This window comes from Streptomyces sp. NPDC046862, from assembly GCF_040704615.1.
Classification (GTDB): domain Bacteria; phylum Actinomycetota; class Actinomycetes; order Streptomycetales; family Streptomycetaceae; genus Streptomyces.
On sequence record NZ_JBEYXP010000047.1, the window covers coordinates 32555 to 90225 of the forward strand.

Genomic DNA, 57671 nt, shown 5'->3' on the forward strand with positions numbered 1-57671 from the left:
GAGCGTTGTTCCCCTGAGCGTTGTTCCCCTGAGCGTTGTTCCCCTGAGCGTTGCCGCCCTCACCATTGCCGCCCTGGCCGTTGTTCCCCTGAGCGGCGGCGAGCCGGTTGTTGGCCTCCTGGATCTGGGAGTTCAGTTGAGCGAGTTTGCGGCTGACCTCGGCCTGCGCGGCGGCGGGGACCGACCGGAGCCGGGAAGCGACATCCGGGCAGTTCACCGTCGATGCGGCCGACTGCGTCGGGCCATTGGCCTGATTGTTGGCGTTGTTGGGGTTGTTGGCGTTGGACGACTGCCCGGCCAGAGCAGAGCCGGTGATCACCGCCCCGGACAACACCACAGCGACTGCGCCGCCGATCATCACAACGCGGCGCTTGTTGTACTTCGGAAGAGCCCTGGACATGCGGATGCCTCACTCGGTTTCGGGGGGGGGTGGCATCGTCCGGTCGTCGACCGGACGGTTTCTCCAACGCGGGCGCCTGCGTTCGACGGGAGGTACGCGAACACGCGGTCACGTGTTCAGCAAGTTTCCAAATTTGCGCGACTTTCTTTCCGAAAGTCTTCCCACCAGCGTGTCCCATGTGGTATGTCGAGCGCTGGTTCGACGAGGGGCGCATGGAGCCGAATCACACCCGATCACTGCGGGAGGCCATGTCGACGGCCGTCTTGCGTAGCCGTGTCACCAGCGCATGCGCGACGGTGTGCACATTGGGGTCGGTATGGCCAGTGCGCACCACTTCGCCCAGGTGGCGATGATCGCACTCGGCGCCAGAAGGGCGCCGATCGCGCGCGGCAGACCGGCCTCGACGGTCATGCCCTCGGCGACGACGTCGGCGTCCGAGAGGCCCGCGTAGTCCGTTCCCGCAGACAAGGCGGACACGGTGGACGTGATGGTCGCGTGCGGTCGCACGAGGCTGGAGAGCCGGCCCTCCCTGCGCGCCCTGGAGGTGCCCCCATGCGTAGCACCGCAGACCGTGGCCGCATCTACCTCAGGTGCGGCTGCCTGCACTGGGACGACGTTCCCTCACCGAACACGTTCCCTACTTGCGCCGCACACCCTCCAGCAACGCGAAAAGCCGCCCTCCCACAAACGAGAGAACGGCTTCCGGCCTGCATCAAAGCTGTTCGGGACGACAGGATTTGAACCTGCGACCCCTTGACCCCCAGCTGCGGAGCCCCTGAGCGGCGCGCGACGGGTCGTACCTCAAGGTCGGTGTTCAGCATGCTCGGCCGAGTAAAGGAGTCTGTTTGCTCGGGCCTCCGCCCGACAGGGCCTCGTAAAGTTCCCGCGCACTTTCGACAAAGGACCAGATGATCTGTCAGTGATGCCGAACACGCAGGCTATGCCCCCTGTAGGGCGTACCGAGCAGGCGCCGACCGAGCGCCTGGCCGCAGGTTCGAGTCATCCCGAGGGCGGTTACACACGGTCTGGCGGGCGTTCTTCCCGAAAACTTCCCGAAGTTTGGCGGGTCTCTCTGCAGTCGGCACAACACGACGGCCTCTTGACTACCCTCCAAAGAAGGGCAAAACGGCATACGGGTTGAAGGAGTGGTGAATAGCCGATCATCCTTGGCGCCATGAGTCTCGCCTCCGCCTTGTTCAACGTGCCTGCTCCGGGCGACTACGCCTACGACTGAGCCTTGGTCGACGTGGAAACCTCGGGGCTCACAGCCCGGCGGGACCGAGTCCTGTCGGTCGCGGTGGTGACGATCGGTCCGGACGGCGAGCAGACCGGGGAGTTCTCGACGCTGCTCAATCCGGGCTGCGACCCGGGGCCGGTGGAGGTGCACGGGCTGACCGCCGATCGGCTGCAGGGTGCGCCAACCTTCGACCAGGTCGCCGGTCGGATCGGGGCGATGCTCCAGGACCGGGTCCTGGTCGCCCACAACGCCCAGTTCGACTACGACTTTCTGGCGCACGAGTTCGCCCGCGCGCGGATGTGGCTGCCAGTGTCGCAGCGGCTGTGCACCCTAGCCCTGAATCGTCAGTTGGATCCGCCGACGGACGACATGAAGCTGGACACCCTCGCCGCTCATTACGGCGTACCGCAGGTGCGGGCGCATGATGCGCTGGACGACACCCGGGTGCTGGCCGGGATCCTGCGGGCGTCGCTGCGCCAGATGGCGCGGCTCGAGCTGCCGTTGCCGCTCGTGTCCTGCCCGCCCCGGGCGGAGTCCCAGTTCACGCCTCAGCCGCCCAAGACTCCGTGCGCCTACCGCAACCCGGGCAGGCTGACTCCCGGCGCGCCACTCCAACAGGGGATGAAGATCGCGATAACTGGTGAGACCGCCCACGCCAGGGCGGAGTTGGTCCGGCGGGCGGTTGCCGCCGGGCTGAACATGATGACCTCCGTGAGTCGGCACACCAGCGTGCTGGTCACCAACGAGCCGGCGTCCGCTTCGGCGAAGGCCCGACGTGCAACCGCCGAAGGCGAGCCGGAGCCCGTGGCGTAGCACGGCCCTGCCCAGCAGTACGGCCTTATAACGAAGCACCCCCTGTCCTCGGTTCGCGCTGGGACATGGGGTGTGCTCTTTCCATGCGAACGACAGGAAGAGCGGTAGTACTGACGGTGTGCGCTGTCCTGCTGGGCTCCTGCGGCAATCCGGACGGCGCCGGCGGTGCGAGCGGTGAGGCGTCCAGGCCGACCGCCACCACGCCCGATCCCGACGCCACCCCCAGCAGCGCCCCCTCCTCCGCCCCCGTCCCTCGTGGGAAGGGCGGCAAGGTCCCCGGCGACGTGAACGGCGACGGCCACCCCGACTTCGCGTACACCGCGCAGTGCGAGGGCGACGAGCCGACGGACGGCAAGAACTGCATCGTCGTTCTGTACGGCTCGGACCGGGGGCTCGACCCCGCCGTACGCACCGTGCTGAAGTCCTCGGACGCCGCGACACCTGAGTACGTGAACACGTACCCGGCCTGGAACCCGGCTCTCACCGACCTCGACGGCGACGGGTACGCGGACATCCAGTACGGGGCGTCCGTCATCTGGGGTGGCCCCACCGGCCCCCGGCCCGACGCCCCGGACGTAGCCGTCCCCGGCGGCGCACCCGGCGACTTCGACGCCGACGGGCACACGGACCTGGCCGTCGTCGAGACACGCGTGCAGTACCCCGGATTCCGGGTCATGTACGGCCCGTTCGACCGGCAGGGCAAGCCCGACCACTGGGGCGATCTGCGCTCCAGCCCCTTCAGGGAGTCGTCCGACGAGGGGTACGGGCTGCACGCGGGTGACGCCGACGGCGACCGCACTGCCGACCTCCTCGCGACGGCGGGCACCGACGGCGGCCAGGGGCGGGCCGCCCTGCTGCGCGCGGCCCGCGAACCCGCACGACAGTTGCGCGTCGGCAGCTCCGTCGTCTTCGGCGACTTCGACGGCGACGGCAAGGGCGACGTCGTGGTCGGGGACAGCGGCAGCCGCAACGACGAACCGGGGTATGAGACCGAGGCCCCCGAGGTCGACGGCACACTCACGGTCTATTTCGGTGACGGCGGCGAGGCACAGCAACTGACCGGCCTGTCCGGGGAGTTCACCAGTGGCGACCTGGACGGCGACGGCTTCGACGAGCTGCTGGTGCAGCCGCCGACCGGGTTCGGCCCCAGCCGCCGCCCCGAGATCACTGTGCTGCACGGCACCGCTCAAGGGCTCGGAAAACGCACCACTCTCCGTCGCACCGGCCCCGTCCACGTCCCCGGCGCCAAACACAACCTGTCCGCGTACAAGCGGTACGCCGCCCTCGCCACGGTCGGCGACTTCGACGGCGACGGTCACGCCGAGGCCGTACTGCGCTGGTTCCTGCCTTCCGGCGGGCCGTCGTGGTGGTGGATCGTCGAGGACGACAAGGACGTACGGACGTTCACGGACAGCCCGTTCACCGAGACCGGGTTCTGACACGGCGCCGCTGACGATCGACGTCCTCTTTCAGCGCGTGCCAGCGCCGTTTTACCGTCGGCGACGCACTCGCCCACCCTCCCACGCAGCGCGCGACGCTGGTCCTCGCCACGCCCCCGTTCGGGAAGCTGTCCATGATCAACACTGACACGTACTGCCGAGACGACTTCTGGACGCCGACGGGTAGCGGCTGCCGGCCGAGCCGGGCGGCAGGTCCGTGATGCGGTGGAGAGCGGCGGCGGTGAGTTCCACGTCGGCGGCGCGCCGCACTGGCCGGCGTTTCTCCGCCACTCGCGCGGCGCTGCGGGTGCTGGGAATCGGGACGACGTCGTCGCCCTGGCGACCCTGCGCCGAGGCCCATGACTTGCGGGGGCCACGAGTCAGTCGCAGGTCGCGGGGTCGGCGTGGGCTGGGGGGTGGGGGTGGGGGTGGGGGTGCTCGTGCCGGTCGAGGGCGTTCTTTCGGCAAGGACCGGGTTGCCGCTCATACTCACCAGCCCCCTTGGCGGCTTGCGTCGGCGCTGCTACCTTCTGGCCGTCAGATGGTGACAACGTTGCCATGCGCGGCGCGCGGTGGCCGCCTGGCCCACGGGATCGATGAGCCCGGAGAGACGAGCTCGGGGGAGTGCCCATGCGCAGGTATGTGACGCTGGTCGTGCTGTTCCTCGTGGCCGCGTCTTGCCATGTATCCTCCGCCGCGGCGGCCACGGTCGCGGCAACTGCCCCGGCAGGCGGCGGTAGTTGGGTCGGGACGTGGTCGGCCGCGGCCAACGGTGGGGTGAGCGAGACCGGTTACGCGGGATACACGATCCGCAACCTCGTCCATACGAGCATCGGCGGAGAGCGCGTGCGGGTGAAGCTGTCCAACGCCTTCGGCACGAAGCCCGTGCTGTTCGCGCACACGACGGTGGGCCTGCAGCGAGTACCCGGCAGTGCGGCGATCGCGCCCGGCACCCTGCGGGACGTGACCTTCGGCGGGCAGCGCGCCGTGACGATCCCCGCGGGCACGGAGCTCTACAGCGACCCCGTGAACCTTCCGCTCGCCGATGCCGCCGACCTCTTCGTCACCACCTATACGCCCGACCCCACCGGACCGGTGACGTACCACTCCCTCGGGTTGGCGACGTCCTTCTACGCCACGGACGGCACGGACCACGCCGGCGACCTCGCCGCGGGCGGGCTGCCGTCGAAGACGCAGTCATGGCACTACGTCACCGAGGTGGACGTGGAACCGGGCGGCTCCAAGGCAGGCGCGGTCGTCACCCTGGGCGACTCCATCACCGACGGCGACCAGTCCACGCCCGGTGCCAACCGCCGCTGGCCGGACCGCCTGGCGGCACGGTTGCACGCGAGCCACGGCGCCGCCGGCCGGTTCGGCGTGCTGAACGCCGGCATCGCGGGCAACCGGGTCCTGCTCGACGGTGCCGGCCCCAGCGCGACGGCCCGGCTGGACCGCGACGTCCTGCAACGGTCGGGGGCCCGTACGCTGATCGTGCTCGAAGGGATCAACGACATCCTGCAGGGCCGGCACGACCCGAACCAGATCATCGCGGGCCTGCGGGAGATCGCCGACCGCGCACACGCCGCCGGCCTGCGGGTGCTGGGCGGCACCATCACGCCCTTCGGGGGCTGGGGATCGTACGGCGCGGACAAAGAGGCCGCCCGCGAGGGCGTCAACAGCTGGATCCGGTCCAGCGGCGTCTTCGACGCGGTGGTCGACTTCGACGCCGCCCTCCGCGACCCGGCCGATCCGCATCGCATGCTGCCGCGCTACGACAGCGGGGACCACCTGCATCCCGGCGACGCCGGCTACCAGGCGATGGCCGACGCCATCGACCTGCGCGCGCTCGGCCGCCCCGCCCCGGTGCAGCCGGCGCCGCCCGCCCCGCCGGAACGCTCGCTGTCCGTGGGTGTCGGGCCCGAACGGGCCGTCACGATCGCCGGCCGCCCGGGCACTGTGTCCTTGACCTCGCGCGTGACGGTCCAAGGTTCCGGCACGGTCCGCGGCAGCTTTGCCGTCACCTTCGACGGCGTACGTCAGCGGCATGCGTTCGCCGTGCGAAGCCAGGGGCGCTTCGCACAGCTCGATCTCACACAGGACGTACAGGTGCCCGCCACAACGGCGGCCGGGACGCACCGCGTCACCGTCACGGTGCGTACGCGCGGCGGCGGCCGGGCCTCGGCGGTCGCGACCCTCGACGTCGAGCGCGTGGGCTGTGGGAAGACCGACGACGCCTGCGCACTGGACCTCGGCGGTACGTACGACCGCGACTCGATCGCGTCCGCCGACCATCCCGACGACGGCGACTTCGACGGGCTCGGCTGGAGCTACGCCGCCGAGACGATGCCCGCGCCCGGTCCGGTCGTACTCTCCGGGACGCCGTTCAGTTTCCCCTCGGGCGCCGACGGCGTCGACAACACGGTGACCGCCCACGGCCAGACGCTTTCGTTGCCCGGTCTTCGCGCCCGCGAGCTGCGCGTGCTGGGGGCCACGAGCAGCGGGGCGGTGGACGACGTCGCCACCGTCACCTACACCGATGGTTCGGCTGCGTCCCTCCCCCTGCACTTCAGCGACTGGGCCTCCGGCCCTCAGGCGGGCGAGGACATCGCCGTCGCGGCACCGTACCGCTACCGCGCCGGCGTGGGCCGCGACGGGCCGCCGGTCGACATCTACGCGCGAACGATCTCACTCGACCCGGACCGGACAGTCCGCTCGATCACCCTTCCGGACCAGACACGGCTCAAGCTGTTCGCCGTGACGCTCCGGCAAAGCCGATAAGCCCGGGCCCCATGGCGTGCCCTCGAAGCCGAGCGGCGGAGCCGGCGCGAGATGGGCAGAGCTGTGCCCCCGGCTCCTCTTCAGCCGTCGGCCGGAGAGGAGCCGGCTGCGGATGCTCGGGACGGCCTTCGGCGGCTGCCTCGGGGAGCCGCCTATGACAGCGTGATCGCGTACACCTCCACACGCGCATCGTCCGGCAGCATCAGCGAGCGCATCACCTTGGCGTCGTCCAACTCAAGGGAATGGCCGAACAGCCGTACCGACGGCCCGTCAACGCCTTGGCCGGACTTGATCCGGTGGGGCATGTCGAGGACGACAGTGCTGCCGTCGGGGGCCGGTCCGGCCCAGTCGCCGACCTCGAGCGGGACCTCGGTGCTGCTGCCGTCGGCGTACCGGACGGTCAGCCGGGTCGTCACCGGCCCGTTGTGCGAGGCCGCCACCAGGCGCAGGGTGCCATGGCTGCGGGCGGGCAGCATCAGTGTCTGGCCGCGGGCCTCGACGAAGTTCGCCGCGGTGCCGGTCGGATCCGGGGCGTCGTACGTCACGCCGTTCCAGGTGACAGGACCGGCGGCCGGAAGCAGGTGGGCGTCGTAACTCCAGCCGCCGCCGTCGAAGTCGCCCTGGCCGGACTCCTCCGCGGTCGCCGTCCCGTCATGCAGCATGTCCCTGCTCAGGTCCACCGCGCAGCTCTCGTCCGCGACCGTCGCACACTCCGCTGCCGGGCGTACCTCGACGGTGGCCTCCCGGGTGACGCGGCCCGCGCCCTTCGCCTCGACCGTGACGCGCACCGGGTAGGACCCGGTGGCGGTGCCAGGCGGCACGGTCACCGCCAGGTCGACGGTCTTCTGTACGGGCAGGCGCAGGGAGCGGATCCGCAGCGGTGAGCGCGGAGTCGTCGTCACCTGCCAGCCGGTCGGCGCCTCGGCCGTCACCGCCACGCGCAGCTCACCAGGGGTCTGACCGAGGACGTCCAGAGTCAGGTGAGCGGTCTGGGCCGTGCCGCCGACCGGGACGATGTCGGCGGAGGTCCGCAGGGACGCGTCGAGGCGCCGACGGCCGTCTGCGGCCGCCTGGTTGACCGATGGTGGTTCGGCGCCCGCACCGGTGCCCCAGGCGGACGGCGCCGCACCGAGCCGGTGGACCAGAGTGCCGCCGTGCGCGACCTTGTCCCAGTCCAGCCAGGTGCGCCGTACGTCCCGGCCGTCGAACGACACCCGCTGGACGTACCGGTTGGTGTCGCTCACCCCCGGCGCGTTGATCGTCAGTGTGCCGCCCTGGCGCTTCCCGAACCGGCCGATGGTGACTGCCGCCGACTCGAACTGCGGGCTGGACAGCGCCAGGAAGCCGCCGCCGCTCATCGTCGGGTACAGGCCGAGCGAGGAGAACACGTACCAGGCCGACATGGTGCCCAGGTCGTCGTTTCCGGTCATGCCGTCGGGCCCGTTGGTGAACAGCGTCATCGCGGCGCGCACGACGGTCGCCGTCTTCGCCGGCGCGCCCGCCCACAGATACATGTACGGCGCGAGGAGATCGGGCTCGTTGTTCGGGTTGTAGGTCGGCTTGCCGTAGTAGTCGTAGGGCTGGGAGATCCAGTCCTCACGCGCCGTGCCCGCCGGGTCGCCGAGCAGCTTGTCGTAGGCGAAGAAGGAGTCGAGCCGCTTCTCGGTGGCCTTCCGGCCGCCCATCAGATCGACGAGACCCGCGGGGTCCTGCGGCACGAGCCACTGGTACTGGTATGCGCCGCCCTCGTGGAACTGGTGGCCCGCTTCGACCGGGTCGTACGGTGTCAACCACGTCCCCGCGGTCGTGCGGGGCCGGAACTGGCCGATCGAGGAGTCCCAGAGGTTGCGGTACCACTGGCCGCGCGCCGCGAACTTCCGCGCGTCCACGTCGTGCCCGAGCCCTCTGGCCATCAGGGCCAGTGACGCGTCCGCCGCCGCGTACTCCAGGGTGGCGGAGGCCGGGTGCGAGCAGTCGTTGTCGCCGCCCTTGTGCGCGCAGTCCTTGTTCAGCTTCAGGCCGGACGGGATGTATCCGCGCGTGCCGTACTGGTCCGCTGCGGAGCGTCCGTTGTACGGGGAGTCGGCGGGCGGGGTGCTGGTCGCGTTCTTCTTCAGCAGTGCGTAGGCCTCGTCCTCGTGCCCGGCCAGCAGGCCCTTCGACCATGCCTCGACGAGGAACGGCGTCACGGGATCGCCGGTCATGATGTTGGTCTCGCTGTTGGCCAGGGCCCACCGGGGCAGCCAGCCGCCGTCCTTGCCGATCGCCACGACCGACAACGCGACGTCCCGGGCGACGCGCGGCTCCAGCATTTCCAGGAGCTGGTTCTGCGGCCGGTAGGTGTCCCACAGTGACAGGTTCTGATACGGCGTGAAACCGGCGGCGGTGTGCACCGCGCCGTCGAAGCCCATGTAGCGGCCGTCGACGTCACCGGCCAGGTTCGGGTGCAACTGGGCGTGGTAGAGGGCGCTGTAGAACACCTTCTGCCGCTCCGGACCCCCACCGCCGATCCTGATCGAGGAGAGCTGTTTCTCCCAGCCGGCACGTAGCGCGGCGCGCGTGGCGTCGAAGTCGTAGGAGTCCCCGGTCTCCTGCGCGAGATTCTTCCGGGCACCGTCCAGACCCGTGTACGACAGCCCCACCTTCACGACGACGTCCCGGTCGGCGGTGGCGTCGAAGGTCGCCCAGGCACCATTGCCGCCCTCCCCTTCCGCATCGCGTGTGCCGGGCTCGGGAGTTGCACCGCGCCAGGTGCCGTGATCCTTGAAGGGGCGGTCGAACGTGGCGGTGAAGTAGACGGTGTGCCTGTCCTGTCCGGCGCAGAACTCTCCGGCACGCACCCGTCCCTCCACGGTGCGGTCGCCGACCACGTGCACCTCGGAGTCGAACACCTTCTGATTTGCCTTGCCGGTGTTGAACAGCACGTTCGCCGCACCGGTGGCCGGGAAGGTGTACCGCTGCCAGCCGGTGCGCCGGGTGGCGGTCAGCTCGGCATCGATGTCGTACGTCGTCAACCCCACCCGGTAGTAACCAGGGGTGGCTTCCTCGTCGTCGTGCGTGTACGTGGAGCGGTACGTGTCGGGGTTCACGCTGTCGACCGCGCCGGTGGTCGGCATGATGGGCAGCTCTCCGGAGACACCGCAGCCGACTCCGGAGAGGTGGGTCTGGCTGAATCCGTGGATCTTGTTCTGCTGGTGGTCGTATCCGCCCTGGCCGCCGGTGTCGGGACTGACCTGGACCATGCCGAACGGGGCGCTTGCCCCGGGGAAGGTGTTTCCGAAGTTCTGGGTGCCGATGAAGGGATTCACCAGGGCGGCCGGGTCGGAGACCGGCTCCGCGGCGGCCTCGGCCGACGGGAGCGCACCCCCCAACAGCAGGCCTGGTAAGAGCAGGCCGACGCCCACCGCGGTCGCGCGGGCCGTTATCCGTCTGAGGGACAACCCCATCGGGCAGACCTCCTTGACAACGTTGTCTCGGTTGGGACAGGGGAGAACGTGTCATGTCGGCCCGAACGCTGTCAATGACCCGAGCGCCGCCGTACGGGGCTGAGTTGGCCTGCCCGCATTCCATTCCCCCTTTCGGACGGAACTCGCCTCCGGTCCGGGGATTCGTCACCAACCAGCTCGCCACCGGCCGCGGCCGCACCACCCTCTACCGGTACCTGGCCACGCTGTCCAGCGCGCTGAGGAACGCCGTCCGCCAGCACCACCTCGTCATCACCGCGTCCAAGACCAAGCGAGTGTTCCCCGGGTGAGCGTTCAGACCTGCGCCACCTGGCCGCCACCCTCACCATCACGGCAGGCGTGCCGCTCACCGTGGTCTCCGAGACCCTGCGCCACTCCACCCTTTCGGCGGCCACATCCAACGGCTCCGCGAAGCCCTCAACCGGGTCCGCTCCCCCCCCCACCCCCACCACCACCACCACCCGGCCCGGCTTCCGCACCCCCGCAGACCGGCCCCAGATCCGGGCCTGCGACCACCAGCCGTCCAGGAACGCGAAAAGCCGCCCTCCCGTAAACGAGAGAACGGCTTCCGACCTGCATCAAAGCTGGTCGGGACGACAGGATTTGAACCTGCGACCCCTTGACCCCCAGTCAAGTGCGCTACCAAGCTGCGCCACGTCCCGATGCCCGTCTGACCTGGGGTTTCCCCGGGCCCAACGTGCACAGAAACAATACCGCACTCGGGCCGGTGGTCGCGCCCTCGTTTATGCGGGGCCCGGACGGGCGAAGCGGCGCTTGACCTCGAGTTTGGTTGAGGTTGCACGATCGCCTTATGTCGATCACAGCGGAACGCGCAGAGGACCACGGACGCACGCACGGGCACGCCGGCCAGAGTGAGGAGGAGGGGTACGCGTACACCGACCTGCCCCGGCTGATGGGGCAGATGACGGGCGACGAGAAGCACGGCCCCGCGGCCACGTCCACGCTGGACGTGCTGTGGGTGCTCTACGACCGGGTGCTGCGGGTCGGACCGGAGCGGATGGGCGATCCGAGCCGGGATCGGTTCCTGTTGTCCAAGGGGCACGGGCCCATGGCGTACTACGCGGTGCTCGCCGCCAAGGGGTTCCTGCCCGTCGAGTGGCTGCCGGAGTTCGGTTCGTACGACTCACCGCTCGGCCATCACCCGGACCGCGTCCTGGTGCCGGGCGCCGAGATCGGCAGCGGGTCGCTCGGGCACGGGCTGCCCCTCGCGGTCGGTACGGCGCTTGGGCTGCGGGCCCAGGGACTCGACGAGCCGCGCGTGTGGGTGCTGATCGGGGATGCCGAGCTGGACGAGGGCAGCAACCACGAGGCGATCGCGTACGCCGGGCCGGCCGGCCTCGACCGGCTGCACACCGTCGTGGTCGACAACGCCTCCGCCAGCCACGCGCGGCCGCGTGGCATCGCCGCACGCTTCGAGGCGGCCGGCTGGTCAGCCGAGACCGTCGACGGGCGTGACCACGAGGCGCTGTACGCCGCGTTCACGGCGCCGCATCCGGGCCGGCCGCGTGTGGTCGTCGCCCGCGTCGAGCCCAAGAACACCTGAACCGCCACCAGGCCTGCCCTCGGCTCTCCCTGCTGAACACACCCAGAGATCGCAACGCCCTCAAAGACCTGCTCAAAGACCTGAAGGGAATCCATCCCATGGACACCATGCGTGACCGCTTCGCCCCCGTCGTCTCCCGCCTGCTCGACGAGGACCAGCGGGTCGCCGTCGTCCTCGCCGAGATCGGAAAGGACGGGTTCGAGAAGGCGCGGCACCGGCATCCGGACCGCGTGATCAACGTGGGTATCCGCGAGCAGTTGCTGGTCGGGGCCGGTGCTGGGCTGGCACTGACGGGGATGCGCCCCGTGGTGCACACCTTCGCCAGCTTCCTCGTGGAGCGGCCCTTCGAGCAGGTCAAGCTGGATCTCGGTCACCAGGACGTGGGCGCGGTGCTGGTGAGTGCCGCCGCGTCGTTCGACTGGCCCGCCGGCGGCTTCACCCACATGGCGCCCGGCGACGTGGCCCTGCTGGACACGCTGGACGGCTGGACCGTGCACGTCCCCGGCCATCCCGATGAGGCGGAGACCCTGCTGCGGCACGCGGTGGGCCCCGGCGACGGCAAGGCGGACAAGGTGTACGTACGGCTGTCCGCGCAGTCGAACGAGCGGGGGTTCGCGGTCGACGGAGCCGCGTTCCTCACCGTCCGCGAAGGGCGCCGCGGTGTGGTCGTCGCCGTCGGGCCACTGCTCGACGCCGTGCTCGCCGCCACGGAGGGTCTCGACGTCACCGTCCTGTACGCCACCACTGTGCGCCCCTTCGACACAGCCGCCCTGCGCCGCGCCACGGAGGCAGCCGGAGCGGATGTCGTGCTCGTCGAGCCGTACCTGGCCGGCACCTCCACGGCCGCCGCGAACGACGCGCTCGCCGACGTCCCGCACCGCGTGCTGGGCCTCGGGGTCGGGCGCCGGGAGCTGCGGCGTTACGGGACGGTCGAGGAGCACGTGTCCGCTCACGGCCTCGACGCCCGATCGCTGCGGGAGCGGATCACGGGGTTCCTGGAGGCGGCCCCGGTACGCGTCTGAGGCCCTCCCGTTCGCCCGTCTTCCACCGGATCGCCGCCGGACCGGATGCTTTTCAGTCCTTCACCGGCAGCCCCAGTCCCGGATGCGCTTCGAGCAGCCGTGGCGGCGCCGCCTGCCGCCAGGAGTCGGCGAGGATGTCACGCAGTTCTGTCTCGTCCTCCAGGGCGGCCAGGCGGACCCGCACCCACGCGAAACCCGCCTCGTGGTCGGCGATCCAGAACTTGCCCGGTTCGGCCAGGACCAGCTCGTCCCGCTCTTCCTTGGGGCAGCGCACGGCGATGGAGGTCTCGTCCTCGGGCAGGGTGGCGAACATCTTGCCCGCCACCCGGAACGTGGGCATGCTCCAGGCGATCTTCTCCGCCGTGTCCGGCAGGGAGAGGGCGACACGTCGTACGTCTTCGGCATCCTGCATGAGACGCACCGTAGCGGGCGCCACTGACAATCACCCCTCACCCGGCGTGAGCCGCCGTCCCCACCCGCTTGTAGTAGATCGTCGTCGGCCGCAGCACGCCGGCGGGGCTCGCCGCGTAGTCGGGGATCGCGCCGAGCCGGGTCCAGCCGGCCGCGCGGTACAGGCGCTCGGCCGGGCTGTCGGTCTCGGTGTCCAGGTGCAGCAGGGTGATGCCGGCGGCCGCCGCCGCGCGTTCGGCGGTGGCCAGCAGCGTTCGGCCGAGCCCGCGGCCGCGGGCGTCGCGGTGCACCATCAGTTTGACCAGTTCGGCGCGGTGGCGGCTGTTGGGTTTGTGCGGGAAGGCGAGGCTGACGGTCCCGACCACCCTGCCGCACTCGCGTGCGGCCCACACGGCGAGCGCGCCGGTGGACACCTCCGTCGCGCGCCCCTGCCACCAGTCGAGGGCCGCCGCGCGGGTGAGCGGTGCGAGGAAGCCGATCGAGGCTCCGCCGTGCACGGTGTCGGTCAGCAGGTCGGCCAGTCCCTCGGCGCAGGCCGCCACCTCGGCTTCGTCGAGCCGGGAGACGGCCGTCACGGCAGCACCACCGCCAGCACGTACCGCACGTCGTCCGGTCCGGGGCACCGGAATCGCGTCGACGCCCACACCCGCAGCCGCAGACAGTCCCCGGCCGCCAAGCGGTGCTCGACGTCCTGGGCCGTGAAGTGCAGCGTCCCTTCCAGGACCCAGATGTGCTGTTCGAGGCCGGCCACCGGCGGCCTGTCGTACGCGATGTCGGCGCCCGCCACGAGCCGGCCCTCGACCAGTTCGCCCCGCAGTCCGGGATGCGGCGGCGACACTGACCGTCGTACGAACCCCGAGGTCCTGTCCTCCCACACGGGCTGCTCGGCCGCCCGTACGACGGTGACGGGCTCGGACTCGACCTCGCTCAGGAGCTGGGACATGGTCCGCCCGTACACGCCGCAGAGCCGGTTCAGCTGCGCGGCCGTGGGGCTGGTCTCGCCGCGCTCGGCCCGGGACAGAGCCGAGCGGCTCACTCCGCTGCGCTCCGCCAACTCCTCCAGGGACCAGCCTTGCCGGGCCCTCAGCTCACCCAGCCGCCGGGCGAGCCGGGCGTCGACGGCTTGCAGCTCATCCCGATCACTTCCCATATTCGGGAGGCTATCCCGAACGCGGGAGTACCGTCGAGCATTCTCCAGGAGCAGCTCATCCACACCCCTCCCCCATCCCTCCCGCGCCTCACTCCATCCCCGCCGCCTCGCTCAGCGCCTCCAGCACGGGGCGGATCAGCGGATGCTCCTCCGCGCCCCGGCGTACGGCGGCGAAGACCCGGCGTGTGGGCGCGATGCCGTCGACGGGGCGTACGACGACTCCGGTGAGGTCCATGCCGTGCAGGGCCGAGCGCGGCACGAGGGCGACGCCCGCGTCGGCGCAGGCCAGGGCGACGACCGCGCGGAAGTCGTCCGATGAGTGCTGGAGACGGGGCTGGAACCCGGCGCTCTCGCAGGCCAGGACCACGACGTCATGGCAGGGGTTGCCCGGGTACGGGCCGATCCACGGGTCCTTGGCCAGCTCCGCGAGGGGAACCTCGGCGGCGTCGGCCAGACGGTGGGTCACCGGGACGACGGCGTCGAAGGGCTCGGCGTACAGCGGGACGTGGGTCAGGCGCGGGTCGTCCGCGTCCGGGGCGCCCCGGTACTCGACGGCGACCGCGATGTCGATCTGCCGGTCCAGCACCATCGGCAGGCTGGCGTCACCCTCGGCGTCCTGGACACGGACGCGGATCCCCGGAGCCGTGGTGGCCAGCCGCGTCAGCGCCGGAGCGACGACGAGGACGATGCCGGTCGCGAAGGAGGCGACGGTGACCGTGCCGGCCGCACCGGATCCGTACGCCGCCAACTCGGCCTCGGCACGCTCCAGTTGAGCCAGTACGGCGTTGGTGTGGGCGAGCAGGATCTCACCGGCGGGCGTCAGCCGTACGCCCTTCGCGCCGCGCTCGACCAGCCGGTGACCGGTCTCCTGCTCCAGGGCGGTGAGCTGCTGGGAGACGGCCGACGGGGTGAGGTACAGCGCGGCGGCAGCCGCCGTCACCGTGCGGTGGTCGGCCACCGCACGGAGGATGTGCAGCCGCCGCGCTTCGATCACGCGACCGATTCTCGCAGCTCCGCCCGCGCGGCCACGAACGCGTCCACCGCGCGGTCCACGTCCTCGGTCGAGTGCGCGGCCGACAGCTGCACCCGGATGCGGGCCTGGCCCTGCGGGACGACCGGGTACGAGAAACCGATCACGTACACCCCGCGTTCCAGGAGCAGTTCGGCCATGCGCCCGGCCACCGTCGCGTCACCGATCATGACGGGCGCGATCGGGTGGTCGCCGGGGAGGATGTCGAAGCCCTCCTCGGTCATCCTGCGGCGGAACAGCGCGGTGTTGTCGGCGAGCCGGACCCGCAGGTCGTCCGCCGACTCCAGCAGGTCGAGCACCTTCAGCGAGGCCGCCGCGATCACCGGTGCGAGGGTGTTGGAGAAGAGGTACGGCCGGGAGCGCTGGCGCAACAGGGCGACGATCTCGGCGCGGGCGGCGACGTACCCGCCGGAGGCGCCGCCGAGCGCCTTGCCGAGGGTGCCCGTGACGATGTCGACGCGGTCCATGACGCCGTGCAGTTCGGGGGTGCCCCGGCCGCTGGGGCCCACGAAGCCGACGGCGTGCGAGTCGTCGACCATGACCATCGCGTCGTGGCGGTCGGCGAGGTCGCAGATCTCGCGCAGCGGTGCCACGTAGCCGTCCATGGAGAACACGCCGTCGGTGACGATCAGCCGCCTCCGGGCGCCGGACGCCTCCTTCAGCCGGGCCTCCAGGTCGGCCAGGTCGCGGTTGGCGTAGCGGAGGCGGCGGGCCTTCGACAGGCGGATGCCGTCGATGATCGAGGCGTGGTTGAGGGAGTCGGAGATCACCGCGTCCTCGGGGCCGAGCAGGGTCTCGAAGACGCCTCCGTTGGCGTCGAAGCAGGAGGAGTACAGGATGGTGTCCTCCTGGCCGAGGAACGCGGACAGCCGTGCCTCCAGTTCCTTGTGGACCTCCTGGGTGCCGCAGATGAAGCGCACGGAGGCCATGCCGTAGCCCCAGCGGTCGAGCGCCTGGTGGGCGGCGGCGACGACGTCGGGGTGGTCGGCGAGACCGAGGTAGTTGTTCGCGCAGAAGTTGAGGACCTCCCCGGGCCGTCCGCCCGCGGTGACGCCGACGGTCGCGGACTGCGGAGTGCCGATGACGCGCTCGGGCTTGTGCAGCCCGGCGGCGCGGATCTCGTCGAGAGTGGCGCGGAGATCGTCGCGTACGGAGTCGAACATGAGGGGAGGCTCCTGATGTGCTGACGCGGAAGGGGGTTATGTGGAGGGGGAGTTACGCGGTCCAGTCGAGGATGACCTTGCCGCCGCGGCCGCTCGCCGCGTCGGCGAACGCCGTCTCGAAGTCACGGTGGCCGTACCGGCCGGTGATCACGGGAGTGAGATCCAATCCGCCCTCCAGCAGCACCGACATCGCGTACCAGGTCTCGAACATCTCCCGGCCGTAGATGCCCTTGATCGTGATCATGGAGGTGACGATCCGGGACCAGTCGACCGGGAACTCCCGCGTGGGCAGGCCGAGCATCGCGATACGGCCGCCGTGCGTCATGTTGGCGATCATGTCGCGCAGCGCCTCGGGGCGGCCGGACATCTCCAGCCCGATGTCGAACCCTTCGCGCAGCCCCAACTCCCGCTGTCCGTCAGCGACCTGGGAGTTCGAGACGTTCAGCGCGAGGTCGGCGCCGATCTTGCGCGCGAGGTCCAGCCGCTCCTCGCTCACGTCCGTGACGGCGACATGGCGGGCCCCGGCGTGCCGGGCCACGGCGGCGGCCATCAGACCGATCGGGCCGGCGCCGGTGATCAGCACGTCCTCGCCGACCAGGGGGAAGGAGAGCGCGGTGTGCACGGCGTTGCCGAACGGGTCGAAGATCGCCGCCACGTCGAGGTCCACCGGCACCCGGTGCACCCACACGTTGGACGCGGGCAGCGCCACGTACTCGGCGAAGGCACCGTCCCGCCCGACTCCGAGTCCGACCGTGGCGCGGCACAGATGGCGGCGTCCGGCGAGGCAGTTGCGGCACTTGCCGCACACGAGATGGCCCTCACCGCTGACCCTGTCGCCGGCCTCGATGTCGGTGACGTCGCGCCCCGTCCCGACTACCTCGCCCACGAACTCGTGGCCGATCACGAGCGGAGCACGGATGGTCTGCCGAGCCCAGCCGTCCCAGTCACGGATGTGCAGGTCGGTTCCGCAGATCCCGGTTCTGAGGACCTTGATCAGCACGTCACCCTGGCCGACCTCCGGCTCCGGGACGTCCGCGAGCCACAGCCCGGGCTCCGCCTTCTCCTTGACCAGCGCCTTCACTGTGCGGCTCCTGTGCGTGAGGTCCCGGAGCGGGGCATGCCGAAGAAGCCGGGGCCCGGACCGGGGAGAGGGGTGGGATCTCGTGGGGAATTCTCGTGGGAAATCTTCCGTATGGTCCCGCCCCCGGTCCATCGAGGTTTTCTTAAGCGCGGCCGCAGCTTTCCTTCACACCGCGCCCGTCCCGGGCCGCCACGCACCCCGCCCCGGCCCACTCGGTACGAAGCTTTCGATCTTGTGCGGGCCGTATTGATCCTCTCGCCGCTTCTCGCCGTATTCCTCCTGAGAGGCACCACCCTGACCAGGCACCCCCACTGCCAAGGAGCCGAAAACCCGTCATGCTGCCAGCACCGCACATGGCCCTGCCGCCCACCGACCGTGTCCTTTCCCCGTTCACCGGCTGGACCCGTGAGCACTGGGAGGTGCTCGCCGACCGGCAACTCGAAGCGCTGTTCCCGTACGCGACACCCGGTTTCGCGCAGTACCGGCTGCCCGGCCGCGGCTCGACGTCGGGTGTGGTCGCGGACGGTCTCGAGGGTTTCGCCCGCTCGTTCCTGCTGGCCTCCTTCCGGATCGCGGGAGCCGGCGGGGCGGTCGATCCCCGTCTCACCGAACGTTACGTGCGGGGACTGACAGCGGGCTCGGACCGTGACAGTGGCGAGGCGTGGCCCGAACTCACCGACCGTTCGCCGCAGATGGCCGAGGCCGCGGCGATCGCGGTGGGGCTGCACGAGACCCGTCCGTGGATCTGGGAGCGGCTGGCCCCCGAGGTCCGGGAACAGCTCGTGGACTGGCTGTGGGGCTTCGTGGGCCGCCGGACGGCGGACGACCACGCACGGCTCTTCCAGGTGGTCGCCGAGCAGTTCCTGGCCTCGGTCGGGGCGCCGTTCCGGCAGGAGGACATCGAGACCGGCCTGGACCGACTGGAGGACTGGTACGTCGGCGACGGCTGGTACGCCGACGGCGACGGCCGCACGTTCGACTACCACAACGCCTGGTCCCTGCACCTGTATCCGCTGCTGTGGTCCCGGATGACGGGCGGCAACGACGGTGGTCGCGGCCGGGTCTACCGCAGGCGTCTGGCCGAGTTCCTCGCCTCCTACCCGCGGTTCTTCGGCGGGGACGGCGCGCCCGTCCACCACGGCCGCTCCCTGACGTACCGTTTCGCCGCGACCGCCCCGGTGTGGCTGGGTGCCCTGGCGGGCTGCACCCCTCTGGCACCGGGGCTGACCCGGCGTCTGGCCTCGGGAGCCGTACGGCACTTCGTGGAGCGGGGCGTCCCCGACGAGCGGGGGCTGCTGCCGCTCGGCTGGTACGGCACGTTCCTGCCCGCGACGGGGGCGTCGTCGGGGCCGGGCTCGCCGTACTGGGCGGGCACCGCCTTCCTTGGCCTGCTGCTCCCCGGCGACCACGCGGTGTGGCGGGAGCGTGAACAGCCGCTGCCCGTCGAGGAGTCCGACCAGTACACCGCGCTCCCGGCGCCGGGCTGGCTGCTGCACGGCACCCGGCACGACGGGATCGTACGGCTCGTCAACCACGGCAGCTCGCCGCGGGATCCCGCCGACGACGATCCGCACGCCACCCGGTTCGGTTACTCGACGGCGACGGCGCCCGAGGCGGGGACGCACGCCCGGGAACGCAACGTGGACGGCCATCTGGCGCTCCTCGCGCCGGACGGCACTCCGTCGCGCCGACGCCGCATACAGCCCCTGCGGTGCGCCGGACAGACGGCGGCGTCCCGTTACGACGCTCAACTGCCGGGCGAGGAGGACGCGTTCCCGATCGAGACGACGAGCGTGCTGCGGGGGCCGTGGGAGATCCGGGTGCACCGGGTGCGCGCCCCGGCGGGTGCGGCGGTCCGGGAGGGCGGGTACGCGGTCGCGGACCGGAACCGGCCATCGGCCGAACGGGGGGCGGGCTGGGCGCTGGTGCGGACCGCGCACGGGCTGACCAGCGCGGTGGTCGCCCTCCACGGCTGGGACGCGGACGCGGGCATCGCGCGTGAGGTGGAGGCCAACGCGTTCGGCCCGCACTCGGCCACTCCGTACCTGCGGTGCGGCGCCGGTCTGCCCGGCGGCAGCGGAATCTTCGTCACGCTGCTCGCGCTGACCCGGGACACCGTCCATCCGGAGGCCCTGCGGGAGTCGGTGCTGTGCGCGGTGGAGGGGGACGAGGCGCGGATCGCGTTCCCCGAAGGGGACACCGTCGTCGTACGGTTCACGGCGGGATGATCACGGGGTCCGCTTCCCGGCCGGACCCGGGGAAGCCCCTAGGGGAACGGCTCCCGGCGTTCGAGCTGCTCGACCAGTTCGGCGGCCATCGCCTTGATGGTCTCCAGACCGGTCCGTCCCCACGCGCGCGGGGTGATGTCGGCGACGCAGACCGTGCCGAGGGCGATGCCCGTGCGGTCGACGAGCGGGGCGCCGAGGTAGGAGCGGATGCCGACCTCGTCGACGATGGGGTTTCCGGCGAATCGCGGATACTCGCGCACGTCGTCCAGGACCAGTGCCTTGCGTCGGACCACCACATGCGGGCAGAAGCCGAACTCGCGGGGCATATGGCGGGACACCATGGTCTCGGCACCCTCCGCCTCGACGAGGATGCCGTCGGGCGTGTGCAGTCCGGCGAAGAACTGCCGGTGCTCGTCGATGAAGGTGACCATCGCGTACGGCGCGGAGGCGATCTCCGCGAGCCGCTGCGCGAATACATCGAATCCGAAGCCGGGCTCCGGGTGCGCGCCGAGGCCCAGCAGGCGCAGCCGCCGTACGCGCTCGGGGGCGTCCCGGTCCTCGGGGGTCAGCAGCAGCCGTCCGGACGGACGGGGCGGGTCGTAGCTCATGGCCGCGCTCCACGGCTCATGTCGTCCCTCATGTGTGGGCTCCATGGCTCGGAGCGTGCGCCGGTGTGTGCGCGAGGAGGTGACGGACCAGGGTGAGCAGGGTCTGCACACCGGAGCTGGAGATCCTGGCGTCGCAGCACACGACCGGGATCTCGGGGTCGAGGTCGATGGCGGCGCGCACCTCCTGCGCGTCGTAGCGGAACGAGCCGTCGAACTCGTTGATCGCGACGATGAAGGGGAGGCCACGCTGCTCGAAGAAGTCGACGGCGGCGAAACAGTCCTCCAGCCGGCGGGTGTCGGCGAGGATGACCGCGCCGAGCGCCCCCTCGGAGAGTTCGTCCCACATGAACCAGAATCGCTGCTGGCCGGGGGTGCCGAACAGGTAGAGCACGTGTTCCGGGTCGAGGGTGATGCGGCCGAAGTCCATGGCCACGGTCGTCTCGACCTTGTTCTCGATCCCGTCGAGGCTGTCGGTCGCGGCGCTGACCGTGGTGAGCAGTTCCTCCGTGCTGAGCGGCGCGATCTCGCTCACCGCGCCGACGAAGGTCGTCTTGCCGACTCCGAACCCGCCCGCCACCAGGATTTTGAGTGCGGTGGGAAAGGGATCAGAGCTGTCGTCGTAGTCCATCGAGCACTGCCTCCAGAAGAGACCGGTCTGTGGGGTTGTGGAAGGCCGGGGGCCTCTCGGTGAGGGCCCCGCAGTCGACCAGGTCGGACAGGAGCACCTTGGTGACCGCCGCCGGCAGCTGCAGGTGCGCGGCCACCTCGGCGACCGAGACCGGTGCCCGGCACAGATCCAGTGCCTGGGCGTGCTCGGGGCCGAGGTAGCCGAAAGGGGTGGTTCCGGTGGCCATCACCTGCGTCAGGAGGTCGAGCGCGGTGGTCGGCCGGGTCCTGCCGTTGCTGACCGTGTAGGGACGCACCAGCCGGCCGGCCGCGTCGTCGAGCCAGGGCCCGTCGCCGGTCGCGGCCGCGCTCAAGGCCGCAACGCCGAGGGTTCGACGGCGGGCTGCCTGGGCGCCGTCATCAGGTACGGGCGGACGCTCTTGACGAGCATCGCCATCTCGTAGCCGAGCACCGCGGCGTCGGCATCGCGTCCGGCCATGACGGCGAGACAGGTGCCGGAGCCCGCGGTGGAGACGAACAGCAGGGTCGAGTCGAGTTCGACGACGACCTGACGCACCTCGCCGCCGTCGCCGAAGCGGACGCCCGCGCTGCGGCCTAGGGAGTAGAGGCCCGAGGCCAGCGCGGCCATGTGGTCGGCGCTGTCCGGGTCGAGGCCGTGGACGGACTTCACGAGCCCGTCGCAGGAGAGGAGCACCGCGCTCGTGGTGTGCGGTACGCGCTGCACGAGGCCGCTCATGAGCCAGTCGAGATCGGAAACATGACCGGTCGGCGCGTCGCTCGCCATGGTGGATCGACTCCTTGGGGTACGAAGGTCTGCGGGAGCGGAGGGGCTGGGCGGGGATGTCGTCATCCGGGTGGTCGTCATCCGGTGGGTGTGCTCCCGTCGTGCCGGGCGGTGAGGTCGTGTCCGGGCGCGGACTCCCGCGTCCCGTGCCCCTCGTGGGGCGCGTGCGCCGTGCGCGCATCGCTCATGTGGGCCGCGTCCAGGGACGGCGGAACCACTGTCGGAGTGGTGTCCGGACGCCGTACGCCGAAGGAGGGCGCCGTGTCCGTGTGCGGGACGTCCAGGTAGGCGCGCTCCGCGTGGCGCACATCGGTGTGGAGGACGTCGGTGCGGAGGACGTCGGTGCGGAGGACGTCCATGTGGCTCGCATCGGTAGGGGACGCGGCGTCGGTGTACGCCTGCTCCATGGGAGTCGGCTCCATGGGAGTCGGCTCCATGGGAGTCGGCTCCATGGGAGTCGGCTCCATGGGAGTCGGCTCCATGTGGGCGGTGTCCATGCGGGTCGGCTCCATGGGGGCCCTGTCCATGGGGTCTGACTCCATGGGGGCCGGCTCCATAGGGGCCCGCTCCATAGGGGCCCGCTCCATGTGATGGGCCTCCGCGAGACCGATCCCCCGCTGGAAGGCGGCCATCAGACCGGGATCGTGGCCGATGTAGTGGTCCGGGTCCTGGCGGGGTGTGGGCACGGGGCCGCCGCGGAGCTGGGGAGCGATGTGCTCCTGGGCGCGCCGCCGGGGCAGTCGCGGCTTACCGATGGGACCGCGGGCCTCGCCGGTGCGCGGGACGGGTGGCGTGGCCGTGTTGTCCAGGAGGGTCCGCCGGTCGTCGGGGCGGATGCCGGGCAGTGCGTCAGCCGGGTTGGGCCGCTCCTGGCGGGTGTCGCGCACAGGCAGCCTGGTCGAGCCGCCCGGAGCGGTCGCCGTCTGCTGTCGCGGCGGTGCGGCGTGCGCGGTGTCCTGGACGGTGGCGGCGGGACCAGGAGCGGGCCGGCTGACGGTCTGTGGGGGCCGGGGGCCGGAGGGCTGCCGCCGGGTGCCGGCCGGCTGCTGCGGCTGTGTCCGCGGTACGTCGGCCGAGGCGCGGGGCTCCGTGCCGAGCAGTCCCTGGGGTACGACGAGGACGGCCTGGACGCCGCCGTAGATGTTGCTCTGGAGCCGGACGTGGATGCCGTGCCGCCGGGCGAGCTGCGAGACCACGAACAGGCCGATACGGCCGTCCTGGAGCAGGCTCGCGACGTTTACCTGGTCGGGGTCGGCGAGCAGGGCGTTCATCTTGTTCTGCTCGGTCACCGGCATGCCGAGGCCACGGTCCTCGACCTCGACGGCGAGGCCGGAGGTGACGATCTCCGCGCGCAGCAGCACCTGGGTGTGGGGGGCGGAGAACACCGTGGCGTTCTCGACGAGTTCGGCCAGGAGGTGGATGACATCGGCGACCGCGTGTCCGCGCAGGGTGCCCTCGATGGGCGGCACCAGCTTGACGCGTGAGTACTGCTCGACCTCCGCGATGGCCGAGCGCAGCACCTCGGTCATGGAGACCGGGTTGCTCCACTGGCGGCGGGAGACGGCGCCGCCGAGGACGGCGAGGTTCTCGGCGTGTCGGCGGATGCGGGTGGCGAGGTGGTCGACATGGAAGAGGCCCTTGAGCAGGTCGGGGTCCTCGACCTCGTTCTCCAGCTCGTCGAGGATCGAGATCTCACGGTGCACGAGGGACTGCAGGCGCCGGGCGAGGTTGACGAAGACCTCGACCTTCTGTTCGCTGCCGGCCTGGCTGGAGAGCTGGGAGGCCTGGACGACGGCGGTGACGGCCGCGTCCTGGGCATGCGCGAGGTCCGCGGTGAGCAGCTCGAACTCGTCGGCGTCCGCGGCGGGTCTGCCGCGCGGCTTGCGCGCGGGCGGGCCCTCACCGCGGCGCAGCGCCTCGACGAGGGTGCGCAGGTCGGCCTCGCCGCGGGCGCTTGTGCGGCGTAGGGCACCGAGGCGTTCGTGTACGGAGTTGGCGGCGCGGTCGGCGGCGATCGCGGCGATCACGATGCCCGCGAGGGCGACGCCGACGGCTCCGGCGAGCACGGCCCACAGGACAGGGCTGGGGCGTGCGCCGGTGGAACGGACGGTGAAGAGCACGGCCGCGCAGGCGCTGAGCGCCACCGCGATGGGTGGCAGCACCGCCAGACGCAGCAGCTGAGGCCGTATCGGCGTCTCGGGCAGCGAGGGGGCGGTGCGGGCGACCGGCCGTCCGTGCCGGCCGCTCTCACGGCGGTCCGCACGGGCGGTCGGTGCGCGAAGCTGAGACATCGGTGTCCTTGTACTGGTGCGTCGGGGGCGTGGGGGCTCCCGCGTCTGCGCGACCCGGGCATGCGCCATCGCGTGCCGGTCGAGAGAACCGAAGAATTCGGCCCTGTGTCGCCCGACGGCAACTCACAGTAGTCGCCAACGCGTCAGGACCGGTGCGCAGTTGACAAAGACCCCCGCAAAGCTTCCCGCTCTGGTATGAGCCTTCGTACGACAGGCCGATAAACCATCGGACATGCGTTCCTGACGCGGAAATCATCCGATCAGAGCTGGTCAGGAGTGGTCACTAAAAAGCAATGAGGGCCGAGGGGCAATGCAGCCCTCGGCCCTCGGAAACGATCGTGAATTCACCCGGTCGGAACGGTTTCCGGCTCCCCGGTGCCTTCCACGGTCTTGTCGGGGACGTCACCCGTTGTGGTGACCGGCCGACCGTCGAGGACGGGCCAACCACCCGTTGGAGTGACGGCGACCGCACGCCACCAGGGCTCGGACGGCACTGTCTCGCCGGTCGGCTCGAAGGGCTCGCCCGGGCGGGGCAGCGCTACGGCCGCGCCGACCGAGCGGGCGGAGCTGATGGTGCCCTCCCCCGGCTCCGCCCACGGATGCGGCGCCAGGTTGAACGTCGCCCAGTGGATCGGCAGCATCACCCCGGACGGGTTCCCGCCCTGGAGGTAGAGGTGGGCACGCATGCCCTCCTCCGGGGTCATGTGGATGTCCGGCCAGAACTCGCTGTACGCGCCGATCTGGATCATCGTGAGGTCGAAGGGGCCGTGCTCGGCGCCGATGTCCTTGAAGCCCTCGAAGTAACCGGTGTCGCCGCTGTGGTAGATCCGGTGCGCCTCGCCCGTGACGACCCACGAGGCCCAGAGCGTGTGCTGGGTGTTGCGCAGGCCGCGTCCGCAGAAGTGACGGGCCGGGGTGGCCGTCAGGGTGAGGCCGCCGATCTTCGTGCTCTCGGTCCAGTCCAGCTCGCGTATCCGCGTCTCGGAGACGCCCCAGTGCTCCAGATGGGCACCGACGCCGAGGGGCGCCGCGAACAGCGTGTCCGTGCCGGCCAGGGACTTGATCGTGGGCAGGTCGAGGTGGTCGTAGTGGTCGTGGGAGATCACGACGACGTCCACCGGGCCGAGCTCGGCCAGCGGCAGCGGCACGGGGTGCAGCCGCTTGGGCCCGGCGAAGGCGAAGGGGGAGCAGCGCTCGCCCCAGACGGGATCGAAGAGCACCCGGTGGCCGTCGATCTCGGCGAGCACGCTGGAGTGCCCCATCCACGTGGTGCGCAGTCCGCTCGCCGGCGGCCGGGCCAGGTCGGCGAGGGTGGTGGAGTGCACCGGCACGGGGCCGGTCGGCGCGCGCTGGGCGCGCTCCTCCTTGCGCAGGTAGCGCTTGGCCATGTCGAGCGCGGCGCCGCCCGCCGGGCGCACGCGCGTGCCTTCCGGGTTGACGAACACGCCGTTCGCGAAATTCGGCGACCTGCGGATCCGCTCCAGGCGCTCGCCGCCCGGATCCGCGCCGAAGGCGGCGGGACGCAGCCCGCGCAGCCCGGAGCTCGTGGAACGGAAACCGGACACGGCCACCTCCTGGTGAATGCGCTGAGGCATTCCATTATGGTCCGCCCCTCCGACAACGCCGGGCCCACCAGGTGACCGCGGGATGGCATGCTGAACGCCAATTCAGTAACAGCCGTCGGCTCACACCCCTGAGGAGACCCGATGCACGACCCTCTCATGTCGCTCACCTGGACCGATCACCTCACCGGCCGCCGTGGCTACCTCGTGGTGGACCGGCTGGTGCGGTCGGTCGCCAGCGGCGGACTGCGGATGCGGCCGGGCTGTACGCAGGAGGAGGTCGCGGGGCTGGCCCGGGGCATGACCCTGAAGGAGGCCCTGCACTACGACCCTGAGCGGCACCCGGAGAACCGCTACATCCCCCTGGGCGGTGCGAAGGGCGGCATCGACTGCGACCCCCGCGACCCGGAGGCGTACGGCCTGCTGGTGCGCTACCTGCGCGCGATGCGCCCGTACGTCGAGAGCTTCTGGACCACGGGTGAGGACCTCGGCCTCACGCAGGACCTGGTGGACCGGGCCGCCGCGGAGGTGGGGCTCGTCTCGTCCGTCCAGGCCGTTTACCCGCTGCTCGACGACGAGGCCAAGGCGCGGCGGCGGCTCGCGGACGCCTTCGCCCTGCGGGTCGACGGCATCGGGCTGGACGAGTTGGTCGGAGGCTGCGGGGTGGCCGAGTCGGTGCTGACCGCTCTCGACCGGGCGGGCGTGCCGCACTCCGGGACCCGGGTCGCGCTGCAGGGCCTGGGCACCATGGGCGGGGCCACAGCGCGCTTCCTCACGCGCGCGGGGCTGACGGTGGTGGCCGTCGCCGACGTCAAGGGCACGATCAGCAACCCTCAGGGGCTCGACGTCGAGGCGTTGCTCGCCGCCCGCGACACGTACGGGACGGTGGACCGCGCGGTGCTGCGCCCCGAGGACCGGGAGCTTCCGGGTGAGGCCTGGTTGTCGGCCGACGTGGAGGTGCTGGTGCCCGCGGCGGTCTCTTACGCGATCGACACGGGGAACCAGGAGCGGATCACGGCCCGCTGGATCGCCGAGGCCGCGAACATGCCGGTCCTGCCCGCGGCCGAGGAACTGCTCTGCGCGCGCGGGGTCACCGTCCTGCCGGACGTCGTGGTCAACTCCGCGACGAACGCCTGGTGGTGGTGGACGCTGTTCGGGGACATCGAGGCGGACGCGGAGGAGGCGTTCGCCCACGTCCGCCGCTCGATGCGCGCGCTCGTCGGCCGGGTGCTGGCCCGCGCGGAGGCCGACGGAACGACTCCGCGCACGGCCGCACACGTACTCGCCGCCGACCGGTTGCCGGTGATCGCGGAGCGTTTCGGCTGGTACCGGTGACGCCGGGGCCCTTGTGCGTACCGACGGACTAGGGTTGCCACGTGAGCAGAGTGCGGTTGAGCGTGGCTGAGCGGCGTGAGGAGTTGCTGCGCGCCGCCGTCGAGCAGATCGAGGCGCGGGGCGTGGCGGCCGTACGCATCGCCGACGTCGCCTCGGTGCTCGGGGTGAGCAACGCGCTGGTGCTCTACCACTTCTCGACCAAGGAGAAGCTGGTCGCCGAGGCGTTCACGTACGCCGCCGAGGACGACCTCGCCCATCTGCGGGGGCTGCTGGGCCGCCGGACGACCGCGCTGCGGCGACTGCGGGCGGCCGTGCGCTGGTACGCGCCGACCGGGCAGGCCAAGGGCTGGCGGCTGTGGATCGAGGGCTGGTCGGCGGCGCTGCGCGAGCCCGCGCTGCGCGAGGTGACGCGCGGGCTCGACCGGCAGTGGAAGGCCGCCATCACCGAGGTCATCGCGGAGGGCGTGGCGGCGGGCGAGTTCCAGTGCCCCGACCCCGCGGCCGCCGCCCTCCGCCTCACCGCTCTGCTGGACGGACTCGCCGTTCAGACCACCGCCTACGAGGGCGCCGTCTCCCGCACCCGCACCCTGGAGTGGGCCGACGAGGCCCTCGCCCGCGAACTGGGCCTGGAGCGCGAGGCGTTGACGTCGGCGAAGGCCTGAGCCACCGCCGACGACGGACGCGCCACCGGGCAGCCGCCCGGAGCGCGGGTCAGGTGCTGATCCCCGCGACGGGCTGGAGCGGACGTGGCAGTTGAGCCCGGAGCACGGAGTGCGCCGCCACCGAGAACACTCAGACCAGCGACTCGATCCGCATCTTGATGTCGTCCGGCGACAGGGTCCCCTTGGCCACCACACGGTCCCCGGAGGACTCGCCACGGAGGCGGCGGCCGATCCAGGGGGCCAGGTACTCGCGGGCCCAGTGGATGTCGTCGCGGCGGACCTCGAAGGTGCCGCGCGGCGGGAGGGGCGGCCACGGCTGGTCGGGGTCGGCGGGGATGTCGAGGCCCAGGACCTGCCCGGCCCGCAGGGCCACCCGGGTGTGGCCCTCGGGTGACAGGTGGAGCCGGTCGTTGCCCCAGGCCCGCCGGTCCTGCACCGTCTTCAGCGACCAGAGGTCCAGGACGGGGCAGCCGTACCGGTCGGCGATGGCGCGCACGTGACCGTTGTACGTGGCGATCTTGCCGCGCAGGTGCTTGAGGACGGGCACGCCCCGGGTGTCGAAGCCGGTGGTCACCAACACCGTGCCGACGGCGGAGGTGAGACCGGCGACGGCCCGCTCGAAGCGCTCGGCGACCTCGTCGGGGTCGGTGCCCGGACGGATGATGTCGTTGCCGCCGGCGCAGAAGGAGACCAGGTCCGGGGCGAGTTCCCTCGCGCGCGGGAGCTGGTCCGCGACGATCTGGTCGAGCAGTTTCCCGCGCACGGCGAGGTTGGAGTAGGTGAAGTCGCCCTCCGGACGCCGGTCCGCGAGGAGTACCGCGAACCGGTCGGCCCAGCCGACGAACGCCCCGTCGGGGCCGGGGTCGCCGACGCCCTCGGTGAAGCTGTCCCCCACCGCCACGTACGACCCGATCACTGATCTGCTGTCATTCTTCGAATCGTCTGCCACATCGGTCCATGATTCACCTCGGGATGTGAGCTACGCGACCGTAGGAAAGGGTTGACGTGCGGTGAGATAAGCCACTCGTCAAGTGTTGGTCAATTGCGGAATAAGCTTTTCATCAGGGGCGTTGAGCGAGCCGCCAGACCCGGAATCCGTTGATCCGGAAGTGGCTCCACGTGGTCCGGAAGGCGAAGTGCCCGCTCGTGTACGGCTCCGGGTCCTCGTAGTCGAAGACCAGTCGCCCGTTGTTCCACCACTGGACGGTGGAGCCGTCGGAGACGATCCGTACGTGGTGGGGCTCGTTGGCGACGAGCAGGGGTTCCGTGTAGTCGTGGACCAGCGGCCGCACACCCGCCTCGCCGACATAACGGCGCAGTCGTGTCGTGGTGTTCGTGTTGGCGCCGTATCCCACGTAGTAGGTCTTGAGGTAGTCGTACTCCGCGAGCGCGCCGCCCCGCTCGGTGGCGAAGATGTCGTCGGGCGACCGTACGTCGACGGCGTTCCAGAAGTTGTTGAGGTCGGACACCCGGTCGTTGACGCCGCCCGCGGAGACCGGCGTGGCGGTGTACTCGATGACGTACGGGCCTTCGAGCCGTTTCCGGAACCACACCGTGGCGCCGCTCGGCACGTCGATCTCCAGGACACCGCCCGAGGCCGTGACGGTGCCGCCGTCCTGCAGTTCGGTGGCCCACCGGCCGAGGCCGTGCCGGAAGCCGTCGGCCGCGATCAGCCGTCCACGGCGGTGGCGGGACGTGGCGCTCGCCGTGGGCACCGGCGCCAGGGCCGCGAGGGCGGCACCGGCGGCGAGGGCTCCGAACGCTCTGCGAGTGGTCATGACGCTACTCCTTGGTCGACCAGCATGGAAAGCGCTTGCAGTCGATCACTGTGCCGCCACTTCCGCACGCCTGTCGAGACGTCCTCCGGCCATGCCACACGACTGCGATGCGCCGGTCATGAGCCGGACACGCACGGACGCCCCGGAGGAGCGGACCGTGGGAGCGGACCGGAGGAGCGGCACGGAGGAGCGGCCGGGCACACCGAAGGCCGGGCCCCGTACATCGCAGGGCCCGGCCTTCACCGACGCGTGACGCGGAGGATGCGTCAGGTGCGCGGGGAGCGCGTCAGACGTTGACGCCCTTCGAGCGCAGGTACGCCAGCGGGTCGATGTCCGAGCCGTAGTCCGGACCGGTGCGGATCTCGAAGTGCAGGTGCGGACCGGTGACGTTGCCGGTCGCGCCGGAGAGGCCGATCTGCTGGCCTTCGCTCACGGTCTGGCCCGCGGAGACGGACAGCTGGGACATGTGGCCGTACTGGGCGTAGTGACCGTCGGCGAGCTGGATGACGACCTGGTTGCCGTACGCGCCGCCCCAGCCGGCGGTGACGACCGTGCCCGCGCCGACGGCCTTGAGGCTGGTACCGGTCGGGACGATGAAGTCGACGCCGGTGTGATAACCGCTGGACCACATGCCGCCCGGGGTCTTGTAGCCGGTGCCGATGGTGGCGCCCTCGACGGGGAGCGTGAAGCCGGTGCCACTGGCGTCCGCGCTCTGGGTGGTCGACGTCGTCTCGGCCTTGGTCTCGGTCTTCTGTGGCGCGGCCTTCTTCGACGAGGACGCGGTCTTGTCCGACGCCTTGTTGCCGCCCGAGGGCGCCTTGCCGTGGAGGGTGAGCTTCAGGCCCGGGTGGATGAGCGACGGGTCGGAGCCGACGGCCTCACGGTTGTCCGCGTAGATTCTCTTCCAGCCGCCGGAGACGTGCTGCTCCCGGGCGATCTTGGAGAGGTAGTCTCCGTGGCGGACCGAATAGGTCCGCGTCGAGGCCTTCTTGGCGGTGGCCGACTCGCCGGCCTGCTCCGCCGCGGCCTTCGCGCTGTTCTCGGTGACGGTCTTCTCGGAAACCGCCGTCGTCTTCTGAGAAACGGAGTCCGCGGACGCGGCATGGGCCCCGGTGGCCCCGATGAGCGGAAGTGCGAGTGCGGCGCCACCGGTTCCGGCGGCGGCTATGGAACGGGTGAAGCGCTGGGACTTCGGGCGGCGATGCTTACCCCTCGCGGGCATGACGAATTCCTCTCCGGCGCCTACGAGGTGAGCTGTCGGGTGCGGACTGGAGATGCCCGGCCGTACGCGCGCACGGCTTTACCCCAAGCCTGTTCCGGAGACCGGAACAGGCGGTACTGCCTGTGGGTCCCCCGCTCCTGCCGTGCACGGGTGAGTTGGCGGCTCCGGGCGGCGGCAGGATTCGGCGTCCGTCCGGATTGAGGGGAACGTAAGCGACTTACGGGCATCCGGACAACCATTGGGCTTTCCTGTGCGTCTGGTTCCCTCACCCTTTCAGGAATTCACCGTCACTCTCCGTAAATGAGCGATCTCCGCACTTTCTCAATCGCCCTGAGAATCGGCCAGCATTACGTGAACATGACGGCGACACAGCGTCACGGATATGACGCTGGTCACCCACCTTCGACCCACCCTGCTTTATTCCAGGGCTACTTGGACTCAAGGCTTCATTTCGGACAGAACACTCAGATGCGGCGCAGTCGGATAACTGCCGCATCGAAGTCGCCGCGCAGCCCCGTGGGCAGACCGTGATGCATCAGCACGGCACCCCGGTGCACTTCGCCCGATTCACGGCATTCATATGCATTCCCTGGATCGAGGCCGCGCAGCCGGAGCGGGGCGGCCGGCTCTCCGTAGTGCTGGGCCTGCAGCCAGGCGAGGACGACGACCTCGTCGCCATGGACGTACTGCACCGCGCTCAGCCCGCCGGCCGGGGGCCGCAGCCGGTACAGGTCGCCACGCTGCACGACGGGACGGATCTCCCTGTACAGCTCGACCCACTCGCGCGCCTCGGCGAGCTCCTCCTCACTCCAGGTCGTGAGGTCACCGCCGACGCCGAGGACACCCGCCATGGCGCTCACGAACCGGAAGCGCAGGGAGCTCACACGGTCATTGAGCTGGGTGTTCGGGCTGTCGGTCACCCAGGCGGCCATGACACGCGCCGGGTGGATCTGGCTGAAGCCGTGCTGGATGACGAGCCGGTCGAGCGGGTCGGTGTTGTCGGAGGTCCACACCTGGTCCGTGCGTGACACGACCCCGAGGTCGATCCGGCCGCCGCCACCCGAGCAGGACTCGAAGGCGACCCCCGGGTGCGCGGCCCGCAGCCGGTCGAGCAGACGGTAGAAGGCGTGCACGTGCTCGACCCACAGCTTCTGCGGGTACGGCTCGCCGGGCCAGCCGGCGTCGGTGAAGCAGCGGTTGAAGTCCCACTTCACATAGTCGATGGGCGCGCTGGAGAGCAGGGCGTCCAGCTTCTCCCAGAGATACTCCTGGACGTCGTCGCGGGCGAGGTTCAGTACGAGCTGATTGCGGAATTCCGTCCGCTTTCGTCCCGGTTGGAACTGCACCCAGTCCGGGTGCGCACGGTACAGATCACTGTCCGCGTTGACCATCTCGGGTTCGACCCAGATGCCGAACTGCATGCCGAGCGCGCGCACGTCCTCGGCGAGCGGCTTCAGTCCGGCCGGGAAGCGGTCGGGGTTGGGCGTCCAGTCACCGAGGCCCGCCCGGTCACTGGTCCGGCTGCCGAACCAGCCGTCGTCGACGACGAACAGCTCGACCCCCATGGCGGCGGCCCGGCGCGCCAGTTCGCGCTGCTGGTCTTCCGAGATGTCGAACTCCGTGGCCTCCCAGGAGTTGTAGAGCACCGGCCGGTCCCGGTCCGCGTCCGGGATGACGTACGCGCGCTGGTACGCGTGCCAGGCGCGGCTCGCCCCGCCGAAGCCGCCGTCGCTCCACAGTCCCGCGAAGACGGGAGTGGCGTACGAGTCACCCGCGGCCAGACGCAGCAGACCCGAGTCGTCGTAGCCGATGCCGCCGGTGATCTGCACACGCGCGTCGGGGAGTTGGGCCACGCAGATGCGCCAGGTGCCCGACCAGGCGAGCGCGCACCCGTAGACCTCGCCGCGCTCCTCGGTCGCCCCCTCGGCGTCGAGCGCGACCCACGGCAGGTGCTGGTGCCCGGTGTGGCCGCGCCGGCTGCCGATGACGTGCTCACCGTAGGTGAGGTCCGTGCGGACGAGCTGCGACTCGGCGGCCCACCGGCCGTGCACCTGGGACAGCCGCCAGCCCTCGCGCAGCGGCAGCGTCCAGGTCGCGGAGTCGGCGCGCAGCACCTCCACGTCGGCGCCCTCGTTGGTGAGGGTCACCCAGCGCTCGACGACGTCGTGGCGCATCCGGTAGTGCAGCGTGATGCCGAGCTCGTGGTCGCTGAACCGCAGCCGCAGTTCGTCGTCCTCGACCTCGTACGCGCGGAAGGTCCACTCGGTGCCCCGGACCTCGTCGGTGCGGACGGACAGCGCCGGCCGCACGAAGCGGGGGCCGCCCTCGACCGGGTACTCCTCGAGCCCGTCGATCTGGGACTCGAACCCCCGGTACGGGGGCAACGGCCGGGCCGCGAGCCCCTCCGCGTCGGCGATCCCGATCCGCGGTCCCCAATGGAGGTGCAGGAGGGTGTCGTCCTCGGTGAGAGACAGCGCGTAGCTGCTCGTGGGTCCCGAGAGCAGCCAGGTACGACCGTCTCCGCCGATCTCCAGCATCAAGCCTCCAACATATTCGAACACGTGCGATCAGGCCCCAACATCATCAAGTCCGGCGGGCCCCATGGCAAACGCTCGCGAGCTCCTGTGGACAACTCCGTGGCCTACGAAGCCATGTCGTATCGTCGAGGGCGCAACGTCGGTGTGCGGAGCCGAGCACCGCCGGCGGCCGGATGGGAGGAGCCCCCGTGACGCAGCAGGTCCCGTCGACCGAGCCGGAGCTGACCGGAGTGCGTAATTTCCGGGACGTGGGAGGCCTGCCCACCGTGGACGGCCGGCGTGTGGCCCAGGGGCGGCTGTTCCGCAGCGGTCACCTCGCGCACGCGACCGGCGAGGACGCCGTGTTCCTGTCCTCTCTGGGACTGCATACGATCTTCGACTTCCGCAACGCGGCCGACCAGAAGCTGGAGGGCCCGGACGTCGACCTGCCGGGCGTGCGAAACGTCAACCTGCCGCTGACGGACCCGGCGGACGGAGCCGAGTTCTGGAAGATGGTCCGCGACGGGGACCTGGACCAGCTGCGCGCCCTGCTCTCGGACGACAGGGCGGCGGGCCGCATGATCCGCTCGTACCGCACGATCATCCGGCACCGCACGGCCGAGCACTCCCAGGTGCTGCACGCGCTGGCCGAGGACAGCGTGCCCGCCCTGATGCACTGCGCGGCCGGCAAGGACCGCGCGGGCCTGTCGATAGCCGTGACGCTCCTCGCCGTCGGGGTGGAGCGCGACGCCATCATGGCCGACTACCTGGAGTCGGCCGCCGCCCACCGCCGCTACAAGGTGCACCGCAGCAGCACGTCGGCCAGTGCCTACTCCCCCGAGGTCATGGAGCTGCTCAACCCGCTGTTCGACGCGCGGGCCGAGTATTTGGAGGCGGCGTTCGAGACGATCGAGGAGAACTGGGGCGACGTGGACGCGTACCTGGAGCAGGGCCTGAAGGTCACGCCGGAGATCCGGGAGCGGCTGCGGGAACGGCTGCTGGACTGAGCCGAACGGCTGCTGGGCTCAGCCGAACGGCTCCGCGGGTCACCGCTTCGCGCCCGCCTCGAAGAGCAGATAGATGAAGGCCGCGAAGAGGTGACCCACCGCGATGTAGATGATCAGCCGCACCCACAGGGCACGGGGGAACTTGTCTTCGATGTTGCTCACGGGGCTTCTCCGGTGGTCGTCGGCCCGAGGCACAGCGTGGCCGTCGGGCTCTGCAGCAGGGTGTGGACGAAGAGCAGGTCGGCGCCGTCGTGGTCGGCGGCCGCGAGGCGGTGCGGGGTCAGCGAGTCGAAGTGGGCGCTGTCCCCCGGCGCGAGGACGTGCGACGTGTCCCCGAGGCGCAGCCGCAGCCGCCCCTTCAGCACGTACAGCCACTCCTCGCCCGGGTGGACCCGCACGACGTCGCCCTGCGAGCCGTACGGCACGTGCACACGCAGGGCCTGCATGCCACGCCCGGAGGCGCCCGCCTGCCAGTACGTCCAGCCGCCCGCGGGCGTCGGCTCCATGTCGGCGGCGCGGATGACCGCGTCCCGTTCGGCGACCGTCTCGCCGAGCAGTTCCGACACGGTCGTACCGTAGATACGGGCCAGCGCGAGCAGCATCGGCAGCGAGGGCTGGCGGCGGCCGGTCTCCAGCCGGGACAGATGCGCGGGCGACAGCCCGGCGGCCCGGGCCGCGGCTTCCAGCGTGAGGGAAGCACGTCGGCGCAGGGTGCGCAGCTGCGGGGCGACGGCGGGGAGGTCAGCGGGGTCTTCGGCCCCGGCGGACGGCTCCGGCTCGATGAGGCTCATGCCTCCATTCAGCCGGAGGATTACCTGTGGGGCAAATCTGTTGCCCCACAGGCAAAATTTCCCGCTGGCCCCCATGGGGACGGCTCAGCGGTTGGCCACCGCCTGCTTCACCAGGGTCTTGCCGAAGTCCCACATCAGTCCGCCACCGTTGTGCGCGTCGTCCATCACGTCGGTGAAGGCGTCGACGAAGCGGTCGACGTCCCGTTCGCCGATGACGAGCGGCGGGATCAGCTTGATGACCTCCAAGTGGTCGCCGGAGACCTGGGTGAGGATGCGGTGCCGCTGCAGCAGCGGTACGACGACCATCTGCGCGAACAGGCCCTTGCGCGCGGCCTGCAGCATGGTCCACCGGCCGCGCAGCCCCAGTGACTTCGGCTTCCCGAACTCGATGCCGATCATCAGACCCCGGCCGCGTACGTCGCTGAGCAGCTCGTACTTGTCGACGAGCGCCGCCAGCCGGGACTTCAGCCGCTCCCCCGTCGCGCGGGCGCCCGCGACGATCCGCTCGTTCTCCATGACGGACAGCACGGCGAGGCCCGCCGCCATGGCCTGGGCGTTGGAGCCGAAGCTCGCCGAATGGACGAGGACGCGGTCGATCGACGAGTAGACCTTCTTGAAGATCCAGTCCTTGCCGAGGGTGGCGCCGACCGGTACGTAGCCCCCGGAGAGCGCCTTCGCCACGCACACCAGGTCCGGCTCCACGCCGTCCTCGTGCTGGTAGGCGTAGAAGTCGCCGGTGCGTCCGAGCCCGGTCTGCACCTCGTCGGCGACGAGCAGCGCCTTGTGCCGGTGCAGCAGCTCCTGGGCGGCACGCAGGTAGCCGGGCGGGGCCTCGTGCACGCCCTTGCCCTGGATGGGTTCGACGATGAGGGCGGCGACGTCCCCCTTCTTCAGCTCCTTCGCCAGGGCGTCGAGATCGCCGAGCGGGACCGCCGTGTCGGGCAGCAGCGGCGCGAACCCGTCCCGGAAGCCCGACTCGCCGTTCACGGACAGCGAGCCGGTGGTCAGCCCGTGGAAGGCGTGCGCGCAGTACAGGATCCGCGGCTTTCCCGTCACGTACCGGGCGAACTTCAGCGCGGTCTCCACGGCCTCGGTGCCGCTGTTGCCGAAGAACACCCGGTCCAGGTGCGGGCTGTGGGTGAGGAGCTTCTCGGCGAGGAGCCCCGGCAGCGGCTGGCAGTCGAAGCGTGTGAGGTCGGCGAGGGAGGCGTCGAGGACGTCGTGCAGCGCCTTGCGGACCACGGGGTGGTGGCGGCCCAGGCCCATCACCCCGAACCCGGCGAGCATGTCGAGGTAGTCGTTGCCGTCCGCGTCCCAGAAGTGCGCGCCCTCGGCCCGTTCGTAGACCTTGTCGAAGCCGATGGTGTGCAGCATGCGCGGGAGCTGGTGGTTGAGGTGCCGGGTGTGGAGCTCGTAGCGCTCGGCACCTCGCTCGGCCAGGAGTCTGCCGAGGTCGAACTCCTCGGCCCCGGCTGCGGGTTCCGCGGTGGTCATTCCTGTTTCTCCATGGCGGGTTTCTCCTTGGCGAGCTCGTCCTTGGCGGCCAGGCAGGCGCTGATCCGCCCGGCGATCTCGACCGGTGTGAGGCCGATGTCGGCCAGTACCTCACCCCGCTTGGCGTGCGCGAGGAACTGCTCCGGGATGCCGAACCGCCGTACGGGCACGTCCACGTCGGCGTCCCCGAGGGCGAGAGCGACCGCCGCGCCGACGCCGGACGCCCGGCTGTTGTCCTCCACCACGGCCACCACACGGTGCTCGGCGGCGAGCCCGGGCAGCGCGGAGTCGACGGGCTTGACCCAGCGCGGGTCGACGACGGTGCAGCCGACGCCGCGGGCATCGAGCAGTTCCGCGGCCTGGAGGCAGACCGGCGCCATGACACCGACGGCCACCAGCAGCACCTCCGGGAGGCCCGGTGAGCGGTGCAGCACGTCCATGCCGCCCACGTGGTCGACCGCCGGGATCTCCGGTCCCACGGACTCCTTGGGGAAGCGGACCAGCGTCGGCGCGTCGTCGACGGTGACCGCCTCGCGCAGCTGGGCGCGCAGCTGGTCGGCGTCGCGCGGCGCCGCGATGCGCAGCCCGGGGACGACCTGGAGGATCGACATGTCCCACATGCCGTTGTGCGACGCGCCGTCGACGCCCGTGACACCGGCCCGGTCCAGCACGAAGGTGACCCCGCACCGGTGCAGCGCGACGTCCATCAGCAGCTGGTCGAAGGCACGGTTGAGGAAGGTGGCGTAGACGGCGACGACCGGATGGAGGCCGCCGGTCGCGAGTCCGGCCGCCGACACCGCGGCGTGCTGCTCGGCTATCCCCACGTCCCACACACGGTCGGGGAACCGCTCCGCGAACCTGCCGAGCCCCACCGGGTGGAGCATGGCCGCCGTGATCGCCACGACGTCCTCGCGCTCCTCGCCGATCCGTACGATCTCGTCGCCGAACACCGAGGTCCAGGAGGGGCCGCCCGCGGGCGACAGTGGCTCGCAGGTGAGCGGGTCCATCACGCCGACGGTGTGGAAGTGGTCCTCCTCGTGGGCGATCGCGGGCTCGTACCCGCGGCCCTTCTCGGTGAGGCAGTGGACCAGTACGGGCCCGTGGAAGCGTTTGGCGCGCCTGAGCGCGGACTCCACGGCTCCCAGGTCGTGCCCGTCGATCGGCCCGACGTACTTCAGGCCCAGGTCCTCGAACATGCCCTGCGGGGCGAAGGCGTCCTTGAAGCCCTTCTTCGCGCCGTGCAGCGACTCGTAGAGGGTGGTGCCGATGACCGGTGTCCGCAGCAGGACGTCCTTGCCCCAGGCGAGCACCTGCTCGTAGCTGTCGGTGGTGCGCAGGGTCGCGAGGTGGTTGGCGAGGCCGCCGATCGTGGGGGCGTACGAGCGCTCGTTGTCGTTGACGACGATGATCAGTGGACGGTCCTTGGCGGCGGCGATGTTGTTGAGCGCCTCCCACGCCATGCCGCCGGTGAGGGCACCGTCACCGATGACCGCGACGACATGCCCCTTCTCCCTCTGCACCTGGCGGGCCTTGGCGAGCCCGTCCGCCCAGCCGAGGGCGGTCGAGGCGTGGCTGTTCTCGATGACGTCGTGCTCGGACTCCTCGCGGGACGGGTAGCCGGACAGGCCGCCCTTGCCGCGCAGTTTGGAGAAGTCCTGACGACCTGTCAGCAGCTTGTGCACATAGCTCTGGTGGCCGGTGTCCCACAGGATGCGGTCGACGGGTGACTCGAAGACCCGGTGGAGCGCGATGGACAGTTCCACCACTCCCAGGTTGGGCCCCAGGTGCCCGCCGGTCCTGGCGACCGCGTGCACCAGGAACTCCCGGATCTCGTCGGCCAGTTCACCGAGTTCCGCCTCGGACAGCGCCTTCAGGTCGCGTGGTCCCCGGATGCTCTCCAGAATCGTCACGCTCGGGCCCCCTCTCGGATGGTGCTGTTCAACCCCTGCTTGTTCACCTCACGGTGACGGCCGGCTCCCCCGACCCGACGCCGTCCTCCCGCATCTGCTCCGCGATCTTCAGCGCCTCCTCGATGAGGGTCTCCACGATCTTCGACTCGGGTACGGTCTTGATGACCTCGCCCTTGACGAAGATCTGGCCCTTGCCGTTGCCGGAGGCGACCCCCAGGTCCGCTTCCCTCGCCTCTCCGGGGCCGTTGACGACACACCCCATGACGGCGACGCGCAGCGGTACCTCCATCCCCTCCAGACCGGCCGTGACCTCGTCGGCCAGCCGGTACACGTCGACCTGCGCGCGCCCGCACGACGGACACGACACGATCTCCAGCCGCCGCTCCCTCAGCCCCAGCGACTCCAGGATCTGGATGCCGACCTTGACCTCCTCGACGGGCGGCGCGCTCAGCGAGACCCGGATCGTGTCGCCGACGCCCTCGCTCAGCAGCGCCCCGAAGGCCACGGCGGACTTGATGGTGCCCTGGAACGCCGGCCCGGCCTCGGTTACCCCGAGGTGCAGCGGATAGTCGCACTGGGCGGCCAGCTGCCGGTAGGCGCCCACCATCACCACCGGGTCGTTGTGCTTGACGGAGATCTTGATGTCCCGGAAGTCGTGCTCCTCGAAGAGCGACGCCTCCCACAGCGCGGACTCGACCAGCGCCTCGGGCGTGGCCCTGCCGTACTTCTCCAGCAGCCGCCGGTCGAGCGAGCCCGCGTTCACGCCGATACGGATCGGAGTGCCGTGGTCCTTCGCCGCCCGAGCGATCTCCTTGACCTTGTCGTCGAACTGCTTGATGTTGCCGGGATTCACCCGGACGGCCGCGCAGCCCGCCTCGATCGCCGCGAAGACGTACTTCGGCTGGAAGTGGATGTCCGCGATCACGGGGATCTGCGACTTGCGGGCGATCGTGGCGAGCGCGTCCGCGTCGTCCTGCGTGGGGCAGGCGACGCGGACGATCTGGCAGCCGGACGCGGTGAGCTCCGCGATCTGCTGCAGGGTGGCGCCGATGTCCGAGGTACGTGTCGTCGTCATCGACTGCACCGACACCGGGGCCCCGCCCCCCACGGCCACCGGCCCGACCTGGATCTGCCGCGAGACGCGGCGCTCCGCGATCGGCCGGACGGGTACCTCGGGAACGCCCAGGGATACGGCGGTCATGACATCACCCGTTGTTTCCGGAGACGGTCTCGCGCATGGCGCGCAGCGACTCCTTCAGGGAGCCCATGGTGGCGAGGACGGCGGTCGGCTCGTAGCCGCAGTGGGCCATGCAGTTGGCGCAGCGCGGGTCCTTGCCGCGGCCGTACTTGTCCCAGTCGGTGTCCTCGATGAGCTCCCGGTACGTCGGCACGTACCCGTCGCTCATCAGGTAGCAGGGCCGCTGCCAGCCGAACAGCGAGTAGTTGGGAATCGCCCACGCCGTGCAGGGGAAGTCGACCTTGCCTTCGAGGAAGTCCAGGAACAGCGGCGAGTGGTTGAGCCGCCAGCGGCGCCGGTTGCCGCCCGCGAAGGCCTTCTTGAACAGCTCGCGGGTCTGCTCCACGCCCAGGAAGTGCTCCTGGTCGGGCGCCTTCTCGTAGGCGTAGGCGGGCGAGATCATCATCTCGTCGACCTTGAGGTCGTCGTTGAGGTAGTTGAGCACCTCGATGATCGTCTGCGGTGTGTCGGTGTTGAAGAAGGTCGAGTTGGTGGTCACCCGGAAGCCGCGCTTCTTGGCCTCCTTGATGGCCTCCACGGCCTCGTCGAACACCCCCTCCTTCGCCACCGACTCGTCGTGCCGCTCGCGCAGCCCGTCGATGTGCACGGCGAACGCGAAGTACGGCGACGGCTCGAACTTGTCCATCTTCTTGCGCATCAGCAGCGCGTTGGTGCACAGGAAGACGTATTTCCGCCTGGCGACCAACTGCCGCACGATCTCGTCGATCTGAGGGTGCATCAGAGGCTCACCCCCGGCGATGGACACCATCGGCGCACCCGACTCCAGGACGGCGCCCACGGCTTGCGCCACCGGCATGCGCTGCTTCAGCACACCTGCCGGATGCTGGATCTTCCCGCAGCCCTCGCACTTCAGGTTGCAGGCGAAGAGCGGTTCGAGTTCGACGATGAGCGGAAACTTGTCCCGCCGGCGCAGCTTCTGTTCAAAGAGATAGGTCGCGACCTTGATGGACTGTCGGAGCGGCATGGCCATCTGGCTCACCTCCTGGGGAGCGGCAAAGATCGGTGCCATTCGAAAAAAGCGGGTACGACGGCACGAAGAACGCGGAAAGCTGATATTCCACCGCGTACTGTGCCGATCCGGACGAGTTCATGTTCTGGAGCGTCCACGACCACCCGGACGGCCGCAACCGGGCGCGCGCCCTGGCGCAGGGCGCTCTGGAGCGTGGCGGCGGACTCCATGTCCACGGCGATCGCGCCGGTGGCGAGCAGTTCCGCCCGTTCGTGCCCGCGTACGACGTGGTCCGAACCGGTGAGTGGACCGGTGTGCACGGTGCGCCCGGGCACGGCGCGTGCCAGCTCCTTGACCAGCAGGTCGGTGCCCTCGCACGGCGTGACAGCGCCGTGCGGCCCCCGGGTCTCCTCGGCGACGACGAGGTCACCGGGGTGCATGCCCGGCGCGAGCCCGGCGCAGAAGCCGGTGGCCAGGACGGCTGCCCCGCGCAGGGCCGGATCGCCGAGCGCCCGCGTGACCGAGCGCTCGGCCGCCCGGGGCCCCATGCCGGTGCGCAGCACGGTGACCGGGCCTCCCCCGCCGCCACGGTCCCCCCTGCGCAGGGCGAACCGCTCGATGCCGAGCGCGCAGGCGATCAGCAGCGGGGCCGGGGCGGGAGCGTCGCTCACGTCAGCTCCCCTGGCCCGGCGCGGCCGGCGTCTCGGCCGGTGCCTTGATGACGGTCGGCTCACCGTGGACGTACCGGCCGAGCGCTGTCAGCGGGAAGACCTGCCGGTAGAGGTGGTAGTTGATCGAGAAGTCCCAGGGGAAGCCGGTCCCGGTGAAGTACGGCTCGTCCCAGGAGCCGTCCTCCCGCTGGGTGCCCGCGAGCCAGTCGATCCCGCGCTCCACGGCCTTTGCGTCCCGCTCCCCCGCCGCCAGCAGCGCGAGCAGGGCCCACGCGGTCTGGGAGGCGGTGGAGGCGCCCTTGCCGCTCCACTCGGCGACGTCGCGGTAGGAGCGCAGGTCTTCGCCCCAGCCGCCGTCGTCGTTCTGCACGGTCTCCAGCCACGCGACGGCCCGGCGGATCGCGGGGTGCGAGGCGGGCAGCCCGGCGGCCACCAGTGCCGGGACCACCGACCCCGTTCCGTACACGTAGTTGACGCCCCAGCGCCCGAACCACGAGCCGTTCGCTTCCTGTTCGGCGAGCAGCCATTCGACGCCGCGGCGGGTGCGCTCGTCGTGGGCGAGCCCTTCCACGGCCAGCATCTCCACGACGTGCGCGGTGACGTCGGCTGACGGCGGGTCGATGACCTCGCCGAAGTCGCAGAAGGGCAGCTTGTTGGGGAACGGACTGGTGTTGTCGACGTCGAAGGCGCCCCACGCGCCGTTCTTCGACTGCATGCCGAGGTTCCAGCGCACTCCTCGCGCGATCGCCTTGTCCACGCGTTCGGGGTCGGGGTGCTTGACGCGGCGCAGCGCGAGGGCGACCTCGGCGGTGTCGTCGATGTCCGGGTAGTTGTCGTTGTGGAACTCGAACGCCCAGCCGCCGGGCGGGAGTCCTGGTCTGCGCACCGACCAGTCCCCGGGCCGCACGATCTCCTCGCCGAGCATCCAGTCCGTGGCTCTCACCAGTTGCGGGTGGTCGGCGGGCAGCCCGGCGTCGACGAGGGCGATGGTCGCGAGGCAGGTGTCCCAGACGGGCGACTGGCAGGCCTCGATCATCCGGGCGCCGTCCTCGCGCCACACGGCGAACCGATCCAGGGACTCCAGCCCGGCGCGCAGGACGGGGTGCTGAAGGTCGTAGCCGAGCAGGTGCAGGGCGATGACCGAGTACACGGCCGGGGGCTGGATGCCACCCCAGCAGCCGTCGTTCTCCTGCCGCTCGATGATCCAGCGGGCCGCGCTGTTCATGGCCGCTCTGCGCAGTCTCTTCAGGGCCACCTTGTGGTAGCCGTGCAGGGCCTTGTCGAGCCGCTGGAAGACACCGTCCCAACTGACCACCGGGGCAAGGGGTTTGACCGGGTTCGGACGGCCGGGGTCGGTGTGCAGTTCGTCCAGCGGGAAGGGCGCGGGCCGCACCGGCCGCTTCGCCGAGACGACGGTCAGAGGCACTATCGTCTGCCGCGCCCAGCATCCGAAGTCATAGATGTTGAGCGGCATCCACTTCGGGAAGTAGATGAGCTCCGGCGGGAGTTCAGGCAGGTCCTCCCACTTCCACCAGCCGAACAGGGCGAGCCAGATCCGGGTGAAGACGCGCGAGGCGGCGATACCGCCCTGGTCGCGGATCCACTGCGACGCCCTGGCCATGTGCGGGGCGTCCGGGGCGTCCCCGGCCAGGCGCAGCGCGACGTACGCCTCGACGGTGGTGGAGAGTTCACCGGGACCGCCGAAGAAGGTGGCCCAGGTGCCGTCCTCGCGTTGCTCGCCGCGGATGAAGAGGGCGGCGGCGTGCGTGGTCTTCTCGTCGCGGATGCCCAGGAACTGACGCAGGAGCAGGTCCTCGGCGTCCATGGTGACGTTGGTCTCCAGGTCGCCCTTCCACCAGCCCTGGGCGTCCTGGCGCGAGAGCAGGAAGTCGGTGGCGCGCGCCACCGCACGCACGGCGGCATCCGCGGCCCCTGCCGCCCCTGGGGTGTCGTTGTCGGACTCGGTGTCGGATTCGCTGGCCGAGGCAGCGCGGGGCGGTGGTGCCCCGGTGCTTCCGTCGGTCGTCGCTGTCATGGCTTCCCCTTCGTGCAGTGGCATGTCTCTGCTGTGGGTCCGCCGTCGGCCGGTGCTGTCCCTGTGCCCGAGGCACCGGCCGGCGACTACGCGAGGATTATTCGACCGATAGGGATCATCTCTTTCCCTTGAGTGATCATCTCTTTCGTACGACGACGAAGTCGGCGAGCGCCACGAACTGGGCCCGCACCCGGTCCGGCATCTTGATCTCGTCCAGGGCGTCGAGGGCGATCCGGTGCTGGCGCCGGGCCTCCTCGGTGGTCCAGGCGCGCCCGCCGGCCTCCTCGATGAGGGCCGCGCGGGCGGCGAACTCCTCCTCGGAGAAGTTCTCGAAGTCGCTGGTCTTGGCGTCGGCGGCGAGGATCTCGCCGAGCCGCTCGGAGGCCTGGCCGCCCGCCGCGAGCGCGGCCACCACCGGCAGGGACTTCTTGCGCTGGCGCAGGTCGCTCCAGGTCTGCTTGCCGGTGGCCACCGGGTCGCCCCAGATGCCCAGCAGGTCGTCGACGGCCTGGAAGGCGAGACCGAGGTGGTAGCCGTACTTCTCCAGCGTGTCGGCCGTGTGGTCGTCGGCGCCGCCGAGGACCGCGCCGATCGAGCAGGCGCAGGCGAGCAGGGCGCCGGTCTTGTTGCCCTCCATCTCCAGGCACTCCGCGACGCTGACACGGTCGCGGTGCTCGTAGGAGATGTCCTGGGCCTGGCCGTCGATGAGGGCCCGGGTGGCCGTGGTCAGGCGGCGGGTGGCGCGGCCGGCCTCGACGGTGCCGAGCTCCAGGAGGATCTCGTTGGCGAGCGCCATGAGGGCGTCGCCGACGAGGATGGCCTGCGCCGGGCCGTGCACCTTCCAGACGGTGTCGCGGTGGCGGCGCTGCTCGTCGCCGTCCATCAGGTCGTCGTGCAGCAGGGAGAAGTTGTGCACCAGCTCGACCGCGACCGCGCCGGGGATGCCGACCTCGGGTGCCGCCTCGGTGACCTCGGCGGACAGCACGGCGAGCGCGGGGCGTACGGCCTTGCCGCCGTCCCCGTCGGCGGGGTTGCCCTCGGCGTCGATCCAGCCGAAGTGGTAAGCGGCGACCGTGTCCATGGGCGGCGCCAGTCGGTCGACGGCCGCCCTCAGCACCGGGGTGGCCAGGGTCCGGCCGCGCTCCAGGAGCGCGGTCACGTCCACCGCGGTCTCTCGCGCGGCCGTGGAGGCCGGGGGCACAGTGGGCACAGTCTCTCCTCTTGTTGCGGTGCGGGAGGTGCGGGGGTCCGCCTCGCGTCGCTCGTCGAGCATCAGGCTGCCTCCTCGAAGTCGAAGAGATGGTCGCGAGGCCGGCCCAGGGCGCCCAGTGCGGCGTCCGCCGCGCTGATGCCACTGCGGACCGCACTCTCCATGGTCGCGGGCCACCCTGTGGCGGTCCACGCTCCGGCCAGGTACAGGCCGGGGGCCTTGGTGCGGGCGCCGGGCCGCAGCCGCCCGACACCGGGAGTGGGAGCGAACGTCGCCGTGCGCTCCCGGGTCACGAAGAAGTCCCGCACGCCCGCGCCACGCGTGGCCGGCAGCAGCCGCTCCAGCTCCGGCAGGTACCGCTCCCGCAGATCGGACACGGGTGCGTCGATCTCGTCCCGCGCCGCCGACTGCGACAGCGCCAGGTACTGGCCCTCGCCGAGCCCGGACGCCCCGGTCCGGTCGAAGACCCACTGCACCGGGGTGCCGAGCGCCGCGAAGAACGGCTTGCCGAGCACCTTCCGGTCGTACACCACATGGATGTTGAGGATCGGCGCCGTGCCGATCTCCAGCAGCCGCCCGGGGTGGTCGAGCGCCCCCGCGGGCAGCAGGTCGTGCGCCTCGCGCTGTGGCACGGCGAGGACGACGGCGTCCACGTCGAGAGTCTCTCCGGGAACCCGAACCGCCCAACGCCCGTCTTCGTGAGGGGAGATGGAGGTGACGCGGGTGCGGAGCGAGGTGCGGACGCCCGCCGAGTCGAGCGCCTTGCGGGCCAGCCCGTCGTGCAGGTCGCCCAGCGGGACGCGCGCCCAGCCGATGTCGGCCGCGCCCGGGTCGGACAGCAGACCGGTCTTGAAAACCATCGCGGCGAGCCCGAGAGAGGCGTCCTGGGCCACCGCGTTGAGGGTGGCGACCCCCACGAGGTCCCACAGTGCCTCGACGGCACGCGCCGACTGACCGTGCGCGGCGAGCCAGCTGCCGAAGTCCTGCGTGTCCAGCGCGGGGTCCGCGAGGTCGAGTGCCTTGAGCGCGAGTGCGGCACGCCCCACTTTCGCGCGCTCGGCGAACGAGAGGTGCGGGTACGTGGCGAGGCCGCGCCCGAGATGCAGCGGCACGGGCAGCGCGTCGCGCCGCAGTCGGCCGAGCCGCCGTCCCGGCCGGGCCAGGGCGTCGAGTACGGGCACGTCGAGACGGTCCTGCAAGGGGGCGAGCGCGGTCCCCTCGACCCGGTCGAGGAACCAGCGGTACGCGGTGCAGCAGCGCAGGTACACGTGCTGGCCGTTGTCGACGGTCAGGTCGCCGCGCCGGAACGAGAACGCCAGTCCGCCGAGCCGTGGCCGCCCTTCGAGCAGGGTGACCCGCACTCCGGCGTCCGCCAGCGACAGCGCGGCGGTGATCCCGGCGAGCCCCCCGCCGACCACGACGGCCTCCCGCACCGGGCGGCCCGGGCCGTCCGTGTCGAGCAGCTCCTCGGACTGTGTGCCGTCCGTCATCGCGCACCCTCCCCCGCGGCGCGGCCGTGGTGCGTGAACGCTCCTCGGCGGGCCGTCGCAGTCTGGGACGCGACCGGGCGGCGGAGGGTTGCGTGCCGCTTTTCGCCGGTGGAGTCACCTTGGACCGGATTGTCCATCAGGTGCGCCTCCTGACGGCCCGGCTGACAGTCCGGCGGGTCACATGGCGGGCGTCGAGCCCGGACAGCCCGCGCACGGCGACGTACGCCTTCTCGCGCCCCGGCAGCGAGACGCGACCGCGCAGCACGGCCTCCGGCTCGCGCTCGATGCGGTCGAGGAGCCGGCGGTAGATGCCGGCCATGGCTGCGACACAGGCGCCGCTGCGGCGGTCGAGCATGGGCAGCAGCCGGTAGCCCTCGGCGAACAGAGCGCGGGCCCGGCGCACTTCGAAGTGGACGAGGCCCGCGAAGTCGGAGTCGGGCGGTGGGACCGGCCGTCCGAACCCGGCCGAGCAGCCGAACTTGGCCAGGTCGTCGGCGGGCAGATAGGTGCGCCCGCCCTGGGCGTCCTCGCGAACGTCCCTGAGGATGTTGGTCAGTTGAAGCGCGAGCCCCAGCGTGTCGGCGTATTCGGGAGCGCGCTCGGCGCCGCGCGCTCCCGGTTCCGTACCGAACACACCCAGAGAGACACGGCCGATGGCGCCCGCCACGCAGCGGCAGTAGACCTTGAGGTCGTCCCAGGTCTCGTACGTCTCGCCGCGGACGTCCATCAGGACGCCGTCGATGAGTTCGTCGAGACCGCCGAGCGGGATCGGGAACTGCTTGCTCGCGTGCGCGAGGGCGACCGCTACCGGGTCGGTCTCGTCCTCGTCGACGCCGTCCTCGCGGATCCGGGCGAGCAGGGCCCGGGTGTCCTCGAGTCTGGCCACCTTGGTGTCGGGTGCGAGCGCGCCGTCGCCGATGTCGTCGACGCGCCGCGAGAACGCGTAGACCGCGGACATCGCGCGGCGCTTGGGCGTCGGCAGCAGTCTGATGCCGTACGCGAAGTTTCGGGCCTGCTGTCCGGTGACGGCCTCGCAGTAGCTGTAGGCGGCGAGTACCGGTGCGGACGCGTGTGGCTCGGGCTCCACGGTCCGGATCACCCCTCTCCTCGCAGAGTCACGCCCACCTCGCGCAGCAGTCGGAGCTTGCCGGGCTTGGGCGGGCCGGGAAGTACGTCGTGTTCGGCGGCGGCGATCGCACGGATCGCCACCCTTCCCCCCGCCACGAATCCCGCAAGGAGCAGCCTCAGCCTGCCGTGGACGCTACCCACCAGAGGGGTGCCTTCACTCAGCAGGTCACGGGCGCGTTGTGCTTCGTACGCAACCAGTGCGCGCACCGATGCGCCTGCCGTGGTCGCGGCGAGATCCGCCTCCTGGACGTGAAAGCGCTTCATGTCCTCGGCGGGCAGATAGATACGGTCGCGGTCGAGGTCCTCGGCCACGTCCTGGAGGTGTTCGACGATCTGCAGGGCCGTGCAGACGGCGTCGGAGCGGCGCACGCGCTCGGGGGTGGAGGTGCCGGTGACGGCGAGGACGAGGTGGCCTACGGGGTTGGCGGACAGTTCGCAGTACGCGAGGAGGTCGTCGTAGGTCTCGTATCTCCGGACGACCTGGTCCTGACGGTTGGCGGCGACCAGACGGAGGAAGGGCTCGGGCGTCAGACCGTGACGGCGGACGGTGAGCTGGAGACGGCGGAGCAGCGGGTGACGGGGGCCGCCGTCGAACACCCGGCCGAGGTCGTCCTCGAAGGCGTCCAGCAGGACGAGCCGGTCCTCGGCCTCCTCCGGGGACACGCCGAGCAGACGGGCGTCGGCTCCGCCGGGCGCGAGGTCGCCGTCCCCGATGTCGTCGACGAGGCGGGCGAAACCGTAGACGGCCATCAGGTCGGCGCGCCAGGCCCTGGGCAGGAAGAACGGCGCCACCGGAAAGTTCTCGGACGCGGCCTTGTCGAGGGTGCCGCGCTCCGGGTCGCCGGTGCGCGCCGTCCCGGCTTCGGTCACCGCTCGTCACCCGGCGCGGGGACGGCAGGAGCGTCGCGGAGCTGGGGAGTTTCCGTAGCCATGGCCGTCACATCTCCCGTTCTACACTGCCGACCCAATGCACACTATTTCGGACACGCCGCCCAGCGGTCGGCTCGGCACAGCGCTTGCCGGTGTCGCGCATTATGGCCCTACTTGCCGTTATTCGGCACCGGTACAGCTTACGTTGTACAACGTGCCGTGCTCCGTCAGGGTGTCCTGCACATCACAAGAACACACCGATTGGCCCCAAGATTCCTGACCTGTACCGGAGTTGGGATCTTCTTTGCCGTATGGGACCGCCCGTCGCGGAGGGGGTTGACGTGCTCCGCGCGCCGGACCCCGCCGGAGGCGTTCCGACGGGGTCCGGTGTGTGCTGGTGGCGAAACGTACCGGCTACTTGCCGGTGAACTTCTCGTACTCCTTCAGGACCTCCTCGGTGGCCCCGTCCATCCGCAGCTCGCCGCGCTCCAGCCACAGGACGCGGTCGCAGGTGTCGCGGATCGACTTGTTGTTGTGGCTCACCAGGAACACCGTGCCGGCCTCCTTGCGCAGCTCGCGGATGCGGGCCTCGGACCGCTTCTGGAACTTGCGGTCACCGGTGGCGAGGGCCTCGTCGATCATGAGGACGTCGTGGTCCTTGGCCGCCGCGATGGAGAAGCGCAGACGCGCCGCCATGCCGGAGGAGTACGTGCGCATCGGCAGGGTGATGAAGTCGCCCTTCTCGTTGATGCCGGAGAAGTCGACGATCTCCTCGTAGCGCTCCCTGATCTGCTCGCGGGACATGCCCATCGCGAGGCCGCCCAATATGACGTTCCGTTCGCCCGTCAGGTCGTTCATCAGGGCCGCGTTGACACCGAGGAGCGAGGGCTGGCCGTCGGTGTAGACCTTGCCCTTCTCGGCGGGCAGCAGACCGGCGATGGCGCGCAGCAGGGTGGACTTGCCGGAGCCGTTGGAACCGATCAGGCCGATGGCCTCGCCGCGGTAGGCGGTGAAGGAGACGCCTCTGACGGCGTGCACCTTGCGCACACCGCGCTCCTCGCCGCCGCGCTTGAGGATGCGGCTGAGGGCTGCGGTGGCGCTGCCCTTTCCGGTCTTGGCGCCGTTGACGCGGTAGACGATGTGCAGCTCGTCCGCGATGACGGTGGGAATGGGTGCCTCAGCCACGGCCGTACCGCTCCTCCGCCTTCCAGAAATACACGAAACCGCCGAGCGCGACGAGTACCGCCCAGCCACCCGCCACCGCCCACACGTGCGGGGGCAGATTGTCCCTGCTGTACCCGTCGATCAGCGCGAAGCGCATGAGGTCCATGTAGATCGCGGCGGGGTTCCACTGGAGGACGTCGGAGATCCACTCGGGCTTGCCCTTGAGCATGATCGGGATGGAGAACATCACACCCGACGCGTACATCCAGGTCCGCATGACGAACGGCATCAGCTGCGCGAGATCCGGCGTCTTCGACCCCATCCGGGCCATGATCATCGCAAGGCCGGTGTTGAAGAGGAACTGCAGGGCGAGCGCCGGGAGGATCAGCAGCCAGGACAGACGGGGGTAGCTGCCGAAGCCGACCGCCACGAGGAAGAGCACGATCATCGAGAAGAGCAGCTGCTGGAGCTGCTGCAGCGAGAACGAGACCGGCAGTGCGGCGCGCGGGAAGTGCAGGGCGCGCACCAGGCCGAGGTTGCCGGAGATCGCCCGTACGCCTGCCATCACCGAGCTCTGTGTGAAGGTGAAGACGAAGACACCCGTGACCAGGAACGGGATGTAGACCTCTTGGCCCATGCCCTTGTCGGCGCCCAGGATCAGACCGAAGATCAGGAAGTACACCAGCGCGTTGAGCAGCGGGGTCGCCACCTGCCACAGCTGACCGAGCTTGGCCTGGCTGTACTGGGCGGTGAGCTTCGCCTGGGAGAAGGCGATGATGAAGTGGCGGCGCCCCCAGAGCTGGGCGACGTACTCACCGAGTCCGGGCCGGGCTCCGCTGACCGCGAGTCCGTACTTGGCGGCCAGCTCGGCGGCGGAGAGTCCCTCGTCGGGCGACGGTCGGTCGCTCACGGCGACCCCGCCGTCATGCGTTGTCTCACTCACAAGTGGAAACTTTCGTCCTCAAAAGTGCGCAGGCTGGTCGGGCCCAGGCAGAAACCCGGCTCCCGGGTACCGCCGAATGCTCTCAGATATCGAGGTTGTCAGATGACGGGCGGTCGGCCCAGTCGGGTCAGACGCCACACCGTACGCCACTTCATGGGGCGGCGGGGGCCGCACGCGGTCGTCCAGCCCTCCTTGAAGCCGCCCAGCCAGGCCCTGAGCGCGGGCCGCGAGGGCCTGCGGACCAGCGTCAGCAGAACCCAGACGCCCAGGTAGACCGGCACCAGGAGCGCGGGGAGGTTGCGGCGCGCGAGCCAGACCCGGTTGCGCGCGACCATCCGGTGGTAGACCGCGTGCCGGGAGGGCGCGGTCGTGGGGTGGTACAGCACCATGTCGGACCGGTAGTCGATCATCCAGCCCGCGTCGAGGGCCCGCCATGCCAGGTCGGTTTCCTCGTGTGCGTAGAAGAATTCGTCCGGAAGCCCGCCGACTTCGGCGAGAACCTTCGTCCGGACGGCGTTGGCGCCGCCGAGGAACGTGGTCACCCGGGAGGAACGCATCGGGTCGGCGGCCCGCAGGCGGGGCACGTGGCGCCGCTGGGTGACGCCGGTGTCCGGGTCGGCTATGCGGAAGCTGATGATCCCGAGCTCGGGGTCGTCCGCGAAGGCCGTGCGGCACAGCTCGGCGGTGTCGTGGTGCGCGAGCAGGCCGTCGTCGTCGAGGAACAGCAGGATGTCGACGTCGGTACCACCGGGACCGAAGGCCTCGATGCCGACGTTGCGGCCGCCGGGGATGCCGAGGTTCTCGGGCAGTTCGACGGTGCGTACGCCGTCGGGGACCTCCGGCACCGGGGAGCCGTTGCCGACGACGACCGCCTCGACCCGGTCGCCGTCCTGCTTGGCGACCGAGTCGAGGAGGGCGCGCAGCTCGTCGGGGCGGTTGCCCATGGTGATGATGACCGCGCCGACCTTCATGCCGCTGCTCACTTCAGCCTGCTGGAGGCGAGGATGGACACCAGGTGCAGCAGCGTCTGCAGCAGCGCGATGCCGGCCAGTACGGCGACGCCGAGCCGCGAGAAGAACAGGTCGCCCCTGGCCTGGTCCAGGACCGCGAGGACCAGGATCAGCAGCGACGCCTCGACACCGAGGACGAGCCGGTGGAACTTCAGCGCGGCGGCGGCCTTGCGGGCCAGCGCCATGCCGGAGGAGCGCGGCGCGGAGGCCGACTCCTGGACCGGCGGCATCCCCTGCTGGTGACGGGCGACTCCGACGAGGTCCGTCTCGGCCTTGATCAGGATGGCGCCGAGGGCGGCGAGGGTGCCGAGGAAGGCCCACAGCCAGTCGATCCTGCCGGAGCCCCACAGGTCGGCGGCGCGCAGCCCGAAGCCGACCAGCACGGCGGCGTCGCACAGGTAGGCGCCGACCCGGTCCACGTAGACGCCGACCATCGAGTACTGCTTGCGCCAGCGGGCGATCTCGCCGTCGACGCAGTCGAACAGCAGGTACAGCTGGACCATCAGCACACCGAGGACGGCGCCCGGTATGCCCGGCACCAGCAGGGCCGGGGCGGCGAGGACGCCGAAGAAGGTCATCAGGTACGTCAGCTGATTGGGCGTGACCCGCGTGTCCACCAGGTGCCGGTCGATGCGCAGCGAGACCTCGCGCATGTAGAGCCGGCCGGCCCAGTGCTCGCCGCTCCGCCGGTCCTTCACACCCGGAGGGTGAACAACCGGGCGGAGTTCAGCTACCGATGGCTTTGGCATAGTCGGCGTACGCGTCCCTGATCTGGTCGGTGGACAGGTCGAGGTGTTCGAGGATCGTGTAGCGGCCGGGCCGGGTCTGCGGCGCGAACTCCACGACCTGGACGAACTCGTCCGCCGTGAAGCCGATCTCGTCCGGCAGGACCGGCAGGCCGTGGCGGTGGAGCACCTCGGCCATGAACGCCGACTCCTCCTTCGCCCCGCGCAGGTACATCGCGAAGGCCGCACCCAGGCCGCACTGCTCGCCGTGGCTGGCGGCGCGCTTGGGGAAGAGCAGGTCGAAGGCGTGGTTGATCTCGTGGCAGGCACCCGAGGCGGGGCGCGAGTCGCCCGCGACCGACATCGAGATACCGGTGAGGACCAGGCCCTCGGCGAGCACCTGGAGGAAGCCGTCGTCGCCGACGCCGCCGGGGTGGCGCAGCACGGCCTCACCGGCCTGGCGGGCCATGGCGGCCGCGAGACCGTCGATGGCCTCGCCCTTCTCGCGGGCGGCGAGCTCCCAGTCCGCGACCGCGGAGATGTTGGACAGGGCGTCGCCGATGCCGGAGCGCACGAAACGGACGGGGGCCTCGCGGATGACGTCGAGGTCGATGACGACCGCGATCGGGTTCGGCACACCGTAGGAGCCGCGGCCCGCGTCGTTGTCGAGGGTCGCCACGGGTGAGCACAGGCCGTCGTGCGACAGGTTCGTCGCGACGGCGACCAGGGGCAGCCCGACCCGGGCGGCGGCGAACTTGGCGCAGTCGATGATCTTGCCCCCGCCGAGGCCCACGACCGCGTCGTAGTGCCCGCGCTTCATGGCGTCGGCCAGCTTGATCGCGTCGTCCAGGGTGCCGCCGCCGACCTCGAACCAGTCGGCCTTGGGCAGCGCCGGGAGGACCCGCTCGCGCAGCTTGGCGCCGGAGCCGCCGCTGATCGCGACGGCCAGCCGGCCGGACGACGAGATCCGCTGGTCCGCGAGGACCGTCGCCAGGTCGTCGAGCGCGCCCGCGCGGATGTCGACGACGATCGGCGAGGGGATGAGCCTCGTCAGTACTGGCACGCGATCACGCGTCCCTTGGCGAGGTCGTCGTGGTTGTCGATCTCGACCCACTTGACGTCGCCGATGGGCGCTACGTCGATGCGGAAGCCGCGGTTCACGAGCTCCTGGTAGCCGTGCTCGTAGAACTGCTGCGGGTCGGTCTCGAAGACCGTCTTCAGCGCGTCGGCCAGCTCGTCGGCGGCCTCGCCCTCGATGAGGGTGACGCCGATGTACTCGCCGGTCGCCTCGGCCGGGTCCATCAGCTTGGTGATCTTCGTCATGCCGCCCTCGGGGCCGACGACGACCTTCATCTCCTCGTCGGCCAGGGACTTCACCGTGTCGAGGGCCAGGATGATCTTCTTGCCGTCGCCGCGGGCGGCGAGCAGGGTCTTCTCGACGGAGACCGGGTGCACGGTGTCGCCGTTGGCGAGGATCACCGAGTGCTTGATGGCGTCACGGCCGCACCACAGGGAGTAGGCGTTGTTCCACTCCTCGGCCTTGTCGTTGTCGATGAGGGTGATCTTGAGGCCGTACTTCTGCTCCAGGGCCTCGCGCCGCTCGTACACGGCCTCCTTGCGGTAGCCGACGATGATCGCGACCTCGGTCAGGCCGATCTCGGCGAAGTTGCCGAGGGTGAGGTCGAGCACAGTGATGCTGTCCTCGTCGCCTTCGGGGCCGACCGGCACCAGTGCCTTGGGCAGGGTGTCGGTGTAGGGGCGAAGACGCCGTCCGGCGCCGGCCGCCAGCACGAGGCCGATCATGCGGGTTCTCCTTCATCGTGTACGGCGGGTGCGCCGGTTTTATGGGCAGTCACCCAGAAGCGGATGCTCTCGACGAGCACCACCAGCGCCACGGCCACGGCGAGCACCGTGAGCGCGACCTTGAACTCTGTGGGCGCGAGCAGCGCGGCCAGGACGGTGACCAGCAGCGTCCTGCCTTCGTGCCCGCCGATCGCCCGCACCAGCCAGTGCGGCGGCGCGCCGGCGTTGCCGCGGATGCGGTACACCGTGTCGTAGTGATGGTAGGCGACGGCCGCCACCAGCCCGAATGCTGCTGGAAGCGCCCCGTTCACATCGGCTTTGGCTGCCAGTAGCAGAACCGTGCAGTACTCGGCGGCACGGAAGAAGGGCGGAACGAGCCAGTCCAGGGCGCCCTTGAGGGGACGCGCGACGGCGGCGCCCGCGTTGAGGACGTAGATCACCGCGAAGACGACGGGCAGCCAACTCCCGTAGGGCTCCGCCCAGGTCCAGAACCCCAGGAGGACGGCAGCACCCGCCGCACCCGACAGCCCGGGGCTGATTTTCTCCCCCTTGACGCCTGCGCGACGCAGAGCGCGCGCCACCGCTTCGGCGAGCGGCCCTGAGTCCGCGAGGTCCGCCAGTGCCTGGGTCGCGCGGTCCGTCCTCTGGGCCTTGCGCGTCAGCGACCGCAGCACACGGCCCGCCGTGGTGTACGTCGCGGCGAACGCGCACCCGATGAGCAGCGCGTAGAAGGTGATACGAGGAGTGGTGGCCGCCGTCAGCACGGCGATCATCGCCCAGCGTTCGCCGATCGGGAGCACGATCATCCGGCGTACCCACACCGTCCAGCCGACGCCGTCGAGCTTGGTCGAAAGGGCCGCGGTGGGGCTGGTGTTGGCGGTCGCGGCCGCACTGTCGACGTTCGCCTCGTTGAAGGAGAAGTCGACGACGTGACGGCAGGTCTGCAGGACCATCGCGCCGAGGGCGAGCGCCCACACGTCGTCACCGCCGCGGGCGGCGCCGAGGGCGAGACCGGCGTAGTAGGCGTACTCCTTGGCGCGGTCGAAGGTGGCGTCGAGCCAGGCACCGAGCGTCGAGTACTGCAGCGAGTAGCGCGCGAGTTGTCCGTCGGTGCAGTCGAGGACGAAGGAGAAGATGAGCAGCGCGCCGGCCGCGACGAAGCCGCCGCGGGTGCCGGTGGCCGCGCAGCCCGCCGCGATCAGGGCGGTGAGCAGGGACGCGGTGGTGACCTGGTTCGGGGTCAGGCCGCGACGGGCGCACCAGCGGGCGATGTAGCGGGAATAGGGACTGACGCAGTACGTGGTGAAGAAGCCGTCGCGGGACTTCACGGCCGTACGCAGCCGGACGGCCTCGTCGTCGACGGCGGCCACGGCCTGGCGGGCCTCGTTGCGGGCCTGGGGGTCGGCGGGGACCTCGGCGACGAGGGTGCCGAGTTCGGGGCGGTGCACGGCGACGCCGTCCGCGTCGAGGGCGTCGGCGAGACGGTCGGCGAGGTTGTCCACGGCGAGGGCGATACCGCCCGTGGTCGCGGAGCTCTCGTGGGCCACCGCGCGGGTCAGGGCCTGCCGGGCGGCGGGCTGGACGGTCACGGCGCCGGGCAGCGAGGCGGCCGGGAAGCGAGGGTCGGTGAGGCCGAGGCGCAGCGCGTGGACGTGGCCCACGAAGCGGGCGTCGACGAGGGCGACCCGGTGTCCGGCGGGCACCTGGGCGAGGAGCGTCTCGGCGTCACCGGCGTCGGAGGCGACCCACACGTCGAAGCCGAGCGACCGCAGATCGCCCTCCAGCGACGATCCGGGCACCGGCTGACCGGTGAGGATGGCGGTCGACAGACGAACTCACTCCCTGGGTGCCGACGCGGTGGCGCCGGGCGTGTGCGTGTGGGGGCACCCCTGGCCCACGATGGCCGGGCGGCGTGTCGGCAGAGGCTATCGGATGATGGGAATGGAGCGTTCACCGGCCGTTCACGGCCTGCTCAACCCGGTCTGCTGCGCCTGCTGCCTGCGATCATCATCGGGGATTCCGGGGCCGCACGACAAACCCGCCGTCGCACATGCCTTCGCAGATCAGGGCATTGTGTGGCATTCCGCTCGGGGTGCCGGTCGCGGCTTAGGGTGGGGAGCCATGACGTGGCTGATCACAGGCGGAGCCGGGTACATCGGGGCACATGTGGCACGGGCCATGGCCGGTGCCGGGGAGCGCGTGGTGGCGCTCGACGATCTGTCGGCCGGGGTGCCGGCCCGGCTCCCGGCGGAGATCCCGCTGGTGCGGGGTTCGGCGCTGGACGGCGACCTGCTGAAGGGGGTGCTGGCCGAGCACTCCGTGACGGGTGTGGTGCATCTCGCGGCCCGCAAGCAGGTGGCCGAGTCCGTGGCGCAGCCGACGCGCTACTACCAGGAGAACGTGGGCGGTCTCGCGACGCTTCTGGAAGCGGTGGCCGAGGCGGGCGTCAGGCGGTTCCTGTTCTCCTCGTCCGCGGCGGTGTACGGCAACCCGGATGTGGAGCTCATCACCGAGGACACCCCGTGCGCGCCGGTGAACCCGTACGGCGAGACGAAGCTCACCGGAGAGTGGCTGGTGCGGGCGGCGGGCCGGGCCCACGGCATCGCGACGGTGTGTCTGCGCTACTTCAACGTGGCGGGCACGGCGGCGCCGGAACTGGCCGACACCGGCGCGTTCAACATAATCCCGATGGTCTTCGACCGGCTCACCCGCGACGAGGTTCCGCGCGTCTTCGGCGACGACTACCCGACGCCGGACGGCACCTGCGTCCGTGACTACATCCACGTCGCCGACCTCGCCGAGGCGCACGTCGCGGCGGCCCGGCGGCTGACCGAGGGCGCCACGGGCGATCTCACGGTGAACATCGGCCGTGGCGAGGGTGTGTCGGTCCGCGAACTCATCACCCTCATCGGAGAGGTGAGCGGTGACCGGCGTCCCCCGCTCGTCGAGCCGCGCCGTCCGGGGGACGCCCCGCGCGCGGTCGCCTCGGCCGAACTGGCCGCCCGGGAGCTGGGCTGGACGGCCCGGCGCGGGGTGCGCGAGATGGTCGAGTCGGCCTGGGCCGGGTGGCGGCTGCACCATGGCGGATGATCTCTCCAAGGCCTTGACCTGCGATTCGTTTCCGCAGGTCAAGGCACATGACAACGGTGTTCAGTGCCGCGTTGCCATATACCCCCCACCCGTAGTTCACTGGTGATCCCGAGCAGACCTGAAGAGGCCGAAAGGGCGGAGTCATGGGGGCTGGGCACGATCACGGGCACGCGCACGGAGCGCCGGCCGGCGGGACCGCTACGGCGGCGTACCGCGGGAAGCTACGGGTCGCGCTGTCGATCACGCTCACCGTCATGGTGCTGCAGATCGTCGGCGGGATCCTCGCCGATTCGCTGGCGCTGATCGCGGACGCGGCCCACATGGCCACGGACGCCGTGGGGTTGGCGATGGCTCTGCTGGCGATCCACTTCGCGGGCCGTCCGGCGAGCGACAAACGTACGTTCGGGTACGCACGCGCCGAGATCCTCGCCGCGCTCGCCAACTGCGTGCTGCTGCTCGGCGTCGGCGGCTTCCTCCTGTACGAGGCCGTCGAGCGCTTCATCACACCGGCCGACACCAAGGGCGGGCTCGCCATCGCGTTCGCGCTGGTCGGCCTGGTGGCGAACATGATCTCGCTCACGCTGCTGATGCAGGGACAGAAGGAGAGCCTGAACGTACGCGGCGCCTTCCTGGAGGTGGTGGCGGACGCGCTGGGTTCCGTGGCGGTGCTGGTCGCCGGACTCATCATCCTGACGACGGGCTGGCAGGCCGCCGACCCGATCGCCTCACTGGTCATCGGCCTGATGATCGTCCCCCGTACGGTGAAGCTGCTGCGCGAGACGCTCGACGTCCTGCTGGAGTCGGCGCCGAAGGACGTCGACATCGCGGAGGTGCGGGCGCACATCCTCGCGCTGCCCGGCGTCGAGGACGTCCACGACCTGCACGCGTGGACCATCACCTCCGGTATGCCGGTCCTCTCCGCGCACGTGGTCGTCACCCCCGAGGCGCTCGGCGCCAT

The 57671-nt window shown here is 70.7% G+C and carries 50 protein-coding genes, 1 tRNA gene, 2 pseudogenes and 1 riboswitch (1 of these 54 cut by a window edge); of the genes and pseudogenes, 13 read left to right on the plus strand and 40 right to left on the minus strand.

From position 1 onward, the window contains the following. Positions 1 to 400, minus strand: a pseudogene (locus tag AB0959_RS38780) (hypothetical protein); the annotation flags it as partial. A 276-nt stretch (positions 401 to 676) separates the two neighbouring features. Further along, positions 677 to 868, minus strand: coding sequence for a hypothetical protein (locus AB0959_RS38785; protein WP_366831474.1), 192 nt, complete (start codon positions 866 to 868; stop codon positions 677 to 679). A gap of 769 nt (positions 869 to 1637) precedes the next feature. Between AB0959_RS38785 and AB0959_RS38790 the strand changes: the two are divergent. The 3 genes and pseudogenes from AB0959_RS38790 to AB0959_RS38800 all read left to right on the plus strand — a co-directional run. Next, a pseudogene (locus AB0959_RS38790) lies at positions 1638 to 2429 on the plus strand (exonuclease domain-containing protein); the annotation flags it as partial. 104 nt (positions 2430 to 2533) lie between these two features. Next, positions 2534 to 3889: a VCBS repeat-containing protein gene (locus AB0959_RS38795; RefSeq protein WP_366831475.1), complete on the plus strand. Its 1356-nt coding sequence runs from the start codon at positions 2534 to 2536 to the stop codon at positions 3887 to 3889. Between the two features lie 630 nt (positions 3890 to 4519). After that, positions 4520 to 6667, plus strand: a complete 2148-nt coding sequence (locus AB0959_RS38800) for an SGNH/GDSL hydrolase family protein (RefSeq protein ID WP_366831476.1) — start codon at positions 4520 to 4522, stop codon at positions 6665 to 6667. Between the two features lie 152 nt (positions 6668 to 6819). Here the strand turns inward: AB0959_RS38800 and AB0959_RS38805 are convergent, their stop codons facing one another. After that, entirely contained in the window at positions 6820 to 10113 is a 3294-nt protein-coding gene (locus AB0959_RS38805) for a GH92 family glycosyl hydrolase (RefSeq protein WP_366831477.1), read from the minus strand. 74 nt (positions 10114 to 10187) lie between these two features. Here AB0959_RS38805 and AB0959_RS38810 point away from each other — a divergent pair, with 74 nt between their 5' ends. Next, positions 10188 to 10421 (plus strand): hypothetical protein, encoded by a 234-nt coding sequence (locus AB0959_RS38810; RefSeq protein ID WP_366831478.1) that lies wholly within the window; start codon positions 10188 to 10190, stop codon positions 10419 to 10421. Between the two features lie 295 nt (positions 10422 to 10716). Here AB0959_RS38810 and AB0959_RS38815 read toward each other — a convergent pair. After that, positions 10717 to 10793 (minus strand) — tRNA-Pro (locus AB0959_RS38815). 251 nt (positions 10794 to 11044) lie between these two features. On the opposite strand from AB0959_RS38815, the gene AB0959_RS38820 reads away from it, so the two are divergent. Then, positions 11045 to 11695 carry a transketolase gene (locus AB0959_RS38820; RefSeq protein WP_366831533.1) on the plus strand — a complete coding sequence of 217 codons (651 nt, stop codon included), beginning with the start codon at positions 11045 to 11047 and terminating at the stop codon, positions 11693 to 11695. Between the two features lie 98 nt (positions 11696 to 11793). Further along, positions 11794 to 12717: a transketolase gene (locus tag AB0959_RS38825; RefSeq protein ID WP_366831479.1), complete on the plus strand. Its 924-nt coding sequence runs from the start codon at positions 11794 to 11796 to the stop codon at positions 12715 to 12717. A 52-nt stretch (positions 12718 to 12769) separates the two neighbouring features. Here AB0959_RS38825 and AB0959_RS38830 read toward each other — a convergent pair whose 3' ends face one another. The 6 genes from AB0959_RS38830 to tdh form a co-directional block, all read right to left on the minus strand. Then, the gene (locus AB0959_RS38830) at positions 12770 to 13129 is read right to left on the minus strand and encodes an MmcQ/YjbR family DNA-binding protein (RefSeq protein ID WP_366831480.1); all 360 of its coding nucleotides are present in this window, start codon (positions 13127 to 13129) and stop codon (positions 12770 to 12772) included. Between the two features lie 37 nt (positions 13130 to 13166). Then, complete coding sequence (locus AB0959_RS38835; RefSeq protein ID WP_366831481.1) at positions 13167 to 13703, minus strand: GNAT family N-acetyltransferase; 537 nt, start codon at positions 13701 to 13703, stop codon at positions 13167 to 13169. After that, on the minus strand, positions 13700 to 14278 hold the full coding sequence (locus AB0959_RS38840) for an XRE family transcriptional regulator (protein WP_366831482.1): 579 nt from the start codon (positions 14276 to 14278) through the stop codon (positions 13700 to 13702). Before AB0959_RS38840 ends, AB0959_RS38835 begins: the two co-directional genes overlap by 4 nt. A gap of 88 nt (positions 14279 to 14366) precedes the next feature. Then, a complete protein-coding gene (locus AB0959_RS38845) occupies positions 14367 to 15272 on the minus strand; it encodes a LysR family transcriptional regulator (RefSeq protein ID WP_366831483.1) in 906 nt (301 codons plus the stop codon). Beyond that, positions 15269 to 16471 carry a glycine C-acetyltransferase gene (locus tag AB0959_RS38850; protein ID WP_366831484.1) on the minus strand — a complete coding sequence of 401 codons (1203 nt, stop codon included), beginning with the start codon at positions 16469 to 16471 and terminating at the stop codon, positions 15269 to 15271. The genes AB0959_RS38845 and AB0959_RS38850 overlap by 4 nt, the downstream gene beginning before the upstream one ends. Before the next feature lie 52 nt (positions 16472 to 16523). Then, positions 16524 to 17552, minus strand: coding sequence for an L-threonine 3-dehydrogenase (gene tdh / locus AB0959_RS38855; protein WP_366831485.1), 1029 nt, complete (start codon positions 17550 to 17552; stop codon positions 16524 to 16526). 335 nt (positions 17553 to 17887) lie between these two features. On the opposite strand from tdh, the gene AB0959_RS38860 reads away from it, so the two are divergent. Then, positions 17888 to 19780: a DUF2264 domain-containing protein gene (locus tag AB0959_RS38860; protein WP_366831486.1), complete on the plus strand. Its 1893-nt coding sequence runs from the start codon at positions 17888 to 17890 to the stop codon at positions 19778 to 19780. A 38-nt stretch (positions 19781 to 19818) separates the two neighbouring features. Here AB0959_RS38860 and AB0959_RS38865 read toward each other — a convergent pair whose 3' ends face one another. The 6 genes from AB0959_RS38865 to AB0959_RS38890 all read right to left on the minus strand — a co-directional run bounded on the left by AB0959_RS38865 (position 19819) and on the right by AB0959_RS38890 (position 25655). Beyond that, positions 19819 to 20388 (minus strand): GAF domain-containing protein, encoded by a 570-nt coding sequence (locus tag AB0959_RS38865; RefSeq protein WP_366831487.1) that lies wholly within the window; start codon positions 20386 to 20388, stop codon positions 19819 to 19821. A 28-nt stretch (positions 20389 to 20416) separates the two neighbouring features. Then, positions 20417 to 21016: an ATP/GTP-binding protein gene (locus tag AB0959_RS38870; RefSeq protein ID WP_366831488.1), complete on the minus strand. Its 600-nt coding sequence runs from the start codon at positions 21014 to 21016 to the stop codon at positions 20417 to 20419. Further along, positions 20994 to 21368, minus strand: a complete 375-nt coding sequence (locus AB0959_RS38875; protein ID WP_366831489.1) for a DUF742 domain-containing protein — start codon at positions 21366 to 21368, stop codon at positions 20994 to 20996. Before AB0959_RS38875 ends, AB0959_RS38870 begins: the two co-directional genes overlap by 23 nt. Then, a complete protein-coding gene (locus AB0959_RS38880) occupies positions 21365 to 21799 on the minus strand; it encodes a roadblock/LC7 domain-containing protein (RefSeq protein WP_366831490.1) in 435 nt (144 codons plus the stop codon). Before AB0959_RS38880 ends, AB0959_RS38875 begins: the two co-directional genes overlap by 4 nt. Positions 21800 to 21876: 77 nt before the next feature. Continuing rightward, positions 21877 to 24090: an ATP-binding protein gene (locus AB0959_RS38885; protein ID WP_366831491.1), complete on the minus strand. Its 2214-nt coding sequence runs from the start codon at positions 24088 to 24090 to the stop codon at positions 21877 to 21879. A gap of 344 nt (positions 24091 to 24434) precedes the next feature. Further along, the gene (locus AB0959_RS38890; RefSeq protein WP_366831534.1) at positions 24435 to 25655 is read right to left on the minus strand and encodes an MBL fold metallo-hydrolase; all 1221 of its coding nucleotides are present in this window, start codon (positions 25653 to 25655) and stop codon (positions 24435 to 24437) included. A gap of 141 nt (positions 25656 to 25796) precedes the next feature. On the opposite strand from AB0959_RS38890, the gene AB0959_RS38895 reads away from it, so the two are divergent. Next, positions 25797 to 26987 carry a Glu/Leu/Phe/Val dehydrogenase dimerization domain-containing protein gene (locus AB0959_RS38895; protein ID WP_366831492.1) on the plus strand — a complete coding sequence of 397 codons (1191 nt, stop codon included), beginning with the start codon at positions 25797 to 25799 and terminating at the stop codon, positions 26985 to 26987. Positions 26988 to 27028: 41 nt separating this feature from the next. Then, positions 27029 to 27649 (plus strand): TetR family transcriptional regulator C-terminal domain-containing protein, encoded by a 621-nt coding sequence (locus AB0959_RS38900; protein WP_366831493.1) that lies wholly within the window; start codon positions 27029 to 27031, stop codon positions 27647 to 27649. A 130-nt stretch (positions 27650 to 27779) separates the two neighbouring features. Here AB0959_RS38900 and AB0959_RS38905 read toward each other — a convergent pair whose 3' ends face one another. Continuing rightward, a complete protein-coding gene (locus AB0959_RS38905) occupies positions 27780 to 28565 on the minus strand; it encodes an SGNH/GDSL hydrolase family protein (protein ID WP_366831494.1) in 786 nt (261 codons plus the stop codon). Positions 28566 to 28710: 145 nt separating this feature from the next. Further along, positions 28711 to 29427, minus strand: coding sequence for a DUF6250 domain-containing protein (locus tag AB0959_RS38910; RefSeq protein WP_366831495.1), 717 nt, complete (start codon positions 29425 to 29427; stop codon positions 28711 to 28713). Positions 29428 to 29545: 118 nt separating this feature from the next. On the opposite strand from AB0959_RS38910, the gene AB0959_RS38915 reads away from it, so the two are divergent. Beyond that, positions 29546 to 29680 carry a hypothetical protein gene (locus AB0959_RS38915; protein WP_366831496.1) on the plus strand — a complete coding sequence of 45 codons (135 nt, stop codon included), beginning with the start codon at positions 29546 to 29548 and terminating at the stop codon, positions 29678 to 29680. A gap of 33 nt (positions 29681 to 29713) precedes the next feature. Here AB0959_RS38915 and AB0959_RS38920 read toward each other — a convergent pair whose 3' ends face one another. Continuing rightward, the gene (locus AB0959_RS38920) at positions 29714 to 30649 is read right to left on the minus strand and encodes a peptidoglycan DD-metalloendopeptidase family protein (protein WP_366831497.1); all 936 of its coding nucleotides are present in this window, start codon (positions 30647 to 30649) and stop codon (positions 29714 to 29716) included. A gap of 4 nt (positions 30650 to 30653) precedes the next feature. Next, positions 30654 to 30820: riboswitch (cyclic di-AMP (ydaO/yuaA leader) on the minus strand. A gap of 293 nt (positions 30821 to 31113) precedes the next feature. Then, a complete protein-coding gene (locus tag AB0959_RS38925) occupies positions 31114 to 33186 on the minus strand; it encodes an alpha-galactosidase (RefSeq protein WP_366831535.1) in 2073 nt (690 codons plus the stop codon). Positions 33187 to 33374: 188 nt separating this feature from the next. Between AB0959_RS38925 and AB0959_RS38930 the strand changes: the two genes are divergently transcribed. After that, positions 33375 to 34172: a tyrosine-protein phosphatase gene (locus AB0959_RS38930; protein WP_366831498.1), complete on the plus strand. Its 798-nt coding sequence runs from the start codon at positions 33375 to 33377 to the stop codon at positions 34170 to 34172. 39 nt (positions 34173 to 34211) lie between these two features. Here the strand turns inward: AB0959_RS38930 and AB0959_RS38935 are convergent, their stop codons facing one another. From AB0959_RS38935 to AB0959_RS39030, 20 genes are all read right to left on the minus strand, one after another. Beyond that, positions 34212 to 34334, minus strand: coding sequence for a DUF6126 family protein (locus AB0959_RS38935; RefSeq protein ID WP_366831499.1), 123 nt, complete (start codon positions 34332 to 34334; stop codon positions 34212 to 34214). Further along, positions 34331 to 34963, minus strand: a complete 633-nt coding sequence (locus tag AB0959_RS38940) for an XRE family transcriptional regulator (protein ID WP_366831500.1) — start codon at positions 34961 to 34963, stop codon at positions 34331 to 34333. The genes AB0959_RS38935 and AB0959_RS38940 overlap by 4 nt, the downstream gene beginning before the upstream one ends. Positions 34964 to 35047: 84 nt before the next feature. Beyond that, on the minus strand, positions 35048 to 36457 hold the full coding sequence (locus tag AB0959_RS38945) for an aspartate aminotransferase family protein (protein ID WP_366831501.1): 1410 nt from the start codon (positions 36455 to 36457) through the stop codon (positions 35048 to 35050). Next, positions 36454 to 38367 carry a 1-deoxy-D-xylulose-5-phosphate synthase gene (gene dxs / locus AB0959_RS38950; protein WP_366831502.1) on the minus strand — a complete coding sequence of 638 codons (1914 nt, stop codon included), beginning with the start codon at positions 38365 to 38367 and terminating at the stop codon, positions 36454 to 36456. The genes AB0959_RS38945 and dxs overlap by 4 nt, the downstream gene beginning before the upstream one ends. Positions 38368 to 38410: 43 nt before the next feature. Then, on the minus strand, positions 38411 to 39568 hold the full coding sequence (gene ispG, locus AB0959_RS38955; RefSeq protein WP_366831503.1) for a flavodoxin-dependent (E)-4-hydroxy-3-methylbut-2-enyl-diphosphate synthase: 1158 nt from the start codon (positions 39566 to 39568) through the stop codon (positions 38411 to 38413). A gap of 4 nt (positions 39569 to 39572) precedes the next feature. After that, complete coding sequence (gene hpnH / locus AB0959_RS38960) at positions 39573 to 40595, minus strand: adenosyl-hopene transferase HpnH (RefSeq protein WP_366831504.1); 1023 nt, start codon at positions 40593 to 40595, stop codon at positions 39573 to 39575. Between the two features lie 5 nt (positions 40596 to 40600). Continuing rightward, on the minus strand, positions 40601 to 41245 hold the full coding sequence (locus tag AB0959_RS38965; protein ID WP_366831505.1) for a 1-hydroxy-2-methyl-2-butenyl 4-diphosphate reductase: 645 nt from the start codon (positions 41243 to 41245) through the stop codon (positions 40601 to 40603). 1 nt (position 41246) lies between these two features. Next, on the minus strand, positions 41247 to 43280 hold the full coding sequence (shc, locus tag AB0959_RS38970) for a squalene--hopene cyclase (protein WP_366831506.1): 2034 nt from the start codon (positions 43278 to 43280) through the stop codon (positions 41247 to 41249). Positions 43281 to 43416: 136 nt separating this feature from the next. Beyond that, positions 43417 to 44553 (minus strand): polyprenyl synthetase family protein, encoded by a 1137-nt coding sequence (locus tag AB0959_RS38975; RefSeq protein ID WP_366831507.1) that lies wholly within the window; start codon positions 44551 to 44553, stop codon positions 43417 to 43419. Then, entirely contained in the window at positions 44553 to 45980 is a 1428-nt protein-coding gene (hpnE, locus tag AB0959_RS38980) for a hydroxysqualene dehydroxylase HpnE (protein ID WP_366831508.1), read from the minus strand. Before hpnE ends, AB0959_RS38975 begins: the two co-directional genes overlap by 1 nt. Continuing rightward, positions 45977 to 46117 carry a DUF6380 family protein gene (locus AB0959_RS38985; protein WP_366831509.1) on the minus strand — a complete coding sequence of 47 codons (141 nt, stop codon included), beginning with the start codon at positions 46115 to 46117 and terminating at the stop codon, positions 45977 to 45979. The genes hpnE and AB0959_RS38985 overlap by 4 nt, the downstream gene beginning before the upstream one ends. After that, complete coding sequence (hpnD, locus tag AB0959_RS38990; protein ID WP_366831510.1) at positions 46117 to 47079, minus strand: presqualene diphosphate synthase HpnD; 963 nt, start codon at positions 47077 to 47079, stop codon at positions 46117 to 46119. The genes AB0959_RS38985 and hpnD overlap by 1 nt, the downstream gene beginning before the upstream one ends. Continuing rightward, the gene (hpnC, locus tag AB0959_RS38995) at positions 47076 to 47978 is read right to left on the minus strand and encodes a squalene synthase HpnC (protein WP_366831511.1); all 903 of its coding nucleotides are present in this window, start codon (positions 47976 to 47978) and stop codon (positions 47076 to 47078) included. The genes hpnD and hpnC overlap by 4 nt, the downstream gene beginning before the upstream one ends. A 414-nt stretch (positions 47979 to 48392) precedes the next feature. Then, positions 48393 to 49163: an ABC transporter ATP-binding protein gene (locus tag AB0959_RS39000; RefSeq protein WP_366831512.1), complete on the minus strand. Its 771-nt coding sequence runs from the start codon at positions 49161 to 49163 to the stop codon at positions 48393 to 48395. Then, positions 49156 to 50085, minus strand: a complete 930-nt coding sequence (locus AB0959_RS39005) for an ABC transporter permease (protein ID WP_366831513.1) — start codon at positions 50083 to 50085, stop codon at positions 49156 to 49158. Before AB0959_RS39005 ends, AB0959_RS39000 begins: the two co-directional genes overlap by 8 nt. A 98-nt stretch (positions 50086 to 50183) precedes the next feature. Continuing rightward, on the minus strand, positions 50184 to 51068 hold the full coding sequence (locus tag AB0959_RS39010) for a glycosyltransferase (RefSeq protein WP_366831514.1): 885 nt from the start codon (positions 51066 to 51068) through the stop codon (positions 50184 to 50186). Next, on the minus strand, positions 51065 to 51844 hold the full coding sequence (locus AB0959_RS39015; protein ID WP_366831515.1) for a CDP-alcohol phosphatidyltransferase family protein: 780 nt from the start codon (positions 51842 to 51844) through the stop codon (positions 51065 to 51067). Before AB0959_RS39015 ends, AB0959_RS39010 begins: the two co-directional genes overlap by 4 nt. Further along, positions 51822 to 52883 carry an iron-containing alcohol dehydrogenase family protein gene (locus AB0959_RS39020; protein WP_366831516.1) on the minus strand — a complete coding sequence of 354 codons (1062 nt, stop codon included), beginning with the start codon at positions 52881 to 52883 and terminating at the stop codon, positions 51822 to 51824. Before AB0959_RS39020 ends, AB0959_RS39015 begins: the two co-directional genes overlap by 23 nt. Then, entirely contained in the window at positions 52871 to 53623 is a 753-nt protein-coding gene (locus AB0959_RS39025) for a phosphocholine cytidylyltransferase family protein (RefSeq protein WP_366831517.1), read from the minus strand. The genes AB0959_RS39020 and AB0959_RS39025 overlap by 13 nt, the downstream gene beginning before the upstream one ends. Continuing rightward, the gene (locus AB0959_RS39030) at positions 53620 to 55452 is read right to left on the minus strand and encodes a DUF5941 domain-containing protein (RefSeq protein ID WP_366831536.1); all 1833 of its coding nucleotides are present in this window, start codon (positions 55450 to 55452) and stop codon (positions 53620 to 53622) included. Before AB0959_RS39030 ends, AB0959_RS39025 begins: the two co-directional genes overlap by 4 nt. Before the next feature lie 292 nt (positions 55453 to 55744). On the opposite strand from AB0959_RS39030, the gene galE reads away from it, so the two are divergent. Then, positions 55745 to 56713, plus strand: coding sequence for a UDP-glucose 4-epimerase GalE (galE, locus tag AB0959_RS39035; RefSeq protein ID WP_366831518.1), 969 nt, complete (start codon positions 55745 to 55747; stop codon positions 56711 to 56713). Between the two features lie 143 nt (positions 56714 to 56856). Beyond that, positions 56857 to 57671 carry the 5' portion of a cation diffusion facilitator family transporter gene (locus AB0959_RS39040; protein ID WP_366831519.1) on the plus strand. It continues 124 nt past the right edge of the window, so 815 of the gene's 939 nt are visible here — the first part of the coding sequence; it begins with the start codon at positions 56857 to 56859; its stop codon lies beyond the right edge, outside the window.

Coding starts and splice junctions, on each gene's coding strand:
- AB0959_RS38795 (WP_366831475.1), top strand. CDS start 2,534: ATGCGAACGACAGGAAGAGCGGTAGTACTGACGGTGTGCGCTGTCCTG.
- AB0959_RS38800 (WP_366831476.1), top strand. CDS start 4,520: ATGCGCAGGTATGTGACGCTGGTCGTGCTGTTCCTCGTGGCCGCGTCT.
- AB0959_RS38805 (WP_366831477.1), bottom strand. CDS start 10,113: ATGGGGTTGTCCCTCAGACGGATAACGGCCCGCGCGACCGCGGTGGGC.
- AB0959_RS38810 (WP_366831478.1), top strand. CDS start 10,188: ATGACCCGAGCGCCGCCGTACGGGGCTGAGTTGGCCTGCCCGCATTCC.
- AB0959_RS38820 (WP_366831533.1), top strand. CDS start 11,045: ATGGGGCAGATGACGGGCGACGAGAAGCACGGCCCCGCGGCCACGTCC.
- AB0959_RS38825 (WP_366831479.1), top strand. CDS start 11,794: ATGGACACCATGCGTGACCGCTTCGCCCCCGTCGTCTCCCGCCTGCTC.
- AB0959_RS38830 (WP_366831480.1), bottom strand. CDS start 13,129: ATGCAGGATGCCGAAGACGTACGACGTGTCGCCCTCTCCCTGCCGGAC.
- AB0959_RS38840 (WP_366831482.1), bottom strand. CDS start 14,278: ATGGGAAGTGATCGGGATGAGCTGCAAGCCGTCGACGCCCGGCTCGCC.
- AB0959_RS38850 (WP_366831484.1), bottom strand. CDS start 16,471: ATGTTCGACTCCGTACGCGACGATCTCCGCGCCACTCTCGACGAGATC.
- AB0959_RS38860 (WP_366831486.1), top strand. CDS start 17,888: ATGCTGCCAGCACCGCACATGGCCCTGCCGCCCACCGACCGTGTCCTT.
- AB0959_RS38865 (WP_366831487.1), bottom strand. CDS start 20,388: ATGAGCTACGACCCGCCCCGTCCGTCCGGACGGCTGCTGCTGACCCCC.
- AB0959_RS38870 (WP_366831488.1), bottom strand. CDS start 21,016: ATGGACTACGACGACAGCTCTGATCCCTTTCCCACCGCACTCAAAATC.
- AB0959_RS38880 (WP_366831490.1), bottom strand. CDS start 21,799: ATGGCGAGCGACGCGCCGACCGGTCATGTTTCCGATCTCGACTGGCTC.
- AB0959_RS38885 (WP_366831491.1), bottom strand. CDS start 24,090: ATGTCTCAGCTTCGCGCACCGACCGCCCGTGCGGACCGCCGTGAGAGC.
- AB0959_RS38895 (WP_366831492.1), top strand. CDS start 25,797: ATGCACGACCCTCTCATGTCGCTCACCTGGACCGATCACCTCACCGGC.
- AB0959_RS38910 (WP_366831495.1), bottom strand. CDS start 29,427: ATGACCACTCGCAGAGCGTTCGGAGCCCTCGCCGCCGGTGCCGCCCTC.
- AB0959_RS38915 (WP_366831496.1), top strand. CDS start 29,546: ATGAGCCGGACACGCACGGACGCCCCGGAGGAGCGGACCGTGGGAGCG.
- AB0959_RS38920 (WP_366831497.1), bottom strand. CDS start 30,649: ATGCCCGCGAGGGGTAAGCATCGCCGCCCGAAGTCCCAGCGCTTCACC.
- AB0959_RS38925 (WP_366831535.1), bottom strand. CDS start 33,186: ATGCTGGAGATCGGCGGAGACGGTCGTACCTGGCTGCTCTCGGGACCC.
- AB0959_RS38940 (WP_366831500.1), bottom strand. CDS start 34,963: ATGAGCCTCATCGAGCCGGAGCCGTCCGCCGGGGCCGAAGACCCCGCT.
- AB0959_RS38945 (WP_366831501.1), bottom strand. CDS start 36,457: ATGACCACCGCGGAACCCGCAGCCGGGGCCGAGGAGTTCGACCTCGGC.
- ispG (WP_366831503.1), bottom strand. CDS start 39,568: ATGACCGCCGTATCCCTGGGCGTTCCCGAGGTACCCGTCCGGCCGATC.
- hpnH (WP_366831504.1), bottom strand. CDS start 40,595: ATGGCCATGCCGCTCCGACAGTCCATCAAGGTCGCGACCTATCTCTTT.
- shc (WP_366831506.1), bottom strand. CDS start 43,280: ATGACAGCGACGACCGACGGAAGCACCGGGGCACCACCGCCCCGCGCT.
- AB0959_RS38975 (WP_366831507.1), bottom strand. CDS start 44,553: ATGCTCGACGAGCGACGCGAGGCGGACCCCCGCACCTCCCGCACCGCA.
- hpnE (WP_366831508.1), bottom strand. CDS start 45,980: ATGACGGACGGCACACAGTCCGAGGAGCTGCTCGACACGGACGGCCCG.
- AB0959_RS38985 (WP_366831509.1), bottom strand. CDS start 46,117: ATGGACAATCCGGTCCAAGGTGACTCCACCGGCGAAAAGCGGCACGCA.
- AB0959_RS39015 (WP_366831515.1), bottom strand. CDS start 51,844: ATGCCAAAGCCATCGGTAGCTGAACTCCGCCCGGTTGTTCACCCTCCG.
- AB0959_RS39025 (WP_366831517.1), bottom strand. CDS start 53,623: ATGATCGGCCTCGTGCTGGCGGCCGGCGCCGGACGGCGTCTTCGCCCC.
- galE (WP_366831518.1), top strand. CDS start 55,745: ATGACGTGGCTGATCACAGGCGGAGCCGGGTACATCGGGGCACATGTG.